The organism is Corallococcus sp. bb12-1, assembly GCF_026626765.1.
GTDB classification, from domain to species: domain Bacteria; phylum Myxococcota; class Myxococcia; order Myxococcales; family Myxococcaceae; genus Corallococcus; species Corallococcus terminator.
This window is the reverse complement of record NZ_JAPNJZ010000012.1, coordinates 228327-285997: the sequence shown is the minus strand read 5'-3', so window position 1 is coordinate 285997 and position 57671 is coordinate 228327. Positions and strand designations below refer to the sequence as shown.

Sequence of the window (57671 nt, the reverse complement as noted above, 5' to 3'; positions counted from 1 at the left end):
TGGCCAGGCGCACATTCGCGTGGCGCTCCATCACCGCGAGGATGGCGTCCGCCGCGATGGTGAAGTCGGCATCGTGCGTCTTGGTGCCGCTGCCGTAGCCGATGGTGACCGTGCCCGGAGCCACCGAGAACGGCCGCTGCTCCATCTCCCGGGCCAGCGCCAGGATGCCGTCGTCCAGGCAGTTCTCGACGACGTAGACCTTCCCCGGAACGACGCGGGCCATGTGCTCCGCGATGGTCGGCGTGCTGGCGATGGCGTGTTCGCACAGGCTGAGCGCCTTGCGGTAGAGCCTGGCGCCGTTGAGCAGCAGATCGCGCTCGGCCTGGGGCAGCGCCTGCACGTTGGTGTTCCGCTGGTACTCCTCCACGTCGAAGATGAGGTCGTCGACGTCGAAGAAGTGGGGAATGCCCAGGCGCTTCGTCTCCTCCATGACCTCCACGACGGAGGGAAACGCCGGGACCCGGTAGAAGATGACCAGGCCGTGGAACTGGAGCGCCGTCTTGCAGTCGGTGTGGTCGTTCCAGCGCAGGACGGTGACGTCGTAGCCGAGCCGGTGGAACATCGCGACCTTCTGGTCCACGCGGTAGCGCTTGCACTGCGGCAGCGACAGCTCCGCGATGATGAGGACGCGCCGGCCCATGCTCGCCTGCGAGCGCTCCGTCAGCGGCAGGGTCCAGGGTGCCGGGGGTGCCGAGGGGACCGGGGGCATGGCGTGCGCCGGGACGACGGCCGTGGACGCGGCGCTCTTGAGTGCGCGGGCCGTGCGGCGCGCGGTGGGCAGCTTCACCAGCTTCGCGCCCACGAAGTGCAGCGTCCGCTTGCCGCGCTGGTAGAGGTTGCCGCGCCGGGTACCAGGAGGCAGCACGCGCTCGCGCACGGACCAGTACCGGTTGATGGTCTTCCAGGCGAGGCTTCCGGAGATGTGCGCCAGCTGGCTTCCCTGGTGCGACGCCAGCGCGTCGAGCTCCGCGAGGCGCGCGTTCTTGCGCGCCAATTCCTCCTGCAGCATCTGCTGGGACAGGCCCATCCTCGCGAGCCGCCCCTGCTGTTCCCGCAGGTCGGCGGCGGCGCCATGCGCCCGCTGGTTGGAGGCCTCCAGCTCCGCCTGGAGCCGCGCCATCCGCTGCGCACCCTCCGCGACCTGCTGGCTCACCCGGCCGTACTCCGTCCTCAGGGTCTGGCCCTCCAGGAGGAGCGACAGCCGCGCGCCCAGGGCGGCGAAGACCGACTTCACGCGCTCCCGGTCCTCGCCCCGCGTCTCCACCAGCGCGCGCAGGCCCTCCGGCTGCTCCGGCCCCACGGCGAGGACGCCCAGGCCGTGGCCATGGAAGAACTCGAAGGAGGGGTAGCGGCCTTCAATCTCCTCCCACAGCCGCCAGACGCCGAAGTTGCGCTCCCGCACCCGGGTGTCGTGGAAGAGGATGACGCCGCGCGGGCTCATCCGGGGCAGCCACTGTTCGAAGTCCGCCTTCACCTGCTCGTACTCGTGGCAGCCGTCGATGTGGAGCAGGTCGATGGAGCCGTCCGCGAAGGAGTCGGCGGCCTCGGAGAAGGTCTTCTGGTGCAGCTGCGAGAACCCGCTGTAGAGCGGGTCATGGTGCGCGCGCAGGTCCGCGAGCACGTCCGGACCGTAGTACCCGGCATGCGGGTCCCCCTGCCACGTGTCCACCGCGTGGCAGCGGGTCTCCAGCTTCAGCGCGTCCACCGTCTGGCAGAACGCGGAGTACGACACCCCGGTGTGCGTCCCCAGCTCCACCAGTGTCCCGGGCCGGAGCACGTCCACGATGAACATCGCGAACGGGACGTGCTCCACCCACGCGGAGGAGGCCAGCAGCCGCTTCGGGAGCGTCAGGCTGAGAGGATGTTCCAGGGGATTGAGCAGTGGGTGCATGGTCGTGGTGCCGGAAGGCGCGGCCTTCGCGAATGGAAGGCACGCCCCCCTCTCCAGGCGTTGGCGCGGGAGGCGGAGTTTCAAACAGGCGCCTGCCCAATGGTGAACGCCCTTCCATGTCACCACACCTGGGGAGCGTCAAGACTGGCAGGCCGCTCGCTCTCCAGGGAGGGAACCCCTCATGCGGCTTTCTCCAGCGAGCGAATCAACGCACCGGACGCGGGGGCCAGGCGAAGCGCAGGGGGCCGTTTCCCAGTGCGTGGTTGGGGCTGTGGAAGGGGTCGTCGTCCACTGTTTCTTTCCACCGTGCCTTGAACACGGTGGCCGCCGAGGAGGACAGCAGGTCTGCTTCAGGTGACGCGGGGACGGTGGCGTGGATCAACACCGCGTGCGGCGTCCAGACGGTCATCAGACCGTGCGCCGCGAGCCGCAGACACAGGTCCACGTCACGCCAGGGACCGGGCAGGACGCCCGCGTCGAAGCCGCCCACGCGCTCGAAGACGCTCCGTCGCACGGCGAGACACGCCGCGCTCACCGCGGACACCCGCTGCTGCACCGCCGCGCGGCCGACATGGCCGGTGGATTCGCGGGACAGGCCCCGGTACGGACCTCCGGCGACGCCGTCCGCGCCCATGCCCAGCACGAAGCCCGCGTGTTCGACGCGGCCATCCGGCGCGAACAGCTTCGCGCCCACCGCGCCCACCTCCGGCCGCAGGGCCTGCGATACCAGCTCCGCGAGCCAGTCCTCGCTGTCCGGAGACAGGTCCGCGTCGAGGAAGACGAGCACCTCGCCAGGGGCGTCGCGCGCGGCTTCGTTGGCGGACGCGGAGACCCGTTCGGGACTTCCCGAGGCCACGCGCCAGTCCACGTCCCACCCGTCCGCCGTGGCCCGCCAGGCGTCCAGACGGGCCGTGGCCTCGGAGGCGGTCCGGGCCTGGAGGATGACGGTGACGCGGGGCCGGGGTGTGGGCAGCGGATGGCGGACGCGGTGGAGCGAGGCGTTGGGTCCCGGCTCGATGCGCGCACCGGGCTCCGTCCGGTCCAGGTGCTCCTGGAGCGCCCTGCGCGCGGCGGTGCTGGCGTAGCCCTTCTCCCCCACGTCCAGCGCGGTGGAACCGGGGATGGCGCGCCAGTGGTAGAGCACGCGCGGGACGTGCTGGATGCGTTCGGGCGGGGTGCGCTCCACCACGCGCAGGGCCAGGTCGTGGTCCTGACTGCCTTCGAAGCCCACGCGGAAGCCGCCCACCTCGCGCACGCGCTCCGTGCGGTAGACACCCAGATGGCTGATGAGGTTCTGGGTGCGGAACAGGTCCAGGTTGAACGCGGGCTTGAAGTACGGATCGAACCGGCGACCCTGGGGTTCGATCTTGTCCTCGTCGCTGTAGACGACGTCCGCGTCGGGGTGCGCGTTGAGGACTTCCACCACCCGGACCAGGGCATCCTCGGTGAGTTCGTCGTCGTGGTCGAGGAGCGCGATGAACTCGCCGTTGGCCAGCTCCAGCGCGGAGTTGGAGGCCGCGGAGATGTGCCCGTTGGCGGGCCGGACGACGTAGCGGATGCGAGCATCGCGCCGGGCATAGTCCTCCAGCACGGCGCGCACGTGGGGCTGACGGGAGGCGTCGTCCGCGATGCACAGCTCCCAGTGGGGATAGAGCTGCGCGCGCACGGAGTCGATGGCCCGCCGAAGCCAGACCTCCGGCGTGTCGTAGGTGGGCATCAGCACGGACACCCTTGGCTTCCAGGGCAGGGCCTCCACCGTGCGGCGCAGGGACTCGCGGTCCGCGTCGGTGAGCGTGTCGTACTGCGCCACCCAGTCGTCGTAGCTTTCGAGCGAGAGCGTGCCCTGGGACTTCTGGCCCAGCACCCCGTCCACGCCCTGGAGTCCCCCGGTGCGCAGGGCGCCCAGGTAGCGCCGGGCCACCTGGGGAATGCGCTGGGGCTCCCGCGCGAGTCGTAGGGCCAGGGGCCAGGAGGTGCGCAGCGCGGCCTCTGTCCGGCCCACGCGTACGGCACGGACATCGGTGAGGCGGAAGCGCGTGGCGCGGCTGACCGGGCCCAGGCGCAGCGCGAGCACGGCCTCCGGAAGTCGCACGAGGACGCGAGCACGACCGTGGGCATCCAGCGGAAGCCGGATGCTCTGTTCAGCCCCCGCGACGCCCGTGTCCACGACGAGCACGGGCGATGCGGCGCCAGGGGCTTCGGTGCGGAGTCGGAAGGAGAGCTCCGTCCAGCCCGTGGGCAGCGGTGCCGCGTCGGACGTGAGGACCAGGAGGGCACCGGCGCCGTCGGCGTGCCATTCGAAGGGGCCTCCGCTGTCGGCGGTCACTCCCGTGGCTGGCTCGGGCCACAGGTGGACGATGGGCCGCGTCAGGCCCATGCGCACTTCGTGGGCCGCATCCCGCGTCAGGCGGGCCAGCTTCTGGCGCCGGCCTTCAGGCACTTCGCTCATCGGCCCGTTCCTTCCGCATCCGACGGTTCGAAGCACGGATGGCCAAAGGGGTCCCCTCGCGGGGTGCGAGGGTGACGCGCCCAGGCCTCGCGCAGTCGGAGGGCATCTCGTGCGTCGTCGCCACCACCCCGCGCATGGGTCCTCACGAGTCGCGCGTGAGGGGTGTACAGCACGCGAAGGCCCCGAGCGCCCACGCGCAAGCACAGCTCCGCGCCCCGGGCCTCCTCCGACATGAAGGTCTCGTCCCATCCGCTCAGGGACTCCAGCACGTCGCGACGGATCATCGCGCAGGCACAGGAGACGGCCAGCAGGTCTCGCGGCCAGTGCGAACCGCCGAAGTCCCGGAGCGACGGATCCGGCAGCCCCGCGAAGGGCCGCAGCATCTGGCCCTCCGAGCCGAAGCACAGGCCCGCGTGCAGCACGTGCCCGCCAGGGGAAAGGATCCGCGCGCCCACCACGCCCACGTCGGGCCGCAGGGCCTGTGAAGCCAGCTCCGCGAGCCAACCCGGTTCGGTCGGCAGCGTCCCGGCTTCCAGGCTCAGCACCAGCTCCCCGCTCGATGCACGCAGCAGCCTGTTCGCCACGGCGCCGGGAGTCAGCGCATCAGCCACCGAGATGCGCACGACCTTCGCGGAGGAACCGACCGACGACGAAACGTCCACGCTGTCGAGCGTCAGCTCGGCATCCATCAAGGCCCGCGCATCCGTCGATGAACGCCCCGGCCCGTCTCCCTCGGAGACAGGCACGAGCACTTCCACGTCCAGGCTGTCCGTCAGGGCGAGCAGCGATGAGAGTTCGGCCTCGGTGCTCTCACGCGACAACAGCACGGACACGCGTGGGCGATGCGCAATCGGACGGCGGATCCGGTACAGCCCCGGCGCGGCGGTCTCGACCGTCGCGGTCTCCCCCACCCGCTCGAGGTGCGCCGTCACGGCGCGGCGACCGGCCTCGGACGCGGCGGGCTTGGCGCTGGCATCGGTGGCGGTGGAGCCGGGCAACGTGCGCCAGTGGTAGAGCACCTTCGGAATGTGGGCGAAGCGTCTCGTGCGCTCCATCAGGCGCAGCAGCAGCTCATGGTCCTGCGCGCCTTCGAACCCCTGCCGGATGCCGCCAACCTCGCGAAGCAGCGACGTGCGCACCACCAGGAAGTGGCACACGTAGTTCACCGCGCGCAGCAGCTCCGGCGACAGCTCCGGCTTCAGGTAGGGCGCGAAGCGCTGGCCCTCCGAATCCACCTTGTCCTCGTCCGAGTAGAGGACCTCCGTGTCGGGAGCGGACGCCAGGCGCAGCGCCACCTCCGCCAGCGCATGCGGGGCCAGCAGATCATCATGGTCGAGGAACCCGACGTACTCCCCCGTGGCCATGGCCAGCGCGGCGTTCGTCGCGCGAGCGATGCCCTGGTTCTCCGGCAGCCGTTCGAAGCGGATGCGCGCATCCCCGGCGGCGAGCTGTCGCAGCGCGGCGGCGACATCCCCACCCCGCGAGCCATCGTCCACGATGCACAGCTCCCAGTGCGGATAGACCTGCGCCGTCACGGACGCGACGCACGCCTGGAGCACATCGAGCGGCGTCTCCCATGCGGGCGTGACGATGCTGAAGAGGGGCCGCCGTGTCAGCCGTTCGAGCGCGACGGTCGCGGCCCTGATGTCACGTGTCTCCTGTTCGCGGGCAACGCGCGCGTAGGCCTCTGGCGCTGGCATCACCAGGACGGGACGGGCCGCGCCCAGCATGTGCCGCAAGGTCCGGACACAGGCATGGTTGAAGCCAATCTGCCGACGCCACACCTCGCGCCACAACGGAAGCCCCACGGTCCCCGGGGCCTGCATCGCCAGCACGTCACTGCGGGCTTCCAGGGCCTCCAGGGGCCCGCGCACACCGTCGGTCCGCAGGGGCCATTCCGTCCCGGACAGCAACGCCACGAGGGCCTCGTTCCAGGCCCGCTGCTCGCGCAGGCCCGGCGCCGCCGGCAGCCACGTCGCCCGGGCGCCCAGCGGCAAAGGCTCCGCGAGCGGTGCGAGTTCCCTCCGCACGCGCTCCGGCAGCGTCCGCTCCGGGTGCCGCAGGAGCGATGCCAGCAGTCCGTTGAAGCCGACCTGACGCGCAAGCAGCAGCCGCTGCACGGGCCCGAGCCCCACCGTGCCCAGGCGCTTCGCGGTGGTGATGGCCGGGCCCCAGCGAGCCCGATGGGACGGGGGCACATCGAAGCCCAGCACCTGCGTGAAGGCGTCGAGCGGCGGCGGAAGCCCCCCACTGTGGGTGGAGTGGTTCATGGCCGGCTCAGGAGTTGCGGTCGAGCTTGAGCCGGTCCGCCAGCGCCCGCAGCGTGTCGTGGACCCAGGGGATGGCGTGAAGGCGCGCATTCACCCCATCCACGAGGCGGTGGCGGAACTCACGCGCCAGCAGAGCCTCCTCGCGGGCCTGCCCGACCGCGCCGGTCCAGGCGCTCACGCGGCGCAGCAGCCAGGGGTCCGACGCGACGGGGGCCGCACCGACGCCCTGAGCCAGACACGGCCCACGCACTTCACACGAAGCGATGCCGGCGAGGAACACAGGCACGAAGAGCGCACCCAGCCGCACCGCCAGGTCCCCGACCCCTCCACCCTGCCCCACCCCGGTCAGCGGGAAGGGACCGATCCGCGTCCGGTCGATGACCAGCGCGTGGATGAGCTCCGGATGGGTCGCGAAGTGCTGCACCTCCAACTGCTCACCCAGCGGAAACGGCACCTTCGCGCGAACATAGGGCATGGCCCCGGAACCGGACGCCCATTCGGTGCGGAAGGAGCGGGCCACCGCCCAGGCCGCGCTGCCCTCCTGGAGCGCATGGACGAGCCGTGTGTAGTGGCGCGGATACACCAGGCACCGGGCATCCAGGAGCGCCAGGTACTGGCCCCGGGCCTGACGGAAGGCCTCCGCATGCAGGTCGCCCGCCGGAGCACGCACCATGCGCGGCTGGAAGGTGCCCAGCGTCGCGTAGCGCCGCAGCGAGGCTTCGGCGGCGGACAGCTCACCGCCCTCTGGCACCGCGAGCAGGAGCTCCAGCGGCTGCTGCTCCTGACACGCCAACGCGAAGAGGGCTTCATCCAGCGTCGCGGCGGAGGCGCGCGGGTCATGCACGAGCACGACGCTCAGCAGCCCCGGTTCAAGCGCCCGCGCGGGCGCCTCCGGGACGACGGCGTAGAGGCCCTCCTCCACCTGCGTGGACGGAGAGAGCTGGGCCAGCAACGCCCGCAGCGCCTGTTCGGTGTCCTCCGCCAGGGGGGTGGACCTCGACGCGCAGGGCAGGACCTCCCGGTGGGCGATGCGATAGCCCGCGTCGGACAGCCGCCGCAGCATCCCCTGCTCCGAAATGCCGGCGCGCACGGGCGCGGTGCCAAGCCACGTCTCCAGCAGCGCACGGGCCGCGCCCGCGTTGCGCAGTTGGAACAGCACCTCGGCCCGGGGGGCCTCCTGCCGCAGCACCTCCAGCCCGCCGGTCAGCACGTGCGCCACGGCGTCACCGGTGAGCACCACGTGGGACGGTTCGGCGCCCTCGGGCCGCGTCCACCCCGGTCCGGGCTGCTCGCGCACGTCACACCCGTGAGTGCGCAGCGCCGCCGCCAGCGGTGTGGACCCGCCCACCAGGCACACCACCGCCCCGGCGCGCACGCGCGACAGCACCAGCGCGGTCAGCCGCTCCCCGGCGTCGGCTGTGGGAACCGCCTCTGGAATGGCGTTCACCAGCGCCTCCGCGCGAACTCCAGGTGGTGGCCGAACTCAGCGATCCGCGACAAGCGCCACCCCGGGTTCACGACCTCGGGCACGGCGAACGGTTCGCCCCCCAGCGCGGAGTACTCCCGAAGGCGGTCGCGCATGAAGGTGGCGTTGCCGTACTTCGCCCCCAGCAGGGCAGCGCTGCGGCGCACCATCCGCTCCCGCAGCGGACTCTCCTCCCGGGTGACCGTGTAGTGGTGCACCCGCGCCGCCGGTGCCACCCGGACGGACAGCCCCAGGGCTCGCGCGCGCCACGACAGGTCCACGTCCTCGCAGTACATGAAGAAACGCTCGTCGAAGCCCCCCGCCCGGGCATGCAACTTCCGGGTGACGAGCAGCACGCACCCACTGCACCACGGCGTTTCCCCCGTCACCGGATCATAGGGTTTGGGGTGTTCATCCGGGAACAGCCGCGCCTCCACCAGGCCGGTGTCCGGCAGCCGGTCCGCTTCGTGGACCAGTTCGCGCACGCAGTCCGGGTGCAGCACCCCATCCGGGTTCACGCAGATGTAGTGGCGCACCCCGGCCGTCCCGAAGGCCTCCGCCATCAGCCGGTTGTGCGCGCCGCCGAAGCCCAGGTTGTGTCCGGAGTACCGGTAGTCCGCCCGGGCATCCAGCCGCGTCACCACGTCCCGCAGCGAGTCGTCCGGCGAGTTGTCCAGCCACGTCACGCGGAAGCCGGGAGCCCCCACGGCGTCGCGGTTCCACTGGAGCGACGTCCACAACCGCTCCAGCTCCCGCGTCGGGTTCCGGTACAGCACGATGCCCAGCCAGATGCCCGGCTCCCCCCGGCCTGCCGCATCCCGTCTGCTCACGAGCCTACGTCTCGCACCGGCGCCACGCACGCCCCGACGCCCTCCACGACCCAATGGTGCACCGGCCGCGTCACGCCCACGTCCTGGACGCCGGAGCGCACCTCGAAGGCACACGCCGCTTCACGCTTCTGCAGTACCTGCCCGGCCGCATCCCGCACCGTCACCGTGAACGCATAGCGGCCCGCCGTGAGCCCCAGCCGGTCGACGACGAAGCGCACCGACCCGCTGCCCGGCGTCTCCGCCCGGAACGGCACGCGCTCCACGAAGGTGTCCGTGCCGTAGACGACCACGCCGTCCGCGCGCGTCAGCTCCAGGCCGAAGCCCAGCCCCGGCGTGGGCGTCCGCGTGGTGAACCCCACGCACAGCTCCACCCCGTCCTCGGTGTCCACCCACTCCGCCACGGTGCCGTCCCGGCGCAGCAGTCCCACCGCGTCCACCTCCACCGGCGAAGGCGCGGAGGGCGCCGCCGCGAGCGAAGGCAGGGCCCCGCCGTCGGACGCCAGCGCGGGCGACTCCATCGCCATGCCGCGCTCTTCGGCCAGCGCCACCGCGCGCTTGTAGCTCTTGATGACCTCCGCGGGAGGACCGAACTCGCGGATGCGGCCCGCGTCGATCCACGCGCCCAGGTCGCACCAGCGCTCCAGCGTCCCCAGGTCGTGGGTGACGATGACGATGGTCTTCCCGGCCCGCTTGAACTCCGTCATCTTCGCGAGGCTTTTCTTGCCGAAGTGCTCATCGCCCACGGCCAGGATCTCATCGATGATGAGGATGTCCGGGTCCACGTGCGTGGCCACCGAGAACGCCAGCCGCATGTACATGCCGCTGGAGTAGGTGCGCACCGGCTCGTCGATGAAGTCACCCAGCTCGCTGAAGGTGATGATCTCCTCCATCCGGGCCTTCACCTCCGCGCGAGTCATCCCCAGGATGATGCCGTTGATGAGGATGTTCTCCCGGCCGGAGAAGTCCGGGTGGAAGCCCGCGCCCAGGTCCAGGAGCGCGCTGATCCGCCCGTGGATGTCGATGGTGCCCGTCGTCGGCGTGTAGATTCCGCAGATGAGCTTGAGCAGCGTGCTCTTGCCGGAGCCGTTGCGCCCGATGATGCCCACCGTCTTGCCGCGGGGCACCACGAGATCCACGCCCCGGAGCGCTTCGATCATGGACTTGCCGTCCACGTCGCGCTTGCCCCGGAGCATGCGGATCAGCTCCGACTTGATGGTCGTGTATTCGCGCCGGATGGTGCTCTTGCGGAAGCTCTTCACCACGTTCCGCAGCACGATGGCGTCCGGCGACGCGAGGTCGCTGCTCATATGAACTCCGCGAAGTCCTCGCGCCGACGCTCGAAGATGCCGGCGGCCACCCAGAGCAGCCCAAAGGAGATGCCCATCCACATGAGGAGCGGCCCCGGATTGGGAAGACGGTGCTCGTAGAAGATGGCCTGGTAGGACGTCACCATGACCGCCATCGGGTTGAGCAGCACGAGGGGGGCCTGGGCGACTTCAGGCAGCGTGTCCACCCGGAAGAAGACGGGCGTGACGAAGAACCACATGGTCAGGAGGTTGGCGATGATCTGCTGCAGGTCCCGGAACGTCACGTTCAACGCGGACACGATGTAGACCAGCGCCACCGTCATGCTCAGCTGGGTGAGCAGCACCACCGGGAAGGCCACCACATGCCAGGTGGGCACGTAGCCCAGCAGCAGCCCCAGCCCGATCATCAAGGGCAGTGACAGCACGTAGTTGCACAGGTTGGTCACCACCACCGTGGCCGGCAGCACCTGCGCGGGGAACCGCACCTTGGTGAGCAGGTCGCGCCGGTCGCTGATGGCGCTGGCCCCGGCGCCCAGGGACGTGGAGAACCAGATCCACGGCAGCAGGCCCACGAACACGAAGAAGGTGTACCCCTCGATCTTCTGCCGCATGTAGACGGTGAAGAGCAGGGAGTAGACGCCCATCTGCAGCATCGGGTTGAGGAACGTCCACAGGAAGCCGAGCACCGAATTCCGGTACCGCGCCTTGAGCTCCCGTTGGGTCAGGCTGAGCAGGAGGCCCCGGTATTGGTAGAGCTCACGCAGGTTGCGAAGCATGCAGGGCCATCCATACATCATGCGAAGCGGAAGAGGTGAGCAACGGGACCTCCGGGCGCTCGCGGACACGCCCGTCCGGTCGCTCGCCACGGTGCGCCGCGCAAGCCTCGCGTGCACTTCCTGGGAACCACGTCTGGAAAAGAAAAAGGCCCCCTGGTTTCCCAGAGGGCCTTTATTTTTTGGAGCGGGAAAAGGGATTTGAACCCTCGACCCTCGCCTTGGCAAGGCGATGCTCTACCGCTGAGCTATTCCCGCATCAGGACTGCCGTACCGCTTGCTGCTTTCCGTCGGGCGGTGCCGCGCCGGAAGTGAGATGGGGTATACAGAGGGCCGTCGGACCCGTCAAACACTTTTCGCATCCGGATCCGCGCCACCCCTCCGGGCGAGCATCGCCAGGAAGGCGCGGAAGTAGACGACGGCGCTCCACACGGAGAACGCGCTCGACAGGTACACGAGCACCTTGCCCACCTGGTTGTAGTCGACCGTGACGGTCTGGAATCCCAGGTTCAGGGGATGCACGTAGTGGACGCACAGGGAGATGATCCCGACGAGTTGGAGGGACGTCTTCCACTTCCCCTCCTGGCCGGCGGCGATGACCATGCCCTCGCTGGCGGCGATGGTGCGCAGGCCGCTGACGATGAACTCCCGGGCCAGCAGCACGATGACGACCCAGGCGGCGATGCGGCCCAGGCGGACCATCATCACCAGGGCGGCCATGGCGATGAGCTTGTCCGCCAGCGGGTCCATGAACTTGCCCACCACGGTGATGAGGTTCCACTTGCGCGCCAGGTAGCCGTCCACCACGTCGGTGATGGAGGCCACCGCGAACACGAGCCCCGCGAGCAGCGAGTGGAGCGGATCCGCGTCGTAGGTGAGCCAGACGAACAGGGGGATGATGAGGATCCGCCCCAACGTGAGCATGTTGGGCAGGTTCCAGAACTCCTGCACCAGGATGCTGGGACGGCGGTTCGCGCGCTTGCGGGCCCGCTCCTCGCGCTTCTTCTGCTTCCTGAGAGCTCGGTCCGTGGCCATGGGCGCGCTTTCTACCGGACCCCGAGTGCGATGAGGGCAAAACCTTCACCGCCCAACTCCACCGCCGAGCGCAGTGTCTCCCCTCCAGCGGACTGGAGCAGCGGCACCACACGCGGGGTGAGATTTCCCAGCCAGCCCACCAGGTGCGACAGGGGCACCGACACCGGCGCGTCCATCGTCACCGGCACCGAGCGCAGCGGCCCCGACAGGCTCAGCAGCACCCGCCCCTGCCCACGCAGGTGCACGAGGTCCAGATCAGGCGCCAGGTCCGACGGCACGCGGCCGTTCTCGAACACCACCGGCTCCTCGAAGGCGAAGACGCACGCGTCGCGCAGGTAGACGGACTCGTCGTCCAGCACCATGGCCACCAGTTGCCGCGAGGCGGCCGGCTCCAGGTACAGGGTGCCCTGGCCCCGGGCACGCACCATGGCCTGGACGCCCTCACCGAAGGGCTTGTCCGTGGCCCGGCCCCGGAAGCGCTTCATCTCCGGCTGGAAGGTGACCTGTCCCTGCACGGCGATGAGCCCCTCCAGCCGGGTGAGCAGTTCGCCGTTCACCGCCACCGCGACGCTCGCCGGCCCCTGCACGAAGGGTTGATCCGATGACACGCCCAGCAGCACCGCCGTGGGCGCCCACGCGGTGAGCATCGGTGGGTTCACGCCGGGTCCGGATCCGGTCGCGGCGGAGGTCGGCGTCACGGCCAGCGCGGCGCGCACCGACGCGGGGGAACCGCTCACGGCCAGCGCGGCGGAGGTCTCCTCGAAGGCGGTGCCGGGTTCCTCGGAGACTTCAATCTCCTCCGACACTGGGGTCGGGGGCAGTTCGTCGGACACCTCTACGTCCTCACCGGAGGTGTACGCGTCCGTCGCCTCGGCCAGCTCCCGGGCCTCGTCGTCGTCGGAGGCGGTCGAACCGGCGGCGAGGCCTGGCTCTTCTTCCTCTTGAATCGCCGCTCCGGAGGACGAGGACTGGGTGCCCGTGGACGGGCCTTCGTCCTCGTCGAAGCGCAGCTCGTCGTCGGAGGGACGCGGCGGCGGCGTTCCCGCGACGGGAGCGCGGCCCTCCCGGGTCCCAGCGGCGGGAGGCTTCGGGGGGGCCTCGTCGAGGCCGAACTGGGCGCCCCAGTCGTTCTCGCCCGAACCGGTGGAGGCGGCGGACGCGCCCTCCCCTTCGCTGCCTTCCGCGTCGCGCGGACGGGCGGGCGCGGGGGGCCGGCTGAAGCCCTCGCCGGCGATGGCGCGCGACATCTTCTCCGCCATGGCATCGCTGCCGGACAAGAGGAAGTGCTCGCGCGCGCGGCCGTACTCACCCATCTGGGCGAAGGTCAGGCCCAGGTAGTTGTGGGCCTTCTTGTGGTCCGGGGCCAGGTCGGTGGCGGTCTCGAACTCGCGCGCCGCGCGCTGGAGCGCGTTCGTCTTCAGGTAGACGAGCCCCAGGTTGACGCGCAGCGTGGGGTCCACCGGGTTGTCCCGCACGAGCATCTCGTACAGGTCGGCGGCGCGGTCGAAGAGGCCCAGCTTGAAATAGGTCAGGCCCAGGAGATTCTGGGCCTTCTCGTGACGCGGCTGGAGCTGGTGCGCACGCTCCAGGAAGTCCTTCGCTTCAATGACCTTGCCGGCGCCCAGCAGTTCGCTTCCGCGGTAGAGCTGCTGGAGGAACTCCTCGTCAGCGGGGCCCGGCTCCTTCGTCCCCTTCGTGCGCGTCGTCATTCTCGGGTGTGGGCTCACGGCTGCTGGCCTCGGCCTGGGCGAGCCGCTCGCGCTCCTTGTAGTGGTAGTAGAGCTGGACGACCTTGCGCACGTACGCCTGCGTCTCCGCGTACGGCGGCACCTGGCCTCCGTATTTCTTCACGGCCTCAGGCCCGGCGTTGTAGGCGGCGACCATCTTCACCATGTCGCCGTCGAACATGTTGGCCAGCACGCGCAGGTAGCGCACGCCGCCCTCGATGTTCTCCTTCGAGTCGAAGATGTCCTTCACGTACATGTCCGACGCGGTGGCCGGCATGAGCTGCATCAGCCCGCTGGCGCCCTTGTGGCTGAGCGCGTTCGGGTTGAAGTTGCTCTCCGTGTGCATGATGGCGCGCACCAGCGCGGACGGGATGCGGTAGCGCAGGGCCGCCTTGGCGATGTGCGGATCCAGCTCTTCGGGCGTGCGCGAACGGCCCCGCACCGGAGCGCTGGTGGCGGGCGCGGGCGTGAAGGTGCCGGCCAGCTTGCGCGCCTTGCGCGAGCCCGCCGGCGGCACGTTCGTGTAGACGATCGTGCCGTCCTTCTCCACGTAGCTGTAGATGCCGTCGGCGAACGACGCTGCGGGGGCGAGGGTCAGCAGGGCGACAAGGGAGGTGAGGACACGCATGGCGGCGGCCGAAACCTTAGACAACCGCCGGAAAGTCCTCAAGAAAACGCCTTGTTTCCAGCACTTACCGCCATTAAGCCTGTTCGCCATGCCCCATCGGTTTGATTTCCTGGTCCTGGGCGGAGGCGTGGCGGGTCTGTCGTTCGCCCTGCAGGCGGCCCAGCACGGCACCGTCGCCGTGCTCACCAAGCGCGAGCGAGGCGAAGGCAACACCGCCTACGCGCAGGGGGGCATCGCCGGGGTGCTGGCCCCCACCGACACCTTCGATTCCCACATCGAGGACACGCTCGTGGCGGGCGCGGGGCTGTGCCACCGGGACGCGGTGGAGGTCACCGTGCGAGAAGGCCCTGAGCGCCTGCGACAGCTCGTCGCCCTGGGCGCCGAGTTCGACCGGCGGGTTGGCGGCGAGTTCGACCTCACGCGCGAGGGCGGCCACTCCGCCCGCCGGGTCATCCACGCGGGCGACATCACCGGCCGCGAGGTGCAGCGCGCCATGCTGGCCGCGTGCGACGAACACCCCAACATCACGTTCTTCCAGAACACGGCCGCCATCGACCTGATGCTGGACCGCAAGCCGCACTCGCCCTCCGCCAGCCGGTGCGTGGGCGTGTACGCGCTGATGGAGGACGGAAGCATCGAGCGCTTCCTCTCCAAGGTGACGGTGCTGGCCACCGGCGGCGCGGGCAAGGTGTACCTGTACACGTCCAACCCGGACGTCGCGACGGGTGACGGCGTGGCCATGGCGTACCGCGCGGGCGCGCGCGTGGCGAACATGGAGTTCTACCAGTTCCACCCCACCTGCCTGTTCCACCCGGAGGCCAAGAGCTTCCTCATCAGCGAGGCCCTGCGCGGCGAGGGCGGCAAGCTGCGGCTCAAGGACGGGCAGGCCTTCATGGAGCGCTACCACGCCCTGAGGGACCTGGCGCCGCGCGACGTGGTGGCGCGCGCCATCGACGCGGAGTTGAAGCGCACGGGCAACGACTGCGTCTACCTGGACATGACGCACCTGGGCCGCGCGTACGTCACCGAGCGCTTCCCCAACATCTACGCCACCTGCAAGGCCTTCAACATCGACATGGCCGTGCAGCCCATCCCCGTCGTGCCCGCGGCCCACTACCAGTGCGGCGGCGTGGTGACGGACCTGCACGGGCGCACCAACGTGCCGGGCCTCTACGCCATTGGCGAGGTGTCCTCCACGGGCCTGCACGGCGCCAACCGGCTCGCGTCCAATTCCCTGCTGGAGGGCCTGGTGTTCGGCCACCGCGCGGTGAAGGTGGCGGCGGAGGAGATTTCCTCGCTGACGCATCCCAAGGAGGAGCCGCCCGAGTGGGACTCCGGCAGCGCGGTGGACTCCGACGAGCGCGTGGTCGTCGCCCACAACTGGGATGAGATCCGCCGCCTGATGTGGAACTACGTCGGCATCGTGCGCACGGACAAGCGGCTGATGCGCGCGCGGCGGCGGCTGGAGCTGTTGCGCGAGGAGATCCGCGACTACTACTGGCGCTTCAAGGTGACCCGCGACGTCATCGAGCTGCGCAACATCGCGGAGGTCGCGCACCTCATCGTGGACTGCGCGAGCCGTCGCAAGGAGAGCCGGGGCCTGCACTACACCCTGGACTACCCCCACACCGACGAGCACCAGGGCACGCGCGACACCGTGCTGTCCCGGGAGCTGTGAGCCCCCATGTCCAGTCCGCGCCGCACGCAGAATGACCTGCCGGGCCCCACCGGCCTGGGAGACGAACCCGGACGCCCGCCGGAGAACCGCGATGGGGACGGCCCGCCGCCGGGGCCCCGGGGGCCGCAGGTCGCCCTGCCCCGCCCGTACGTCTGCTACGCGCTGATGGCCGGCGCGGTGGCGATGTTCTTCCTGGGCCGCTCGCTGGGCCAGACGCTGGTGGCTCCGGACGGGACGGTGGTGGGAGTCCTGAAGCCGCTGGCCCTCTTCGGCCCGGCGGTGCAGGCCGGCGAGTACTGGCGCCTGTTGGGCATGGTGTTCGAGCACGGCAACGCGCTGCACCTGTTCTTCAACATGTCCGTCGTCTTCACGATGGGCCAGACGCTGGAGCGCGGCATCGGCAGCCTGCGGTTCCTGGCGCTGTCGCTCGTCACCGCGCTGGGCGGCTCCGCGTTCGCGCTCTTCTTCAACTTCAACGTCCAGACGGTGGGCGCCTCCGGGATGATCCTCGGCTGGGGCGGCGCGATGCTGCCCATCGCCACGCAACAGGGCCGCAAGGACCTGTACTTCTGGCTGGTGCAGGTGGCGGTCATCAGCCTGCTGCCCGGCGTGAGCTGGGCGGGACACCTGGGCGGGTTCCTCTTCGGACTGCCGTGCGGCATGGCCCTGCGCCAGGGCCGGAAGTTCTACGCGCGCGCCATCCCCGTGCTGCTGTTCATCGCCGCGGCCCTGGCCCTGGTCGCCGCCCACCCCGAACGGCGCGGAGGTTTCTGACATGGCCGAAGCGAACGTGCGCAGCGTCTGCGTCTTCTGCGGCTCCCGCTCCGGCGTGCGCGCCGAGTACCGCGACGCGGCCACGAAGCTGGGCGCCGCGCTGGCCCGGCGGGGGCTGACGCTCGTCTACGGCGGCGCCAGCGTGGGGCTGATGGGCACGGTGGCGGACGCGGTGCTCGCGGGCGGCGGCAAGGCCGTGGGCGTGCTGCCCCACTTCATGGACGCGAAGGAGCTGGGCCACCCGCGCCTGACGGAGCTGCACCGGGTGGACTCCATGCACGCGCGCAAGGCGTTGATGGCCGAGCGCGCGGACGCCTTCATCGCCCTGCCCGGCGGCTTCGGCACCCTGGACGAGCTGTTCGAGATCGTCACCTGGGCCCAGCTGGGGCTGCACCGCAAGCCCATGGGCCTGTTGGACGTGGACGGCTTCTTCCAGCCGCTGCTCGCGCTGGTGCAGCGCATGGTGGAGGCGGGCTTCGTGCCGGAGACCCAGGCGATGCCTTTCGCGGTGAGCCCTTCGCCGGACGCGCTGTTGGACCGCCTGCTCGCGGGGCCCACGATGCCGGTGACGTCGAAGTGGCTCAAGGACGGCCAGCAGACTTGAGGGCCGCCGGCCGCGGGCTTCAGCGCGCGTGCACCTTGAGCTCCGCCTTCCCCAGCGAGGAGGCCACGCGCAGCATCACCTGCTCAGTGCCTTCGGGGATGACGGGCTGGCCTTCGGTGAAGGTGCGCGGGAAGCGGACGCGGTAGGCCACCCAGAAGAGCGTGGTGTACGGGTAGTAGGCGCGCACGTTGAGGTCGGCGCGGCCGATGCGACGGACCTCCACGGGGGTCACTTCTCCCGCGGGCGTCACCAGGGCCAGCCGCCAGATGCTGTTGCGGTTGGCGAAGTCGTCGTAGCGCATGTCATTGACGTGCACGCCCAGGAAGAACTCGTGGAACTTCGCGGCCTCGGCCTGCTCCTCGGCGAGCAGGGCCTCCACCTTCGCCGCGGGCAGCGTCTGGAAGAGCGCGCGGCGGCGGACGCGGGCGTCGCGGAAGGTGGGCGTCTGAAGCGTGGCCCCCGCGAAGATGCGCGTGTCGAAGCCGTCGTAGATCTCCTTGCGGTCCGAGTACCGGTCCAGCGCCGCCAGGTACGCGGACTCCGCCTTCGGATCATCCAACGTGGGCGCGGGCTCCCCGATGAAGGGGGGGGCGTTGGCGCAACCGCCGAACACGCCCAGCAGCACCACGGCCAACAGCAGCCTTCTCACGGGATGAAGTCCTTGCGCGTGAACAACGTGGTGAGGCGGTGGCCGGAAGCCTCCACGGCCTCGCGTCCCCCCTCCAGCCGGTCCACCAGCGCGAAGGCGCCCAGCACCGTCAGGCCCTCCAGCTTCGCCCGCTCAATCGCCTTGAGCGTGGACGCGCCCGTCGTCACCACGTCCTCCACGATGGCCACCGGCGCACCGGGGCCCAGCGCGGACAGGCCTTCAATCCACTGGCCGGTGCCGTGGCCCTTGGGCTCCTTGCGCACGATGAAGGCGTGCAGCGGCGTGCCTTCCAGGAAGCTGGTGAGGCTCACCGCCGACGCGAGCGGATCCGCGCCGAGCGTCAGCCCACCCGCCGCCACCGCCGACGGAGCGTCGCGCCGGATGGCCTCCAGCAGCAGCCGGCCGACGAGGTAGTGGCCCTCGGCGAGCAGCGCCGTGCGCTTGCAGTCGATGTAGAAGTCCGACTCCTTGCCGGAGGAGAGCACCACGCGCCGCCGCTCGAAGGAGCGCTGGGTGAGCACCTCCAGGAGCCGGGCGCGGTCGCGAGTGAGCGGTTCCGCCATGGCCTACAGACCCTCCAGGTATTTCACCAGCTCCGCCGAGTAGCGGACCTGCATCAGCAGCTCCGCGCGCCGGGATTCATCCAGCGAGGAGAACACGTCCGCCAGGAGCGACAGGTCCTGGTTGAGGGCGCCCATGCGCTGCGCGACGTCCGCCGCCAGCTCATCCGCGTCGATCTCCTCTTCCACGCCCTCGGGCGCCAGCGAATCCTCGGTGGCGAGCGCCTTCTCCAGCATGTCGCGCACCGGCGCGGTCAGCCGGCCTTCGGCCTCCAGCGAGGCCCGCTTGGCCGCCAGCGTGTCGTGCTCCACCGGCGAGGCGTGGATGGCCTCCGCCAGGGACAGGAGCAGCGCGTCCTCGTCGGACAGCTCCTCGTGCACGCGGACCTGCACCTGGTCGCGCTTGAGGAATCTCAGCGCCGCCACGCGCCGGAAGCCGCAGATGAGCTGGTAGCGCTCGTCGCCGCGCGGGCGCACGTCCACCGGGAACAGCTGCCCCAGCCGCGCCAGGTCCGTGGCCAGCTCGGACACGTCGCCTTCGTCCCGCAGACGGAAGGTGGTGTCCTCCTCCAGTCGCTCCAGCGGCAACACCATCGCCGTCACCTGTCCCATCACGCGGGGCTCCACGTCCTCCGCGAGGGGCGCCTCGTCCGGCGGGGTCGCCACGTCTTCTTTGGCGCCGCCATCCGGGCCGGGCGCTTCTTCCTGGCTCGCACGGCTCGCCACGTCCCAGATGCCCGCGCTCAAGAGCGCGGCGTCCACGCCCGACACCGGGCCGGAGCGCGTCTCGTCCTTCGCCTCGGCAGGGGCCTCCGTCGCGTCACCGCCCGACGGCAGCTCGACGTAGCGGCCCGGGCCCGCGTTCTCGGTGGAGGACTCGGAGCCCGTCGCGGCGTCGGTCGTTCCACCCGCGTCGACACCCGTTCCAGAGGCCACACCTGACTCGGAATCCGTCGCGGAGGCACCACCCATCTCGCCGCCCGTTCCGGATGAAGCACCTGCATCAGGGCTCGTCGCGGACGCCGCGTCCGCATCGCCGCCGGTTCCGGATGAAGCACCGGCATCGACGTCCGTCCCGGACGCCGCGCCTGCCTCGGAGCCCGTCGTGGACGACGCATCCGCATTGCCCGCGTCGGTGCCACCGCTGCGCGTGTCCATGGGGCCAGCACCGGCATCCACCGGGGCCCCGGAGGCGTCACCCGCTCCACTGATTGATTCCGCTTGCGCTCCACTCACGGCGTCGCCACCCGCTCCCGCCTGAGAGGCGCCTTCCGAAGTCACTTCCCCACCCGCGCCCTGCGCGTGCGGCGGCCCTGCCACGCCCTCGCCAGACTCCGGCGGAGACGCTTCGGACGCGCCCTCCTGCTGGGACGGCGTCGCGTTCTCCCCAGGCGTGCCCGGCATTCCTTCCTGTCCCTCGGCCCTGTGCTCGGCGTCCATGGTGGCACCCCCGGTTGTTCCACCCCCGCGCCGCCGGAAATGACGGCGCGGTGGGCGGGCTCTAACGGGACTTCTTCACCACGACCTTCTTCTTCGCGCCAGCCGCCACCACGGGAGACATGGGTCTCGAAGCACTGCTCGCCTGCTCAGTGGGAGGCGGGCGCGGCGGCTCGGATGCGCGCGGGGTGAACGTGGGCGTCGCGGGCGGCGGCGGAGGCAGCGGCTTGCTGGCCGGAGCCAACGGCCGGGACACCACCGTGGCCGGCGCCGTGCTCGTGGGCGCGGGACGCGCTGGGGGCGGCGGCGGGGTCGGGGCGCGCGGGGGCGCCGCCGGAGGCGTCGGGGGGCGCGGCGGCGTGGCGCCGGGCCGCACCGTGGGACGCGTGACGGCCTGGGGGCGCGCGACGGTGGGGCGCTCGGCCGGCAGACGGCCCGGCTCCACGTCGCCCATGTCCACGCGGCCGCGGAAGCTGGCGCCGTCCACGATGATGACGCGGGGGGCGCGGATGTCGCCCACCATGCGGCCTTCGCGGGTCAGCTCCACGCTTTCGGTGGCGTTGATGTTGCCCACCACCACGCCGCTGACGATGGCGTTCTTCACCGCCACGTTGGCCTTCACCACGCCCGAGGGCTCCACGATGAGGGTGCGGCTGAGGGTCAGTTCACCCTCGACGCGCCCGCGGACCGTGAGGTCCTCGTCACCCGTGAGACGACCGCTGATGAGGATGGAAGGCCCCACCACGGTGTTGTCCACGGCATTGTCTGCGAGCTCCTTGGCGGTGGCCACGGATCAGCGCTCCTTCATGTCCATGTCGACGTTGCCCTTGAAGGAGGCACCGTCGGCGATGAGGATTCGCGGGGCCTTGATGTCGCCCACCACGCGGCAGTCCGTCTTGAGCTCCACCTTGTCGCTGGCGACGATGTTGCCCGTCACCCGGCCGGCGATCTCCACGTTCTGCGTGTCGATGTCCGCCTCGACGACGCCGGAGCCCTCCACGTAGAGGCTCTCCTTGAGGGAGATCTTCCCCTTCACGGTGCCCTGGATGACCAGGACCTCGTCACCGGAAATCTCCCCGTCGATGACGATGCTCGAACCAATGACCGTATTCGCCATGAGTGTTGTCCGCCTTCTCGAAGCTTGCGCCTGGGGGGTCCGTGGGACGAACCCCGGTGGATGCTAGATGTCGTCCGGCAACTTCACGTCCATCTCGATGGAGCCGTTGAACACGGCCCCATCCTCGATGACGACGCGCGGGGCCTTGATGTCGCCCGCAACCTTCGCCGAGGCATTGATGGCCACACGGGTCGACGCGTCGATGTTGCCGCTCGCCTCTCCGTTGATGGTCAGTTCCTCGGCGCGGATGTCCGCCTGCACCTTGCCGGTGCCCTCGATGGTCAGGTGGTTCTTCAGGGCGATCTGCCCCTCCACGCGTCCTTCGATGACCAGGTCTCCTCCGCCCGTGAGGTTGCCCCTGATGACGATGCCCTTGCCAATGATGCCCGTTTCACCCTGTGCCATGAGGTGATCCTCGCCAGCGCCTGCTCCGTATGGGAGCGGGGCGACCTGATTATGTCAGAGATGCGCGGAGATCCAGCCGGAGATGTCCTGGAACACCGTCGAGCGATCCCGTTCGTTGAGCGGCTCGTGCCGCATGCCGGGGTACTCCTTGAACTTCTTGTCCGCCGTCCCCGCCGCCTCGAAGAAGGCCCGCGCCGTCGCGGGGAGCGCCACCCCGTCATCCTGTCCGCACAGCACGAACAGCGGCACTTGAATCTTCGGCGCCAGGAGCAGCGCCTGCGCCTGGGCCACCGTGGACTCCACGAACCAGCGCGGCGTGGCGAAGGTGATGTACAGCGGGTCCTCGCCGACCGCCTTCTGGATGTCCGGGTCGGTGCTGAGCATGTCCGGGGTCAGGCCGGAGCTGACATGCATCCACGGAATCACCGAGCCCACCATGCGGGCGGCGAGGACCTTCGCCGCGGGCGGGGTGATGGCCAGCTTGAGGTAGGGCGCGGAGAGGATGGCGCCGGTGAGACCCTCCATCCCCTTGGCCAGCGCGTGCACCGCCATCAGGCCGCCGTGGCTGTGGCCCAGCAGGAAGATCTTCTGGGTGCCGGCGGCGGCGCGCACGCGCTGCCAGAAGCCGTCCAGGTCGTCGAGGAATTCGGGCCACTTGCTGGCGTAGGCGCGGCGTCCGTCGGCGCGGCCGTGGCCCCGGTAGTCAAAGCCGTGCACCGCGAAGCCGTCCTGCACCAGCGCGTCGATGACGGGCCGGTAGCGGCCGATGTGGTCCCCGTAGCCGTGGACGATGGCGACATGCGCGCGCGGAGTTCCCGCGTCCGGCAGGTCCAGCGTCCAGAACAGCCGGGTGTTGTCCTTGCCGGTGAAGAAGCCTTCGTCGTGGCGGGCCATGGGTGCCGGGACCTTAGCGGCCCGGCGCTGGCGAGGGTAGCGCCTTCAACTTGCGCTCCAACGCCGTGCGCTGGCCGGCGGGTTCGGCGGCCTCCGGCTCCAGGGTGAGCACGTCCAGCGCGCGCTTCCAGGACGCGGCGGCATCCGTGGCGCGGGCGGCCTTGAGGTAGGCATCCCCCAGGTGCTCCAGGATGGCGGGCTCGTCGGGGGCCAGCTCCACCGCGCGCTCCAGCAGTTCCACCGCCCTGCGTGCCTCGCCGCGCTGGAAATAGACCCAACCCAGCGAGTCCACGTACGCCGCGCTGTCGGGCCTCAGCGCCAGCGCGCGCCGCACCAGCCGCTCCGCCTCGTCCAGGTCCCGGCCGTGCTGCGCGAGCAGGTAGCCGATGAAGTTCATCGCCGCCGAGTGCTCCGGCGCCACCACCAGCACCGTCCGCATCCGCGACAGCGCCCCGGCCACGTCCCCCTGGCGCTCCAGCGCGGCGCCCAGGGAGAAGAGCAGGTCCTGATCCCTGGGCGAGCGGGCGACGGCGTCGCGCAAGAGCGTGAGCGCCTCCGCGGGGCGGCCCTGGCGCTCCAGCAGGGAGGCCAGCGCCTCGTAGGCCATCGCCGCGCCCTCCCCTCCCAGGGCCTCGCGCAGCACGCCTTCCGCCTTCGCGGGCGAACCACCGCGCTCCAGCGCCCGGGCATAGGCGACGCGCAGCTCCAGGTCCTCCGGCGTCTCCTTCACGGCGGCGCGGTAGAGCACCAGCGCCCGGGCGTGTTCTCCCGCCAGCGACAGGCAGCGGGCCCGCCGCACCCGGGCGTCGAGGAACACCTCCGAGTTGGCGGGCACGTCGGCGAAGGCCGTGGCGGCGGTGGAGAAGCGGCGCATCCGCTCCGCGACGAGGCCCGCGTAGTAGGCCAGCCGGGGCTCGTCCGGCGCGTCCTTCCGGGCGGCGTCCAGCACGGCCTCCGCGGCGGAGGACTGGTGCGCGGACAGGTAGCTGAAGGCCACCCGCACCGCCAACTCCGGTGAGGACGACAGCGACAGCAGCCGGTCGAAGTACGCCCGGGCCCGCGTCACCGAACCGCCCTTGAGCGCGGCGCGGCCCGCCGACAACAGCACCTCGCGGCTGTCCGGATCCGCCTCCAGCGCGCGTGCGAGCGCGTCCTCGGCCTCCTTCGCCCGCCCCGCGTCCTCGTACATGCGGGCGAGCGTGGACCACACCTCCACGTCCCCCGGGTCCCGCTCGGCGGCCTTCGTGAGCAGCCGCTCGGCGCGGGCCGTGTCGCCGCGTTCGGCCAGCGCCAGCCCCAGCCGCCGGTAACCGGAGGCCTCCCCGGGCAGCGCGTGCGCGAGCGCCTCCACCACCTTCACCGCTTCATCCGGCGCCTTCGCGTCCAGGTGGAGCTGAGACAGCACCAGGTACGCCTCCGGGTCGCGCGGGCGCAGCGTCATCGCGCGGCGCAGGTGCTGGCGAGCGCGCGAGAGGCGGCCGGACTCCATCAGCACCCGGCCCAGGAGCACGTGCGCGGGGTAGTACGTGGGGGCCTTCTCCACCGCCCGGCGCAGCTCGCGCTCGGCGCGCTCCAGGTCTCCCAGGCGCGCGTACTCCTCGCCCAGTTGGGTGAGCAGGCGCGGGTTGCCATCATCGGTGGCGAGCGCCAGCCGCAGCTCGTCCACCGCGCCCCGGTGGTTGCCCTCCAGGTGCAGCAGGCGCGACTGGAGGTAGTGCGCGTAACTGGCGGACGACGCGGCGGGGTCGTCCTGCGCGGCGGAGTCCATCGCCTCGCGCATCGCCTCGCGGTCGATGTGGGGGGCCGGTGCCTTCTTGGCCGGAGCCTTCGGAGGCGGAGCGGCCCCCGCGCCCCCGGCGACCAGGGCGAGGCACAGCACGGCGGCACGGCGGAGGAACGGGAGCTTGCGCACGCGGAAGCCGAGTGTAGCGCGGCGCGCCCCCTTTTTCCCGCGGTCAGGGGGCGCGGCCGGAACTAGAGGGCCTCGGGCGGCGGAGCGCCCAGCTTCTCCAGCAGCTTCTCCACCGGGTCGCTGTCCTGGCTGACGTCCGCCAGGGCAGCGCGGTATTCGATGGAGGTCACCTTCTCCACGTCCGGCATCAGCCGGTTGATGACCGTGCGCGCGGCGTCCGCGTTGCACTCGGGCAGCACCACCGCGAAGACACCCTGCCCCAGGTGGGCGATGGCATCCGGGTGTCGCACCCGCTTGCGCATCACGTCCGCCATGTTGGAGGGCAGCGCTTCCAGGTTGCGGTCCGGCCGGAGCACCGCCAGCGTGAGCGAGCGGTGGTAGCGCCGGCTGCGGGCCACCTCCTGCTCCAGCCGCAACAGCAGGCCGCGCCGGTCGTGCAGCCCCGTCGCGGGGTCGCTGCCGGTGCGCTTCTGGAGCGGAGCCGACTTGTCCTGCTGTTCCTTCTCACCCTGGCGCAGCTTGAGGGCCCGTTCGGTGCGGTTCAGCAACTCCACCGCGTTGAACGGCTTGGCCATGTAGTCCACCGCGCCCAGGTTGAGCGCGCGGACCTTGTCGGCCACGCCCTGGTGGGCGGACAGCAGGATGACGGGGATGTGCGCCGTGTCCGACGAGGACTTGAGCGCCATGGCCGCGTCCAACCCGTCCAGCTTGGGCAGGAACACGTCCATCACCACCAGGTCCGGACGGGACGCACGAGCCTTCGCCAGGCCCTCCGCGCCGTCGCGCGCCACCTCCACGCGGTACTTCGAGCGCAGCACCTCCGACAGCACCGCGGCGATCTCCGGCTCGTCCTCCACCACCAGCACGCGAGGCTGCTCGGGCGTGGCGCCGGGCGCGGGCTGCGGCCGGGGGTTGCGCGCGGCCTCCTGCGCCAGCGGCAGCGTGAAGACGAAGGTGCAGCCGCCGTCGGCCGGGCTCTCCGCCCAGATTTCGCCGCCGTGCAGCTCCACGAACTCCTTGCAGATGGCCAGCCCCAGCCCCGTGCCCTTGGGCCCGTGGCGGTAGCGATCAAACACGAGGTGCAGCTCGTCCGGGGGGATGCCCACCCCGTTGTCGCTCACCATCACCCGCACCGCGTCGCCGTCCGGCCGCGACAGCCGCTGCGTGCGCACCACCACCTCGCCGCGCGTGTCGCTCGCGTGCTGGATGGCGTTGCTGATGAGGTTCTGCAGCACCTCGTGCAGCTTCACCTCGTCGCCAATCAGCATCAGGCTGTCGGGGCACTCGGAGCGCAGCGCCACGGCCTTCTCCGCGGCGAGGATCTCCAGCTCCCCCACCGCGTCGCGGCACAGCTGCGCCACGTCCAGGACGCGAGGTTCGATGGACAGCCGCGCCGCCTCGCCCTTGCCCTTCTCCAGCAGGGACTCGACCAGGGTGAGGATTTTCCGACCCTGGCGGATCATCGCCTCCGCGGACTGCTTCTGCTGCGTCTCCAGCGGACCTTCGAGCAGCAGCCGACCATGGCCCAGTAGCACCTGGAGGGGCGCGCGCAGGTCGTGGCTGCACACCGCGATGATCTCATCCTTGAGGCGGTTGAGCTCCTTCAGCCGGCGGTTCGCGTCGTTGAGCTCGCGGTAGCGCTCCACGTACGCCAGCTCCAGGTCCTCGCGCTTCTTCTTCACCGCCGTGTGCAGGCGCGCGTTGCGGATGGAGTTGGCGAGCACGCCCGCCACCGCCTGCGCGAACTCCTGCTCGTCGCGACCGATGGACGCATCCCCCCGCGACACGCGCAGGAACAGCGCGCCCAGCAGGTCGTCCTGACAGATGAGCGGCTGCACCAGGATGGACTTCACGCCCTGCGGGAGCAGTGACGTGCGCACCTCCGCCATCAGCGGATCGCGCTGCGCCTCTTCAATCAGCACCGGCTGCCGCGTCTCCAGCGCGCGGCGCAGCTCCGGATAGCGCGCCACCTCGATGTCCAGTTGGACGAGGCTCGGGTCCTCCTGCGTCGCGACGACCGTGGCCGTGCGCGCGTGGCTGCCCTCCACCAGCACCACCGAACAGCGGTCCGTGCCGGTGACCTGGCCCACCTTCTCCACCGCGATGCGGAGGATCTCCTCCAGCTCCAGTGAGCTGGTGGCCGCCTGGGTGATCTCCAGCAGCATCCCCATGCGCAGGCGGATGCGCTCCTCGCGCTCCTTCAGACGCCAGGCGCGCAGGGCCGACTCCAGCCGGGGCACCAGTTCGTCCGCGCCGCGCACGAAGTCATCCACCGCCAGACGCTTGAAGGCCTCCGCGGAGCGCGCGCGGCCCTGGTCCACCAGCACCGGCAGCCGGTTCAGCTTGTCCACCTTGCGGACGGTCTCCAGCAGCTCGGCCGCCCGCTTGGCCGTCACCGACAGGAGGACCACTTCTGGCTGGAGCTGGTCCACCATCTCCGCCAGCCCACTCTCACGCTCGGTGGTGCCGCACTGGTAGCCGCTCGCCGTCAGGCGCTCCACCAACGCGTCGCCCGCGGCCTTCGCCGCCAGCACCAGCACCCGTCCCCGCTGCTCCGACGCCAACATCTCGATCCTCACGGCACGCCTCCGCCCCGCCCAGACAGGGAACGACACTGCGAAAGCCCGTTGGGTGCGTAAGGGGTCATGGTCGATTCTGGATCATGCCGTCTAACCCGTCCGTGAGCCAGCAGATGGACGGGACTCTCCCAAGGGAGAGAGGTGAGAGAAGGGGCGCGACGTATACCCCGACCCGGCGTCAACGCCCCGGATTCCGCGCGCGCGTGACGTTCGGATGACCTCGAAGTATCGGGGCCGCCTCTCCTCGGAGAACAGGAGTCGGGCCCCCACCGGAACGCCATGGCTGTGACTTTCTTCCCCCACCGCCCTGCCGTGCTTCCTCGAAAGCAGGGGTGGCAGGCAGGGAGGACCCGGCGGGTTGGGCCCTGGCGAGCAACCGGCGGGGGCGGTGGTGGGAGGACTCCGGACGGCGTCGCGATCAGGAATCGCTCGGGAAGGCGGTTCTGGGGGCGGGATGCGGGGCTCCAGGGCCCGCCTGTGTCCCCATAGCACGGTAGAGTGCAGCCCCATGCACCTCGATAGACCGCGCCTGTCCGCGTCGCGGGCCGCCTTCCTGGCCTCGCTCGCCATTTCCGCCCTGTCCGCCTGTGGCGGTGACCCGAAGCTACCGCCCGTGCCGGACCCTCCGGTGGTGACCCTGTCCATCCCCGAGCCCAACACGGCGGCGCCCCTGCTGAAGATCCGGCTGCTCGTCGCCGGGTGTGACGCGGTGGCGCAGGCGGAGATCTACGACCGGGAGGTGTTCCTCAAGACGGTCCCCTACACCAGCGGCTCCATGGACTTCGAGCTGGCCTCGAATGAGATCAAGTACACGTCAGGCCTCTCCGCGAAGCTGGCGCTCCACGCGAAGGTCACCTGTGCGGACGGCCGCTCCAACGTGTCGCAGCCCCAGGCCGCCACGTTCCTGCCGGTGACGAAGGTGGTGAAGGACGCGGACCCCAACGGCCAGGTGGTGACGGACTTCTTCGTCGCCGAAGGCAATGGCACGGGCGTGAGCTTCATCGGGTGCGGCAACCCCACCACGGGCGTCGGCACGCTGTTCCGCGTGGATTCCGCCGGGAAGCTGCAGCAGAGCGTGGCCATGGGCGTGCCGTGCAACGCGTCCACGGTCTACACGGACCTGCACCCATCGACGAACAAGCGGTGGGTCTGGACGCCCGGCGCGAGAGCGGTGGCGGTCCACCAGAACTTCACGGTCAGCGGGCTGTCGAAGCCGACCATCTTCCTGTCCAACCTTTCCATGATGGACAACGGCGACGCGCTCATCGCCGATGACGACAACATCGTGTACCGGCTGCCGCATGACTCCGGCATCGGCGCTCCGAAGTGGACCTTCGCCTCGGAGTGGCCGCTCGTCGCGCCGCCCCTCCAGAAGGGTTCGGACGTGCTCGTGGCGTACATGGAACAGCCGGAGGTCACCACGGCCAAGGTGCTGCAGATCGTCGTCGCGCGGCTGAATGCCAACGGCACCGGGGACCTGGTGCCCGTGAGCCAGACCGCCATCCTGAAGTACAACGGCGATTTCGGTTCGCCGCCGCTCGCGTCGTTCAGCCCGGATGGCACGGTCCTCTACCTGGCCTTCCCCTTGGGCAACAACCAGTCGAGCATCCAGGCCTGCCGGGTGGACTCGGCGGGCTGCGAGGGCTCCGGGCTCAAGTGGAACAGCCCCGCTCTGCCCGTCCCGCTCCAGTTCGTCCTCCCCTACGCGGGCGGAACGCGCGTGGCCGCCATCGGCCTGCAGCGCGTGTGGTTCCTGAACGCGGACACCGGCGCCATCGTCAACAAGGACGGCAAGTCGGTGGACGCCTCCGGCACGCTCCAGGTCGTCCAGGTGCAGTTGGGCCGGGCCACCAGCCCCGAGTTCTACCTGCTCAACGGCTCCGGCCCGGGCGAGCTGCCCCAGGAGATCGTCGCGGTGGACTCCGGCGAGAAGGGAGAGCTGTTCCGCTTCGAGGTGTCCAGCAGCCTGTCGTGCTCGGTGGACAACGACAACCGCCTCTGGATGCGGACCGGCAACAGCCTGGTCCAGACGCTGCCCCTGGCGGACTACCGCAAGGTCCGCCCGTAACCGCGTGACGCCTCAGGGCCGGTCGGCGACGAGGAGCGCTTCCACGTTGCCGGCGGGCCCGGGCACGGGCGAGTCCATCAGCCCGCGCACGGCGAGGCCCTGCTCGCGCACGAACGCCGTCACGGTGTCGATGGCGTCCTGCCGCGCGACGGGGTCCCTCACCACGCCGCCCTTGCCCACCCGGTCCGGCCCCACTTCGAACTGGGGCTTCACCAGCGCCACCAGCAGGCCCCCGGGCGACAGGAACGTCAGCACCGACGGCAGCACCTGGGTGAGCGAGATGAAGCTCACGTCGATGACGACCACGCCCACCTTCTCCGGCAGGTCCTCTTCCGTGAGGTAGCGCGCGTTCACCCGCTCGCGCGAGCGCACTCGCGGGTCCTTGCGCAGTTTCTCGTGAAGCTGGCCATAGCCCACGTCGATGGCGTGCACCCGCACCACGCCGTGCTGGAGCAGGCAGTCGGTGAAGCCACCCGTGCTGGCGCCGATGTCCGCGCCCACGCGGCCCGTCACGTCCAGGCCGAAGCGGTCCATGGCCCCCTTGAGCTTGAGGCCCCCGCGCGACACGTACGGCAGCACCTCGCCCTTGAGGCGCAGCTCCGACTCCACCAGCACCAGGGCGCCGGGCTTGTCCACGCGCTGGTCGCCCACCACCACCTGACCGGCGAGGATGAGCGCCTGGGCCTTGGTGCGCGACTCGGCGAGGCCCCGCTCCACCACCAGCACGTCCAACCGCTCCTTCTTCAACTTCACGGGGCCTCCTCGCCGAGCAACCCCCGGCCCGCGCGCCTGAGGCCCACCGCGTCCAGGCCCAGCTCCGCGCGCTGCACCCGGGCGTCACCATGCGGCAGGAACACGTCCGGCATGCCCACGAGCTTCACCCGGGGATGCACACCGGAGGCCGCGTACAGCTCCAGCACCGCGCTGCCCAGCCCGCCCCGGGTGGTGCCCTCCTCGGCCACCACCACGTGCCCGGACGCCGCGGCCTCCAGCAGCGCCGCCTCATCCAGCGGCCAGGCCCGGCGCGCGTCCAACACGCTCCAGTCCGGTTCGTCCCGCACGGCCTCCAGCGCCGCGAGCCCCAGCGGGCCCAGCGTCACCAGCGTCAGCCGGGGCGCTTGCGCGCGCTTCAGCCAGCGGGCTCCCGCCACGGGTGCGTCCCCCACGTGCAGCTCCGGGGGCACCGCCGGCAACGTGCCGCGCGGGAAGCGCAGCACGGACGGCCCGGCCGCCTGGAGCGCGGTGGTGAGCATCGGCCCCAGGTCCTCGCCCACCACCGGGGCCCACTGCGTCAGGCCCGGGAGGGGCCGGAGGAAGGACACGTCGTACGCGCCCTGGTGCGTGGCGCCGTCCGCGCCCACGAGCCCCGCGCGGTCCAACGCGAAGACGACGGGCAAGCCCGGCAGGCAAACGTCGTGGACCACCTGGTCGTACGCGCGCTGGAGGAAGGTGGAGTAGACGACGCACACCGGCCGAGCCCCCGCCGCAGCCAGCCCCGCGCAGAAGGTGACGGCATGCTGTTCCGCGATGCCCACGTCGTGCACGCGGTCCGGGAAGCGCGCCTTCAAGCCCGTGAGCGCGGAGCCCTCCAGCATCGCGGGGGTGACGACCACCACGCGCGGATCCCGCTCCAGCGCTTCGCCCAGCACCGTGGCGAACGCCTCGCTGAACGTGGGCAGGCCGCCGCGCGAGCGCACGAGCTTGCCGGCGCGCCACTCGTACGGCCCCATGGCGTGGCCGCGCGTCTGCTCGTCGGCCTCCGCGGGAGGAAAGCCGCGCCCCTTCTTCGTGAGCGCGTGCACCACCACCGGCCGCAACGAAGCCTTCGCCTCGCGCAGCGCCTGCGTGAGCGCGCCCAAATCGTGCCCGTCCACCGGGCCCAGGTAGGTGAAGCCCAGCGATTCGAAGAAGGCTCGCGCGTTGCGCGTCCGCAGCAGCGCGGGGATGGCGCCCACGTTCGCGCTGATGGACATCTGGTTGTCGTTGACCACCACCACCAACGGCAGGTGGCTGCCCCCGGCGTTGTTGAGGCCCTCGAAGCTCAGGCCGCCCGTGAGTGCCCCGTCCCCCACCACCGCCACCACGTGGCCCCGGTGCTCCAACTGCCGCCGGCCCGCGAGCACGCCCAGCGCCGCGGAGATGGCCGTGCATGCATGGCCCGCTGCCAGGGCGTCATGGGGGCTCTCGCGCGGATCCAGGAACGGGGCGATGCCTCCCGCCTGCCGCAGCGTGTGCATGCGGTCGCGCCGGCCGGTGAGCAGCTTGTGCGCGTACGCCTGGTGCCCCACGTCGAAGAGGATCGCGTCCTGGGGCGTGTGGAAGACGCGGTGCAGGGCCACCACCAGCTCCACCGCGCCCAGCGACGCACCCAGGTGTCCGCCCACGCGGCCACACAGCGTGATGATGGCCTCGCGCAGCGCCTCGCACAGGCCGGGCAGCGCGTCCTCGGGGAGCGCTCGCACCTCCGAGGGAGAGGACACACCGGACAGCACGTCCGCCATCAGGACGTCCGCTCCACCGAGTAGCGCGCCAGGGCGGCCAGCGGGCCGTCGTTGCCTTCCAACGGACGCACGGCCTCCTCCGCCTTCGCCACCAGCTCCCGGGCCATGCGCCGCGACGCCTCCAGCCCCAGCACCGCCGGGAACGTGAAGCGTCCGGCCTCCGCGTCCGCGCCCGCGGGCTTGCCCAACTGCTCCGCGCTCGACGTGACGTCCAGCACGTCGTCGGCGATCTGGAACGCCAGTCCCACCGCGTCGCCGTAGGTCTCCGCGCTCACGAGCGCCGCCAGGTCGCCCCCGCCGGCCAGCACGCCCATGCGGCACGCCGCGCGGATGAGCGCCCCCGTCTTCAGGCGATGCAACCGGATGAGGTACGACTCCGTCGCCGCCCGGTCCTCCGCGATGTCCAGCACCTGGCCGCCCACCATGCCCGCCGCGCCCGCCGCGCGCGCCAGCTCCGCGCACAGCATGCCGCGCACCGGCTCCGGCCCGCTGGCCAGCACCGTGAAGGCCTCCGTGAGCAGTCCGTCCCCGGCCAGCAGCGCCAGCGACTCACCGAAGACCTTGTGGTTCGTCGGCTTGCCCCGGCGCAGGTCGTCGTTGTCCAGGCAGGGCAGATCGTCGTGCACCAACGAATACGTATGCACGTACTCCAGCGCGCACGCGGCATCCACGGCCACGTCGTTGCGGGTGCTCGCCTTGGCCACCGCGTCCGCGAACGCGATGCACATCACGGGACGCAGCCGCTTGCCGCCCGCGAGCAGCGAGTAGCGCATGGACTCCGCGAGCCGGGACGGGGTGCCGGCGGGAACCAGGCGGTCGGCTTTCTCGCGCAGCAGCGCCTCCACCCGCGCCTGCTGCGAGCGCATGAAGGGTTCCAGTTCGAAGGCGGCCATCGGAGTTACGGCTCCTGCACCGTGTCGGTGGGAATGAGTTCGCGGATGCGCTGGACGAGCGTGTCCAGCTCCAGCGGCTTCACGAAGTAGTCGGCGGCACCGACCTCCATGCCCCGCCGCTTGTCCTCCGGGTCTCCCCGCCCGCTGATGAAGATGATGGGGATGTCCCGGAATTGCTTGTTCTGCTTCACGGCCTGGCACAGCTCGAAGCCGTTGATCCAGGACATGTTCACGTCCAGGAGGATGGCGTGCGGCCGGTGCAGCTCCAGCGAGGCGACCAGCCTCAGGCCATTGGCCGCGGACGTCACCTCGAACCCCTCCGAGCCCAAGGCCTCGGAGAGCAGCTCGCGTGTGTCACGGTCATCATCCACGATGGTGATCTTCGGCTTCGACATTCCCGGCCTCCGCCCTTCCCCTGATACCTAGAACGGGACATCGTCCTCCGGCGGCGGACGGGCCGTGCTGCTCGCCCGGGGAGCAGCCTGGGGAGCAGGACGGGACGCCACCGCCAGAGGCGCGACGACTTCCTGGCCGTCCTCGTCCACGAGCAACTGCTCGATGCGCTGTTCGGCCTCCGTGAGCAGCTTCTCGCCCCGGCGGACGAGCCGGATGCCTTCCTCGAATGCCTTGAGCGAGTCCTCCAGCGACAGCTCGCCGCTCTCCAGCCGCGCCACCGTCTGCTCCAGACGCGACACCACGTCCCCGTACTGCTCGGGGGCGGCCTCCACCTTCGGGTTCTTTTCCGACTTCGCCACGTCCATCCACCTCCCCGAGCGGGGCGCGGAATGTAGAGGGTGGCCCGCTAGCAGTCCACCGGCCCTTTCAGGCCCGTGACGGTGGCTTCGATTTCTTCACACCCGCCCAGCGTCTGGGCGCCATGGGCGGCCAGCTTGATGCCCAGCACGTCCCCCACCACCACGTCCCCGGTGGAGCGCACCACCACGCCGTCCCGCTGGCGGAACGTCACCGCGTAGCCGCGCGACATCACCTTCAGCGGGCTCAGGGCGTCCAGCCGTCCCCCCAGGCGTCCGAAATGCGTCTGCGCGGAGGACAGCGTCCCCCGCTGGAGCTCCAAAAGCCGCGAGCGCGCCTTCGCCACCCGCGCGCGCTCCGCCGCCACCAGGGCCGTGGGCGTCAGACGCTCCAGCCCCAGCCGCGCGTCCGCCAGTCCGCCCCGCCGCCGGGACACGCCCGCGCGCGCCGCTTCCGACAGGCGCCCGGCGAGCTTGAGCAGGTGCGAGCGCTGCTCTCCCAGCCGCGTCTGGGGCCGGGCCCGCTGCAACCGCTCCTGCAGGGCCCGCAGCCGCTCGCGGTGTTCGCGCGCCTGGGGACGCAGCACGCGCATCATCGCCTCCACCTGTTCGGACAGGTGCAGGCGCTGCTGGTTCACCGCGCGGCGCGGGTCGGTGAGCCGGGCCGCGAGTTGGCCCTGACGCTCGCGCAGCTCCAGCACGCGGCGCTCGAAGGCGCGGCGCAGCCGTCCGGACTGCGTGGCCAGCGTCAGCTCCAGGTCCGCCAGCACCGGAGACAGCCGCTCCGCCGCCGCGCTGGGCGTGGGCGAGCGCAGGTCCGCGACGAAGTCCGCGATGGTGAAGTCGATTTCGTGGCCGATGGCGGACACCACCGGCACCGGCGAGGCGAAGATGGCACGCGCCACCCGCTCCTCGTTGAAGGTCCAGAGGTCCTCCACGGAGCCTCCGCCGCGCGTCACGACGATGACGTCCACGTCGGTGCGGCCCAGCCGTTCGATGGCCCGCGCGACGTCCTCTTCAGCGCCCTCGCCCTGCACCCGCGCGTCCGCCAGCAGCACGCCCAGCCGGGGGTTGCGCGAGTGCAGCACGCGCAGGAAGTCCTGGAGCGCCGCGCCCGTGCGGCTGGTGACGACGCCAATGCGCCGGGGCAGGAAGGGCACGGGACGGGGCGGGCGCACGCGCCGGTCGCCGATGAGCCCCTCGGCCGCCAGGCGCTGCTTGAGCTGTTCGAACGCGAGCGCCATCGCGCCCTCGCCGACAGGCTCCAGCCGACTGACGATGAGGCTGTAGCGGCCCTGCGGCTCGTACAGGTCCACGCTGCCCTCGGCCAGGACCTCCATGCCGTCGCGCAGCGCGAAGCGGATCCGCGACGCCATCGAGGCCCACACCTTGGCGTCGATGGAGGCGTCCGCGTCCTTGAGCGTGAAGTACCAGTGGCCGCGCGCGTTGGCGCCCCGGAAGCTGGACACCTCGCCGCGCACCAGCACGCGCGGGAAGCGCGACTCCACCGTCTGCTTCAACTGACGCGTGAGTTCGCCCACCGACAACACCGTTCGCTCCGCGCGCGGCACCGGGATGGGCGCCGGGGCCGGTGGCGGCAGGACGGCTTCCGCCCGGGGCTGGGACGCGGGCGGCGGAGGCTTGCTCCCAGCGGCCTTCGCCACCGGGGAGGCCGGACGCAGGGGTGGCAAGAGCGACGTGCCGAAGAGGTCGCCCTGTCCCTCTTCGGGAGGCGGCGGCTCCGCGCCCTTGCGCTTCTTCATCGCGACAGCTTCTCGACCCAGCCCTGGGCCTTGCCGTGCAGCTCGTCGTCCGGCGGCGTCATGGAGACGACGTCCTTGAACTGGGGCAGCGCTTCGTCCGGGCTGGAGTCCTTGATGGAGTAGGCCTGCATGTACAGGTCCTTGGCCTTGGCCCGCAGGTCGCTGACGATGTTGGCGGCGCCCGTGTGGTTGGGGTCCGCCTGGAGCGCGCGGCGGGCGAGCTCCATCGCGCGCGTGTACTGCGCGGAGGCCTTCGCGGCGGCGGCGCTCTTGTAGAAGGTCGTCGCCGCGCGGGTGCCCGCGTTGCGCGCCATCTTGCTGCCCCGGCCGTCGGTGATGTCCTTGTCGAGCGCCAGCAGCCGCGTCAGGCCCTTGGCGTCCAGGTCCTCCAGCTTCTTGTAGAGGTTCCCGAACTCCGTCATCTGCGTCATGTACTGCTTGCACTGGGGCGTCTTGCCCAGGCACGTGTTGAGGATGGCCACCGCGCCGGTCATGTCACCGTCGCGGAACCGGTCCACCGCGGGCTCCCAGGGCTTGGGCGCCGCCGCCACCCGCACGGGCTCCGGACGCGTCAGATCCGCGATGATGCGCGCGGCCTCCTCGTTGATGAGCTTGCCGTCGCGGTGCTCCGGGAAGGTCACCAGCACGTCGTCGGTGATGGCCTTGGCCTTCTGCACCGACTCCAGCTGACGGGTGGCCATCAGCGTGTTGGCCTCCTTCGTGCGTGCGTCGGCCGCGTTGGTCAGCGCCCTGCGGGCCGTCTTCAGCTGCTCGTACAACTGCGTGTCGCTGCCCACCTTGGCGAGCGACGCCTGCGCGGAGGCAAGCTCCCCCTTGGTCATCGCCGACTGGGCCGCCGTCAGGTGTCCCTGGTTGGGGATCTCCTTCTCCGCGGCCTTCAGGTAGTCGGCCACGCCGGGGTACTCGGGCGCCTGCTCCTGGAGCTCCATCAACTTCACCTTGGCCTGCTGCCACTGGCCCTCGCGCACCAGGTTCTTGGCCTCCTGGAAGAGGGCGCCCAGTTGCGCGCGGTAGTCGAGCTGCTCCTGCTCGATGCGGACCTGCTCCTCCTGCTGCTTCTGCATGCGGGTGCGCGCGACGCCCAGGCCGGCGAGGAGCACCACCACCACGCCCACGCCCGCGAGCTTCATCCGCAGCTTCTTGCGCTGCATCTCCGGCGTCTGCTCCGCGGCGGCGGAGGCGCGCGACGTCTGCGGGCGCGCGCGACCGGGGCCGGGACGCACGGGCACCGCCGGGGAGGAACGGCTCCCGCCCGTGGACGGACGGGGCCTGGGGCCCGACGGCGGCGCCTGCACCTTGGCGGTGCTGTTGGCCACGTCCTCGTAGCGCATCTCCGAGTCGCCCAGCGTGATGACGTCGCCGTTGGCCAGCAGCGTCTCGTCGGTGACGGGCTCGTCGTTGACGAGCGTGCCGTTGCCCGACTTCATGTCGCTGACGTACCAGCCTGCGGACTCCTTGCGCAGCGTGATGTGCTTGCGGGAGACGGACGTGTCCTGAAGGCAGATGGGATTGTCGGAGGCGCGGCCGACCGTGTACTCCAGCTCGGAGAGCGGGAACTCCGCGCCCTCGCTGGGGCCCGCGATGACCACGAGCTTCGCGGGCTTCGCCGCGGAGACACCGGCGGTCGACCGACGGACCGGCGCGCGTTGTCCGGTCCCGGAAGAGGGCGTACCCGAAGTGGGCCTTCGGCGGGCTGGGGGAGGACCGTTCGACATGGTGTTCACCGCGTCCTGCTGAGGGGGGCACGAACCCTAGAGTTCATGCTCATAGGCTTTTTCCAGCGCGAGATTGTGGCAGCGATGCTCGGTGCTAGGGAAGCGTCTCCGCACTTCCGCCAGGGCCGCGACCGCCTGACGCCGACTCCGGTACTGGACGGCCTGCTGGAATTCCAGCATCAGCTGACCGCACCGGTGGTCCAGCTCCGTTGAAATCCGGGCGATCCGCTCCCGGACGTCCTCGTAGAGCTCCGGCTTCTCATCCAGCGCTTCCAGGGTGATCCACGCGGCGCGGTACTGCTGCCAGGCCCTGAAGAGGTTCTCCCCGCCCACGTCCTTGAGTTCGTAGAACCGGGCACCCGCCATCGCGGCTTCCCGAGCGGACGCCAACAGCTGAGCCGGCGGCAGCTCCGGCACCGGGATGATCTCCAGCCGGAGGTTCCAGATGCGCCAGCTCTCCTGACCGGGCGGGTTGAGGGCGTTGTCGAAGAGCAGCTGGTTGTTCTCGTTGCGGCGCAGCAGGCCCGGGGGCATCACCTGCTCCAGCTCGCGCTCCTGCGTCTGGGCCGTGTCCGGCGGGACCCAGCCCAGGGACACGCCGTTGAGCGACAGGTTGACCTCATCCTTGGAGATGTTGCTGGCCTGGTAGTGCAGCACCGCCACCGCGCGCGTGGGCGAGACGAAGCGGAAGTCGAAGACCTTGTCGTCTACGTGGGACCAGCGCACGCCCTGGCCGAAGCCGAACGAGTCCGGCACCGGCTCCAGGCCCAGCTTGAAGGGCTCCCGGCCCGGCAGCCGGAGCGACTGGGACGTCACGGCGGTCACCACGCCGAACAGCGCCGCCAGCACGACGACACCCGCGAGGGACGCGTAGCCGACGCGGCGGAGCAGGGACTGGCGATTCCAGAAGAGGACGAACTGGCCGCCCAGCGTGCGGGCGAGCTGGCGCCGCTTCCGGGCCTTGTCGGCGGCGGTCGAGGGTTCGACCTTGGCGACGACCGTCACGGAGCGCGCCGGCTGGGAGGAGGAGGCGTCCGGGTCGGACGGCGGGAGGGGCTGGGTGGCGTCGCCTTCGTCCGAAGAGAGGAGGGCCAGCAGGCCGGCCTCCGCGGCCGGCGGTGAAGCGGCCAGCGATGCGGGGGGCGCCGCCGCGTCCGGCCGGTCCTTGCCCACGAACGTCACCGGATCAAAGGCCGGATCAAAAGGCGGAGGCGGAGCGACCGGAGCGCTTCGCGCCGGGGAAGGCGCCAGAACAGGGGGCGCGCCAGGTCCGTCCTTGCCGATGAAGGTCTGCACGTCGGACAAGGCGTCGTCCGGCGGGGCGGAAGGGATGTCCTGGTCCTGCCCCACGTACGTCGGCGGTTCCGCGGAGAAGGCAGGGGCAGCCGCCTTCGGTGGAGGCGCCCCATGCAACACCGGGCGCGGCACCAGCGGACTGACGGGGACGATGGGCCGCAGGTCGAGGACGGTGTGCTCCTCGGGCTCCTCCTCCGCCACCGACGGAAGGGCCGCTGCCTCCGGAGGGCCGAATGACGGTGCGGCTTGGGTCCGGGGCTCAGGCGAGTCCACCGCGGAGATCGCCATCAACGTGCGCTCCTCGGGCTCCTCCAGATCCACGAAGGCGAGCGCGGGGAACGCCACCGGGGGCGCAGGAAGCAGGGGCTCCGGCGAGTCCACCGTGGAGATCGCCATCAGCGTGTGCTCTTCGGGCTCGTCCGGATCCACGAAGGACAACGCGGGGGGCGCCACCGGAGGAGCAGCCAGGACAGGCCCAGGCGACTGCACCACGGGAATCGCCATCAGCGTGCGCTCCTCGGGCTCGTCCGGATCCACCGGGGACAGGCCCGCCGGAGGCGCGTCCCATGAAGCGACAGGAGCGGTCACCGGAGGCGGCACGAACCCGGAAGGAGACAGTACGGGAAGGCCGGGAGCTGGAGCTGACGGACCCCGCACGGGCGTGGGCGCCACGGGAGGCGTCAGCGCCGGAACAGAGGGCAGCAAGGGTACCGAAGCCACCGCGCCCCTGTTCACCGGAGGCGACGCGGGCGGCCTTCCACTCGCGGGGGGAGAGACAGACGGCGCATCCCTGTGCGGAGCGGGCGGGCCCGGCGGAGGCGGCGCGGCGGCGGCGTCCGCTTGGAGCGACGGAGGTTTCGCCGCCTCGGCCCCTCGCGCGGCACCGCGCCCCAGGGAGGGACGGTTCAGCGCGGGAGCGCCGACCGAGGGCAGGCCCGGCGGGGCTTTCTTCGGCGCGGCGGCATCGAGCACGGGCGGGCCCGGAGGGGCGACCCGCTTCGGTGCGGAGGAGGCGTCAGGCGAGGCTGGGCCCGGTGCCGAGAATTTGCCTGAAGCGGCGGACTGGCCTGGGGCAGAAGGTCCGCCCTTCGCGGAACCACCCGCGACGGGGAGACCCGGCCCCGAAGCGCGGCCCTGCGCGGGCGCCCCCTGCACGTCAGGCGCGGCCCGGTTCGGCGTGGACGCTCCGACAGCGGCGAGGCCCGGACCGGATGCACGGCCCTGCGCGGGAGTTCCCTCTAGGGGAGGCGCGACCCGGTTTGACGTGGATGCTCCGCCAGCAGGGAGGCCCGGACCGGATGCACGGCCCTGCGAGGAGGCGTCCCCTGCCGGACGGGCGGCCCTGTTCAACGTGGGCGCTCCCAGCGCGGGAAGGCGCGGCCCCGAAGCGCGGCCCTGCGCGGGCGCGCCCACCGCCGGAAGGTCGGGAGCGGAGGGCCGTTTCGGCGGAGGCACCACGGCCTCCGGCTTCTTCGTGGGAGGGGGCGCCAGCGGCGCCGCGGGCGTCGCCAGGCTCTTCACCGCGGCCCCGGAACGCTGCGGGGTCGGCAGGAAGGACGGCCTCGCCATCACCGGCAGCGACTGCTGGTAGCTCGTGGGCGCGGCTTCGATCTCCGCGAGCGAGGCCTGCTCCAGGCCCTGCGGCGGCGACACCTGCGCATGCGCCGGCGCGAGCACCCTGCGGATGGGCCGGGTGACGTCCGCCTCGTCGTCCTGCGGCATCCAGACGAAGGTGAACTCCACCGGCCCGACGGTGATGCGATCCCCGTCGCGCAGCTGCTTCTGCCCGCCGAGCGGCTGGCCGTTGAGCTGCGTGCCGTTGGCGCTGCCCACGTCCTCGGCGAAGTACTGCCCGTCCCTCGCCGTGATGCGGGCATGACGCCGGGAGACCCCGTGGTCATGCAGCACCAGGTCGTTCTCCGAGGTCCGGCCGATCTTCACCTCGGCCTGCTCGAAGGCGAGCTCCCTACCAACCTGGAGCCCCTGGGTGATGGTGAGCAGGATCGGCAGAGGACTAGCCCCCGACGTTGCCGTACATGAACTGGAACACGATGGGCCCGAAGAGCACCATGAACACCGTCGGGAAGATGCAGGCGATGAGCGGGAAGAGCATCTTCACCGGCGCTTCACCCGCCAGCTTCTCCGCGCGCTGCGTCCGGTCGATGCGCATCTGCGTGGACTGGATGCGCAGCACCTTGCCCAGGCTGGTGCCCATCTTGTCCGCCTGGATCAGCGCCGTGACGAACGTCGTCAGGGGCGGCAGGTCCACGCGCGCGATCATGCCCTTCAAGCCCTCTTCACGCGTCTTGCCCATCTTGAGCTGCTTGAGCACCAGCTGCAGCTCCTCGCGCAGCGGCCCCTGGCGACCCTTCTCCACCACCTTCGCCAGCGCGCCCGTGAAGTCCATGCCCGCTTCCACCGACAGCGTCAGCAGGTCGATGTTGTACGGAAGCGCGCGGCTGATGGCCAGGTGACGGCGCTTCACCTGATCGTTCAACCAGATGAGCGGATAGAACAGGCCCAACAGCATCACCAGCAGCGACCAGGCCAGGTTCATCCCGATGCCGTTGATGACGAAGAGGCCGGCCAGCAGGGCCAGGAAGGCGCTGACTTCCTGCAGCGCCATGATGTCCTCGGGCTTGTACTGCGACGGTTCGCCCGCCTTGATGAGCTTGCGGCGCGTCTTGGACTCGTAGCCCGGCCACATGAAGCGCCGGTTCATCGCCCCCAACTTGCGGATGGCGACGGAGCCCACGCCCTTCATGCCGCCCGCGGACTCGTCGCGGACCTCCGTGAGGAAGTGCTCCAGGACGTTGGTGTAGAGGCCCACGCCCAGGAACGTAAAGGCCCCCACGGTCAGCAGCGTCGAGCCACCGATCAACAAGGCTGTCAGAATCTCCTGCACGGTGCGCCTCGTTTCAAATGTCGATGTTGACGATTTTCCGGATGATGAGGATGCCCATGATCTCCATGATGGCGATGATGGTCACCAGGATGTAGCCGAAGAGGTGATCCAACATCGGCTCCATCAGGTCCGGGCGCATGTAGTTGAGCACCATGCCGAGGACAGCCGGCATGGCCGCGACGATCCACCCCTGCAGCTTGCCCTGGGACGTGAGGGCGTCGATCTTGCCCTCCAGGCGGAAGCGCTCGCGGATCACCGTGGAGATGGTCTCGAACATCTCCGCCATGTTGCCGCCCAGTTGGCGCGCGATGTTGGTGGACACCACCACCAGCTCCAGGTCGTCACTGCCCACGCGGCGGCCCATGTTCACCAGGGCCTCTTCCAGGGGGACGCCCAGCTTCACTTCCTTCACGAACAGGCCGAACTCCTGGGACAGCGGCGGCATTGCTTCGCGCGCCACGTGCTCGATGGCCTGGGGGAACGTGAGGCCCGCCTTGAACGCGTTGGCCATGGCCTGCAGCGCGTCCACGAGCTGCACGTTGAACTTCTTGATCCGGCGCTTGCGGTAGTGCTTCACCATCAGCATCGGCAGGAAGAAGCCGAAGATGGTCGCGATCAACGCCAGGATGGGGTTGAAGATGATGTAGCTGAGGATGCCCAGGAGGCACATCATGGCGATGTTGAGGATCAACATCTGCCGCGCGTCGATGAAGAGGAACATGTCGCTCAAGTCGTTCATCGACTTGGCGACGTAGCGCTCCTGGTACTGCTCATACGCCTTCGACAGGACGCTGAAGATCACCAGGCTGAAGAAGAACACCGAGCCGGTGACGAGAAGGAGGACGATACCTGCGAGCATGGGCGGGAATCCCCGTGAGGAAGAGGGAGAAGCCGGCGGGGCTGCTTCAGACGAAGCAGCCCCCGCGGGCCACTACGGAGAGCCGGCCGAGGCCTTCTCGCCGGTGCCGCCCTTGATGATCTGGATGATCTCCCGGCGCTTCTGCTCCAGCACCCGGGTGCGCTCGCCGGACAGCAGCGTGCTGATGGTGGCGCGACCGCGCTCCTCGATGAGGTCCACGTCGTCCTCGTTGCGCAAGGACAGGGTCAGGTTGCCCAGCTCCGCTGCCAGCACCAGGATCTCCGCCTCTTCCGGCAGCACCATCAGCGACACGTTGGAGTACTCGCGCTGGCTCTCCGGGATGAGGTTGATGTTCGTGGTGCCGGTGATCTTGCCCGTGGCGACCACGATGATGTTCTGCAGCAGCGTCACGGCGACGCTCTCGTCCGTCTGCGGATCGCGGAACGTGCCGATGATGTCCACGTGGTCGTTGGGACGGATCCAGCCGCCCACCGACGTCGTGTGCTTCGCCTCGATGGTGATGGCGCGCGCCTTCTTCTGCACCTTCGTCGACAGGCGCTCGGCGGCCTTCGTCGTCTCGAACTGGCTCCAGAGGATGGGGTCGCCGGCCTGCAGCGCCACCAACACCTTCTGGTTCACGATGTAGTTGGCCGAGTCCGGCTTCACCACCGACGAGGTGACGAACTGCTCGGGCACGGAGCGCTGGGAGATCATCTCGTACGTGATGACCGTCCCTTCGGGCATGTCCGTGCCCGCGACCACCACGGGCACCAGATTCCACCCGCGACGCACATCCGATTCCTTCTTCTTGATGGCCGAATAGGCCACGATGCCCGCGAGCAAACCGAGCACCAGCGCGACGACGAGCGGGGTCTTACCCTTCAACATGGTTCAAGGTCCTCCAGAACGGTGGGGCGCCGTCGTGGCGGCAAGACAGCTTTGACGAGGGGGCGGTGCCAGGGCGCGAACGGGTGGGATGTTAGCCATGCGCCAGAGCAGGTGTCAAAACCACCTCTCACGATAGAACGGAATCCCAGGACACCCGGAGGCCCCAGCGCCTCCCTGCCTGTTGGGTTGGGCCGCGCGACCGCCGATGATCCGCGTGGCTCCCTGCGTCAGGGGAACGGCAGGTTCAACACGAAGTAGAACGAGTCGTAATAGATCTCGTACGCCTCGAGGAACAGGTCGATGACGTTGCTCTGCCGGTCATCGGACCACTGGATCTTCACGGTGGCACCGACGACGAGCGCCACGAGCAGCACCCAGTTGAGCGCCGAGTACTCGACCATCGCCTGACCCCGACTGGCCCGGCGCAGGGAGCGCGACGCTGTCTTCCGGGGGGTGCTCACGGGGGGATGATCCACGACCGGCGTCATCCTCCCAGTATCCAGGCTCCGGAGGCCCGCTGCATCGGTCATCTGGACTGGAGCGTCACCTGGGGGACGGACGTCGCCGTCCCCCGGAGCTGCTACTGCTTGGACGGCAGAGGGGCGGCCTGGGCCGGGGCCTTCTTGACGGGGACGGTCGCCGCCCCGCCCTGCCCCAGCCACAGCCCGGCCCGCTGGGCCGCTTCGGAATCGGGTGCCTCGGAGAGGATGCGCGCGCAGACCTCCGCGCCTTCGGTCCTCCGGCCCTGGGCGTACTCCGATTCGCACAGGCGGGAGAGCAGCGACAGGCGTTCACTTCCGGTGGCCCCGGCCGCGAGCGCGGCGCGCAGCAACTGGGACTCCCGAGCGCGGTCGCCCTGGCTCGCGGCTTCCTGCGCCTGACGCGACAGATCGCGCGCGGTCGTCATCGCATCGGCGCGGGCCGCCTTCTCCGCGGGCGCGGACTTCGGCTTGGAAACAGTGGCGGGCATCTGCTCGGCGGCGGCCATCGCCTTGCCAGGAGCCTGCTGATTGCGCTGGACGGAGCCCGTGGGCATGGAGCCCGTGGGCATCGGCGGCGTGGAAGGCGCCATGGGCGCGGCGGCGACCACTGAATCCGCAGGCGGCGGTGGCGCGGCCTCTTCCGCGAGCTCGTCGTCGTCCTTGGCGAGGCCCCGCCCATAGGACGCGCCGCCCAGCCGCAGCGAGCCTTCCTCTTCCTTGCGGAGCTTGTCGCTGCCACCGCCCCCATTGCCGATACCATTGCTGACACCGAGGCCCGAGCGGCTCCCAACGAGCGAGCCCTGCGCGAGCGCGGAGTCCTTCGCCTCGTCGTCCATCACCGCCGACGGGGCCGAGAGCGCGTCCCTCGCCGCTTCCGACTTCGACTTGCTGAAGCCGGACATCTGCTTCTTCGACTCCGCCCCGCGACGCCGCTCCAGCAGCGCGCCACCACTGCCCGCGTTCATCCAGTCCGAGGGCCGACCTTCGCCCCCACCCTTGGTGCCCACGGTGGCTTCCGCCTGCATCCGCTGCGCACGGTCCAGCAGCGCGCCCTCCATGGGCGCGGGGGGCGGCGCGGCCTGCATGGCCGCGGGCGCCGCGGGCCGGGCCGGGGCGTCGTCATAGGACCGGGTCCGGTCCGCCTTCGCTGCCGCCGGTTCGGCCTTCTGGGTCAGCGTCGGCTGGAGGTTGACGTCCTTGCTGACCTCCAGCGTCAGCAAGCCGAAGGTGCTCACCGAGGCCAGGCCCACCACGGGCAACAGCCAGCGGCGCCAGCGCGAGGGCTTTGGTTCGGGCCCCGCGGCGGCGCGGCGCGCGGACTGCTGCGCGTACGCCAGGAGCGATTCCAGGCCGGCGTCCGGCGGCGGTTCGACCGACAGGTGCGCCATCGTGGAGCGCACGCCGCGGATGTCCGACAGGGCCTTGGAGCAGCGCGCGCAGCCCTGGACGTGCTGCTCCAGCGACTGGGCCTCCGACGCAGGCAGCTCGCCGTAGGCGAAGTCGAGGAGCCGGTCCTCGTGCGCATGGGCATTCTGGGCACTCATCCCGCCACCGTCCTTCCATCCTCCGACAGGTCACCATCCACGCCCAGTTCTCCCAGACGACGGCGCAGTCCCTCCAACGCGTAGCGCATCCGACTCTTCACCGTGTTCTCGGACACGCCCGTCACCTCGGCGATCTCCTTGAACGGGATGCCGCTGTACTCGCGCAACACGAACACCTCGCGCTGCTCTTCCGGCAGGCCCGCGAGGGCCCGCTCCAGCAGGGGCCGCAGGCGCGCGTTGTGCGCCCCGCGCTCCGGACTGGCACCGGAGTCCGGCAGCCCCTCGCCCAGCGGACGTCCCTCGTCCCCGTCCGTGCCACCGACGGGGGCCTCCAAGGATGTCGTCTGGCGGTAGCTCTCTTTGCGCGTGCTGTCCACGCAGAGGTTCCTCGCGATGGTGTACAGCCAGGTCGTGAACCGGGCCTTCGGCGTGTATTCCCGTGCGCTGCGAACCACCTTGAGCCACGTCTCCTGCAGCACGTCCTCCGCCCGCGCCCGCTGCCCGACGAAGCGCAGGATGAAGTTGAACACCGGCGCGCGGTGCTTTCGCATCAGCGCTTCGAACGCGCGCGCGTCTCCCGCCTGGAAGGCGAGCATCAGCCGCTCGTCTGAGGTTTCGGGTGCCAACACTCCCCCTGTGCCCATGAAGCCACGGGTGCCATCCCCTTCCCGCCCATTGCCTGTAACGGACAGGCACGCGGGAAAGGTCTATTCCGGCCGTGGACGCCGGTAAGTGGCGAGAATGACAGGGACCGCCACCCCTGTCACCAGGAGTGCCTGTGCCAGCAGCACCGCCGGCAGGGGGCGCTGCACGTGGATGTACAGCGAGCGGGCAAGTCCCAGCCCCAGCAACACCCCCGTCAGCGTGCGCACCGCGTTGCTGCCCGAGGCCGGACGGAAGCGCCCCACCGCCCAGTCCACCAGCGCCGGCAGCGTGAGCGCCACTCCCACCGGCACGTCCCACGTCCACGCAAGGGGCGCCTTCAGCGCGAACAGCCCCATGAAGACAGCGGCGAGCACCGGGTAGGTGCCCAGGCAGCGCGCGCAGACGCGCACTCCGCCCAGCACGTACGTGCGGTTGTACTCATCCGCGTGATGATGGCTGAGCCAGAACACCGGGACCTCCGTCGGACGCGGAAACAGGGGGAACGGGCCCGGCGCGCTGCGCGTCCCCTTCGGCCAGGAAGCACGCGGCGGCGTGGCCGTCCCCCAGCGGGTAGAGCGGCGGCGACTCACGCCGGCAGCGCTCCATCACGTAGGGGCAGCGAGGGTGGAACGAGCACCCGGACGGGGGAGACAGCGGCGAGGGCGGCTCGCCCGGCAGGAGCAGGCGCGTGCGGGGACGCTCCGGATCCGGCACGGGCACCGCGGACAGGAGCGCCTGCGTGTACGGATGCCGGGGCCCGGCGTACAGCACGCGCGACGGCGCCACCTCCACGATGCGGCCCAGGTACATCACCGCCACGCGCGTGGACACGTACTCCACGATCTTCAGGTCGTGCGCGATGAAGACATAGGTGAGCCCGCGCTCGCGCTGCAGGTCCACCAGCAGGTTGACGATCTGCGCCTGGATGGAGACGTCCAGCGCGCTGATGGGCTCGTCCGCCACCACCAGGTCCGGACGCAACGCGATGGCACGTGCAATCCCGATGCGTTGACGTTGCCCGCCGGAGAACTCGTGCGGGTAGCGGTGCCGGGCCTCGCGAGGCAGGCCCATGGCGTCCAGGAGCGCCAGCACCTCCTCCTCGCGCGCCTTGCCCTTCGCGAGGCCGTGGATGGCGAAGGGCTCCGCGAGGATGTCCCCCACCGTCATGCGCGGGTTGAGCGAGGCGTACGGATCCTGGAAGACGAGCTGCATGCGCCGACGCAGGGGCCGCAACTGGCGCTGCGACAGGCCGGTGAGTTCGCGTCCGTCCACGCGGATGGAGCCGGCCGTGGGCTCCAGCAGGCGCAGCACCGCGCGGCCCAGCGTGCTCTTGCCGCAACCACTCTCCCCCACGAGGCCCAGCGTCTCACCGCGCGCGACGTCGAAGGACACGCCGTCCACCGCGCGCACCGCGCCCTTCGCGCGTCCGAAGAAGCCGCCGCGCACCGGGAAGTGCACCTTCAGGTCACGCACCTGGACCAGCGGTTCGCTCATGGCGCGGGCACCGGGTGGTGGCACGCGGCCCACTGGCCTCCGCGCTTGAGCTCCAGCGCGGGCGTGACGCGGGCACACAATTCGGAGGCGCGGTCGCAGCGGTCTCGGAAGGCGCACCCGGACGGCAGCGCGCCCAGGGACGGCACCATGCCGGGAATCGCCTTCAGCCGGCGCTTCTCCCCCTCCACCGCCGAGCCCGCGTCGTGCAGGGACGGGATGGAGCGCAACAGGCCCGCCGTGTACGGGTGCGCGGGCCGGGCGAAGAGCTCTCGCACCGGGGCCTGCTCCACGATGCGGCCCGCGTACATCACCACCACCGCGTCACAGCTTCCCGCCACCACGCCCAGGTCGTGGGTGATGAGCATCACCGCCATGTGACGCTCGGTCTGCAGGCTCTTGAGCAGGTCGAGGATCTGCGCCTGGATGGTGACGTCCAGCGCCGTGGTGGGCTCGTCCGCGATGAGCAGCGCCGGGTCGCACGCGAGCGCCATGGCGATCATCACGCGCTGGCGCATGCCGCCGGAGAGCTGGTGCGGGTACGCATCCACGCGCTCGCCGGGGGCCGGGATGCCCACCTGCCGGAGCATCTCCACCGCGCGCTCGCGCGCCTGTGCCCGGGTCGCCTTCAAGTGCAGCCGGACGCCTTCACCAATCTGCTCGCCCACGGTGAAGACGGGGTTGAGCGACGTCATCGGCTCCTGGAAGACCATGGCCACGTGCCGCCCGCGCACGCGCCGCATCTCCGGCTCCGGCAGACGCAAGAGGTCCTGTCCCCGGAAGAGCACCTCCCCTGCCACCACCCGGCCGGGCGGCGTGGGGATGAGCCGCATCACCGACAGCGCGGTGAGGCTCTTGCCGCAGCCGCTCTCCCCCACCACCCCCAGCGTGCCGCCGGGAGGCACGGTGAAGGACACGCCGTCCACCGCGCGCACCGGCCCTCGCTCCAGCGACAACTGGGTGGTGAGCCCGCGCACGTCCAGCAGCGGGGCCGAGGGGTCCGACGACGGCGCGGCCCCGGTCACTTCTGGGCCAGCTCCTCCAGGAACTCCGACTCCTGGATGAGGCCCTTGCGGATGAGCAGGCGGATGAGGCTCGCGACCATGCGCGCGGGCTTCACCTTCTCCGTGTCCAGGCTGGCCTCTTCACCGCGCGAGATGCGCTCGATGTCGTCCAGCACCGCCAGGTCCTCCTCGGAGAAGTCCGGCGTGGGCGTGAGCGCCATCGACGGCCGGACGCCCTGCGCGGCGCCGCCGAAGACGACCACCGGCACGCGCGGCTTGTTCGGGTCGGAGTCCTCCGGGGGCGGCGGAGGCGGCGGCCTCGACGCGGCGGGCTTGGGCGGCGGGGGCGGCGCGGAGCGGGGCTTCGCGCTCAGCAGGTCCTCCAGCACGTCCGCGCCGTCGGGACGTGAGTCGGACGGCGGTGGGGGCGGCAGGTCCCAGTCCAGCGGCGGCGGCGCGGGCGGACGCGCGGAGGACCGTGCGGGCGCGGGCGGCGGGGACGGCAGGATGTCCGGCGAATCGTCCGCGTCGTCCATCTCATCCATGGGTTCAGCCTCCACGATGTCCAGCGGTTCGCCCCGGCCGCGCGCCAGCGCCTGATCCATGTCGTCCGAGGAAGCGACGAACACCTTCAGGGGCTTGCGCAACTGGAAGCGCAGTTCATCCACCAACATGAGGTTGCCAGGGTCCTCCACCGCGACGTGGAGCTTCTCGCTGCGGCCGTCCTGCTCCAGCGCGAAGAGCAGCACGCGATGCTCGGACTGGAAGTCCATGGACACCAGCGAGGACACCCCATGGGGGATGTACTCGGGGATCTCCACGAAGGGCAGCTCGTGCTGCGCCGCCAGCGCGCGCGCGATGTCCTGGCCGGTGCACAGGCCCATGGACACCAACACTTCCCCCAGTTTGCGGCCCTGACCGCGCCGCCCGGAGGCAAGGGCCTGCTTCACCTGCTCGTCCGTGACCACTCCGGCCTGGACGAGGAGTTCACCAATCTTCTTGCGCATGGCCGCTGGCTACCGCTTGACCTTGGCGAGGTATTCCTCGCGAGAAAAAACGCCCTTCTCGATGAGCAGCTCCACCATGGCCTTGAGCGCCGCGACCTCCTTGCGCTGGACCTCTTCCACGCTCTTGAGCAGCTCCGCCGGACTGCCGGAGGCCGCCGAACGGGGCGCCTCCGCGGGGGGCGCCGGACGGGCCGCGGGGGCCGCCGGACGGGCCGGAGCGGGCGCGGTGGCTGCGGCGCCGGCCGCCTCCAGGTCCTTGAGGCTCTTCACGACGGTACGCCCCTGGGCGTCCACCACCTTGAAGTTCGTGTCCGCGTCCTCCAGCTCCGCGGACTCCTCGTAGAGGCGCGCGAACGCCCGCGCCACCGACGTACGGCCCGCCACGTTGGCCACGATGCGGCACTTGGACAGGGCCCGGAGCTCGTCGAGCACCCGCACGTTGAGCGGGTCCGACATGGCCACCACCAACGTCTTGCCGTCGTCGCGCAGTTGGAGCGGCACGACGGAGAAGTCGCGCGCCGTCTGCGAGGGAATCTTCGCCTTCACGTGCGGCGGAACCATCTGCACGGCGTCCAGGTTCACCGCCGGCATGCCCAGTTGTTTCGACAGGGCGCGCACGAGGATGTCCTCGGAGACGAGGTTCATCCGGACGAGGATCTCGCCCAGCTTCCCGCCCCACTTGGCCTGCTCGGCGAGCGCCGCCTTGAGCTGGCTCTCCTGCAGGACGTTCGCCTTGATCAGCAGTTCTCCGAGCTTGATCTGTGCCATGTCGTGCGCGTCAGTGTACCCGACTTGGGCTGGTACGCTGCCTTTCGACGCCTGGAAGCTCAGGAACCCGGCGCTGGGGGCGGTGGCGACACCGCGCCCCCACCCAGCTCCCGGCCCCGCTCGTCCACGTCCACCACCTTCGCGCCCTCCGGGGCCGTCAGCTCGTAGAGCGTCAGGTCCGGCCGGCCGTTGAGGGTGATCTCCGTGTAGCGCAGCTCCAGCTTCGTGTCCGCCTGGGACGCCGTGAGGATGACCTTGCCGGGGAAGAGCAGCTCGCCGCGCTGCTTGAAGTCCTCGAACGCTAGGTCGTAGCCCGGCACGCCCCGGACCTCGCTTTTCACCACCCGCAGGTGCCGGGGATCCACGCGGAGTGTCTGTGTGGCCGCGCCCCGCACCAGCGTGAGCACGTACACGCGCGCCTTCTCATCCAGCGCCAGGGTCATGGACTCCGGGGGCAGGAGGGGGACCTGGCCCAGCATGACGGCCACCAGTTCCTCGCTCGGCAGGACGATGGGCAGGAAGCGGGACACGTTCTCAGGGCTGGAGGGGCCCTGGTAGTAGGTGTTGCCCTGCGCCTGGTAGACGCCGAAACGTGTCCCGTCGGACACGAGCGAGGCGACCGGGCGGTTGAAGAAGTCGTACGTCTCCAGGTGGATGAGGCCCGGCCGGGTGATGGAGAGGAAGGTGGAGAGCGTTCCACTGCCCTGGGGGGAATCCACGCGCAGCTTGGAGTCGCCCTCCAGGGTCACCACCCGACCCTGCCGCTCCTGCACATGCTGGTAGAGCGTCTGGGCGTCCTCGATGCGGCCCTCCGGACCGAACTCGAGGCGTTTGGGGCAGGCCGAACAGAGGAGGGCCAGGAAGATTGCGGCGGCTGCGCGGTTCATATGTCCTAGTGTGAGCCAGGGCTCCCTGCCCGGTCATCAACCATGAGCCTGAACGATCTACTTCATTACCTTCGCCTGGGCGGCGTCACCCTCGCCCTCCTCCTGGGCGCCTCCGTGGTGGCCCTGGGCGTGGCCGTCGAAAGGCTCATTGCCCTCTGGGGCGTGAGCGAGCGGTCCCGCAGCCTGGGCGAAATCGTCAACAAGCACCTGCTCCGCGGGGACGTGGCCGCGGCCCGCACCGCCGCCGAGCGCTCCGACGCGGTGGCCGCCGACATCTTCCTCGCGGGCTTCGACCGCTGGGAGCGAAGCCGCGCCAGTGGCGGCAATGGCATCGAGTCCGCCGTGGAGCGCGAGCGCGCCCAGGTGGGCCTCAAGCTCAGGCGCAACCTGTGGCTGCTCGCCACCATCGGTTCGACGACGCCCTTCGTGGGCCTCTTCGGCACCGTGGCCGGCATCATGCGCTCCTTCAAGGACCTGGGCGTGGACGTGGAGGCCGGCGGCACCGGCGGCTCCGCGGCCGTGATGACGGGCATCTCCGAAGCGCTCGTCGCCACCGCCGTGGGCATCCTCGTCGCCGTGCAGGCGATGGTCTTCTACAACTACTTCCAGGCCCGGCTCTCCCGCGTGCTGGTGGAGCTGCGCCTCCTGGGCGACGAGTTCTCCGAGCTGCTCAAGGAGCGCGCGACTGGAGCCCTGCTGCCGGAGCCGCCCCCCTCGCGCGAGCCGTCCACCCCACCCGCCACACGTCCGGATCCGCAGCCCGCCTCGTCTTGACAGGAGAGAACGTCCACCATGGCCATGGGAAAGACGCCGGGCTCCTCCGACGATGAAGGCGACAGCCCGGGTTTCGCGGAGATCAACATCACGCCGCTGACGGACGTGATGCTGGTGCTGCTCATCATCTTCATGGTGACCAGCACCGTCATCACCCAGCAGGGCCCGGGCGGCGGAACCAAGACGGGCCTGAAGGTGAACCTGCCCAAGGGCGGCTCCGCGGACGTCACCGCGCGCACCACGGACATCTCCGTGGCGGTGCTGGCGGATGGCCGCTTCGTGCTCGCGGGCAACGTCGTCGCGGAGGCGGAATTGAAGCAGGCCTTCGACAAGGCCAAGGAGCTCAACCCCGACACCGTGGTCATCGTGCAGGCGGACGAAGGCGTGTCCCACGGCACCGTGGTGCAGGTGATGGAGCTGGCGAAGCAAGCCGGCCTGGGGCAGCTCGCCATCGGCGTGCGCGAAGGCAACTAGCCTCCGCTTCCTGCTCCACCCAAGCGAAAGACAAAGGCCCCCCGGCACGGATGCCGGAGGGCCTTTTCACTTTTCAGCGCGAGGCGCGGTGTGGACTAGACGGACGCGAACGCCGCGTCGGTGATGTCCATCGGGGACGTGTCCTCGGTGGCGATGAGGCGCGCGGCGTACTCCACGTTGGGCAGCACGTTGCGCGCGTACCAGAGGGCGCTGAACTTCTTGCCGTCGTAGAACGCCTTGTCCGGGTGATCCGCGGCCACGGAGGCGGACGCCTTCTCCGCGATGACGGCCGCGTCCAGCAGCAGCCAGCCCACGGCCACTTCCGACATCATGTTGAGGAAGCGGTTGGCGGACAGCGGGATGAGCGGGAAGCGGCCCTGGTCCTGCGACCAGCCGAACAGCGCCATCGCGCTGGACATCAGGCCTTCCTGCGCGCCGGCCAGCGTCTTCACGGCCTCGCCCAGCACGGGGTGCTCGCGGTGCGCCTCGACGAAGCTGCCGACATCGCCCATGAACTGCTGGAAGTGCGCGCCACCGGCCTGGCCCATCTTGCGGCCGACCAGGTCCATGGCCTGGATGTGGTTGGTGCCCTCGTAGATGGAGAAGATCTTCGAGTCGCGCGTGTACTGCTCCACCGGGTAGTCCTGGATGTAGCCGGCGCCGCCGTACACCTGGATGGCCTGCGCGCACAGGCGGAAGGCCTGGTCGGAGCCGTAGGACTTCACCAGCGGCGTCAGCACCTCCACCTGGCCCTTGTGGTAGCTGGCCGCGTCGTCGTCCTTGCCGGCCAGCTGCCGCGCCTTGTCCAGGTGCATGGCCAGCTTGATGATCAGCGAACGGATGCCCTCCACGTGCGCCTTGATCTCCAGCAACATGCGGCGGACGTCCGGGTGCTCGATGATGGCGGCGCGGGGCGCGGACGGGTCCTTCCACTTGGTGAAGTGGGAGCCCTGCTTGCGGTCCTTCGCGTAGTCGAGCGCGTTGTAGTACGCGGCCGACGCGAGGCTCACGCCCTGGATGCCCACGGCGATGCGCGCGCCGTTCATCATCTTGAACATCTGGCTCATGCCGACGTGCTCAACCGTACCGACGAGTTCGCCCAGACACGCGTCGTTCTCACCGAAGTTGAGGACACAGGTGGCCGAACCGTTGATGCCCATCTTGTGCTCGATGGACGCCACGGTGACGTCGTTGGACTTGCCCGCGGAGCCGTCCTCGTTGATGTGCAGCTTGGGGACGATGAACAGCGACAGGCCCTTGGTGCCGGCCGGAGCGCCATCCACGCGCGCGAGCACCAGGTGGATGATGTTGCCGGCCATGTCGTGGTCGCCGCCGGAGATGAAGATCTTCGTGCCCCGGATGCTGTACGTGCCGTCGCCGTTTCGGCGCGCGGTGGACTTGGCCGCGCCCACGTCGGAGCCGGCGTGCGGCTCGGTGAGGCACATGGTGCCGCCCCACGTTCCGTTGAGCATGCGCTCCACGAACTGCTTCTGCTGCGCGGGCGTGCCGCACTCGGCGATGACTTCCGCCGCGCCGAACGCCAGGCCCGGGTACATGTTGAAGGCGGAGTTGGCGCCGGAGAGGATCTCCTCCACCGTCACCTGGAGCATCATCGGCGCGCCCTGGCCGCCGTGCTCCGGGCTCACGCCCACCGTCTTGAAGCCCTGCTCGTAGAGCTTCACCCACGCGTCCTTGAAGCCCGTGGGCGTGAAGACGGCGCCGTTCTCCACCCGGCAGCCCTCGCGGTCGCCCACCGAGTTGAGGGGCCCCAGCACCTCGCGCGCGAAGAGGTACGTCGCATCGAGCACCGCCTTCGCCTCGTCCGAACCCCAGGCGTCGAAGGGTGCCTGACCCGCGATCTGGCCGAAGCCGAACTGCTCGAACAGCGTGAAGAAGATCTCTCGAAGGTCGGTCTTGTAGGTGTTGATGCCGGCGGACATGGCCACTCCTGCGTGGGGGCTCGCTGCCCCCTCCCGTTTGGCGGGAAGGGGTCAACGGCCCATCTAACGACAGGAAGTGTGGCGTCGGCTGATTTTTGAGTCAACCCTGAATGACACCCCGCGTTGAGCAGCGGTCGAAGCCGCCCTTCTCGAACGCGGGACCTGCGCTGTAAACGCCTACTTCTTGGCCTTCTTCGCGGCCGGGAGGGAGGCCGTCTTGGCGGCGGGCTTCTCCCGGGGGGCGGTCTTCTTGGACGAGGCGCCAGTCCGGGGCTCGTCTGAGTCCTCGTCCTCGTCGGCCTCCTCCTCGGGGGCGGAGGGCACACTGGGAGAGGAGGCAGCCTCCGAGGTCGCGGCCTGGGGGGCCTGGACGACCAGGCTCTCGCGAGGCACTTCCACCACGATGGGGGACTGGCCGGAGCGCTGCCGGTTCTCGTCCTCCAGGGAGTAGAAGAGCTGGATCTGCGAGCCGCCCTTCATGACGAGCTCGCCCTTCTGGTTCTCCGCCCAGAGGTCGATTTCGACGAAGTACCGGCCACCGGAGCCGTGGCGGTCGCTCACCCTGCCCTTGCAGACCACGGTGTCGCCCGGCCACACCATCTTGATGAAGCGGACGTTGTAGCGCCGCAGCTGGCCGCCGCGCGCCCAGTCGCTGATGAGCTGGCCGAGCATGCCCATGACGAGCATGCCCGGGGCATAGACGGACGGCATGCCCACGCTCTTGGCGTACAGCTCGTCCACGTGGACGGGGTTGTAGTCGCCAGAGGCGCCTGCGTACCGGGACAACTGCACGCGATCCACCGGGGCCTTGGCCAGCGCCGGAAGCTCGTCACCGACGCGGATGGATTCGAAGTAGAGCTTGCGCGCGGGCATCAAACGTTCTCCTTGGCGGCCCGGACGACGAGCGTGCGACGGGCGCGGAAGACGAGGTTGCCCTCCTCGTCACGGCCTTCGTCCTCGATGACCGCGATGTCCATCTTCCCGGACATGTTGGGTCGCTCGAAGACATCCGAGACACGGGTGGACACGTAGATGCGGTCCCCCGCGAAGATGGGCCGCTCGTAGTCAAACCCCTGTTCCGCGTGCAGCAGGCTCTTGATGCCCACCCCCAGCAGCTCCCTCAGGTCCGCGGCGGAATGGAACGACGCGGGAAACGTGGGCGGCGCGACGATGGTGGGGTAGCCCGACGCTCGAGCGTACTCCTCGTCGTAGTAGATGGGATTGTAGTCGCCGATCGCCTCGGCGAAGCGCCGGATGGCGCCCTTCTCCACCTCGTTGAGCGTCGGCGGCGAGGCGCGGCCAATCGCATTCTTGTCCAGCATTTCCCTCTCCTGATGAGTCTTCAGCGTCCTGCCGGAAGCTCGAGCACCGTCAGGAGCCCTGCTTCCGCGGCCGTCAATCGTGGCGCGGCATTCACCAGCGCGTTCGCGGTGGCCCGGTCGCCCGCCACTCCCCCCGGGATTTCCAGCACCAGTCTGGGGTCCGCGTCGATTTCGATGCGGTCCCTTGGATCTTCCGCCCCCACCGCGATGGTCAGCTCCAGGCGCACCCGCTCCTGACCCTCCTCCAAACCCACCACGGACTGGAACATGCCCGCGACGCGGCCTTTCTTCACCACAAATGCGCCGCCGGTGATGTCCTCCTCGGCGAACACGGGCGCGACCTCCTCCTCGAAGTCGTCGCAGTCCAGGCCCAGGCCCAGCGCCGCCAGCGCCGCGGATTCAACCAGGCCCACGTGGCCCAGCTCCTCGCGGTCCACCAGGTCGAAGAACTCCTCCTCCGTCAGGCCGGCGCCCACCTTGCGCTGGAGGGCTTCACGCCGCGTGCGCGCGTCCACCACCCGGCTCACCGTCGCCTTGCGCACCGGGCCGCACACCTGCCCCGCCGTGGCCACCAGCCGATCCAACACGAAGCCCGGGTTCACGCCGGTGCCCACGATGGCGACGCCCGCCTTCTGCGCCGCGCGCTCCAGCTTCTCCGCCAGCTCCGGGTACTTGAGGTACGGGAACGCCAGCTCCTCGCAGGTGCTCGCCACCGGGAGGCCCAGCTTCAAGGCCTCCATCAACTGGTCCATCACCTGCGCGAGCCGCGAGCTGGTGGCGTGCAGCACCACCACGCCCTTGCGGCGTCCCACCGCGCGCTCCAGCGATTCGGAGATCTTGAAGCGCGGTCCTGCCTGCCCCAGCACGTCGCCCAGCGGGCGTCCCACCAGCGTGGGCTGCGGATCCACCGCTCCGATGAGTTCCACTTCCTGGGAGGAAAGAGCCGCCTTGGCAATCTCCTGCCCGATGAACCCCAGCCCCATCACCACGACCGGCACTGGCCCATCAGGGGCTTTAGCCATCGGAAATTGCTCCCGAATTCCAAGGGGTTACAAGCACTTACGGCGGGTAGGAATGCACCATAGAACACGCTTCCGCAGGCAGGCAAGCGTGACGTGGAGTCCGGCGACCACGGGTTTCAGGGAATCTTCAAGAATTCCGGCACTTTACCGACACTGGAAAGCTTGGGGGGGCCTGTCTGCCTGCCTTCGAACTCGCTATAAGACTTTGAGAATAACGCAGTCCACTCGCTCGGAGCGTACGGACCCATGGCTCGAATCCTCGTGGTGGACGACGACGTGCTGATCCTCGCCGCGCTGTCCCGAATCCTCCATGCGGAAGGTTACGAGGTCGTGACGCACAGCGATCCGGTGCTGGCGGCGCGCGAGCAGGGCTTCGACGTGGTGCTGACGGACTTCATGATGCCGTACCTCAACGGCATCGAGCTGCTGTCGGCGCTCCGGGAGAAGAATCCACGGGCGGTGCGGCTGATGTTGACCGCGGCGGCGGACTTCAAGACGGCGTCGGAGGCGGTGAACCGGGGCGAGGTGTTCCGCCTGCTGGGCAAGCCGTGGGCGTTGAGCGAGCTGACGAGCAGCGTGCGGCAGGCCGTGGAGCACCGCCGGCTGGTGGAGGCCAACGAGCGGCTGACGCGCGAGGTGGCGGACAAGAACGAGGAGCTGCTGGAGATCAACCAGGACCTGGAGCGCCGGGTCATCGAGCGCACCGCGGGCTTGCTGGACGGACTCATCAGCGCGCTGGACTACCGGGACACGGAGACGCAGTGGCATTCGCGGCGCGTGTCGCTGTACGCGCGGCGGCTGGCGCAGGAGATCGGCCTCACCGGACCGGCGCTGGACGTGGTGGAACAGGGCGCGCTGTTGCATGACATCGGGAAGATTGGCGTTCGTGACTCCATCCTGCTCAAGCCCGGCCCGCTGACGCCGGACGAGTGGGTGGAGATGAAGCAGCACCCGGAGTTCGGCTACCGGATGCTGGCGAAGATGCCCTACCTGCACGAGGCGGCGCTCATCGTCCTGCAGCACCAGGAGCGCTGGGACGGCAAGGGCTACCCGTTGGGGCTCAAGGGCGAGGACATCGTCGTGGGCGCGCGCATCTTCTGTCTCGTGGATACGCTGGACGCCATCACCTCCGACCGTCCCTACCGTAAGGGCCGCCCCATGAGCGTGGCGCGCGACGAGGTGCGCCGCTGCGCCGGCACCCAGTTCGATCCGGCGCTCGCGGAGGCCTTCCTCAACCTGCCGGAGACGGAGTGGGCCCGCATCCGCCGCGAGGTGGAGGTGATGGAGGATGCGGAGAACCGCCGCTGGAACAGCGGGAAGCTCAACGCCCAGGGCGAGACGGAGCCCGCGCGCGCCAGCGGGGCCTGACGTCCGGGCTGCTACGGGACGCGGGTGCCGACGATGACGTCGTCGATGACCGTGCCCTCCAGCAGCGCATCGACGGTGTCCATGCCGGCGACGACCTCGCCGAACACCGTGTAGCGACCGTCCAGGTGCGGCTGCGGCGCGTGGGTGAAGAAGAACTGGCTGCCGCCGGTGTCCTTGCCCGACAGCGCCATGCCCACGACACCGCGCGTGTACGGCCTGCGCGTCATCTCACAGCGGATGGAGTGTCCCGGGCCGCCCTCCCCGTCTCCGCGCGGATCTCCGCCCTGCGCGACGAAGT

General features: G+C 70.3%; 51 protein-coding genes and 1 tRNA gene (2 of these 52 cut by a window edge). 7 read left to right on the top strand and 45 right to left on the bottom strand.

The window, feature by feature from the left end:
• The 11 genes from OV208_RS16730 to OV208_RS16680 all read right to left on the bottom strand — a co-directional run.
• A protein-coding gene (locus tag OV208_RS16730) for a class I SAM-dependent methyltransferase (RefSeq protein WP_267574822.1) crosses the window boundary here: on the bottom strand, positions 1-1891 show its 5' portion. Its footprint begins 1691 nt before the window's first position; 1891 of the gene's 3582 nt are visible here — the first part of the coding sequence; it begins with the start codon at positions 1889-1891; its stop codon lies off the left edge, out of view.
• Between the two features lie 205 nt (positions 1892-2096).
• Positions 2097-4340 (bottom strand): glycosyltransferase family 2 protein, encoded by a 2244-nt coding sequence (locus OV208_RS16725; RefSeq protein WP_267574821.1) that lies wholly within the window; start codon positions 4338-4340, stop codon positions 2097-2099.
• Positions 4337-6610 (bottom strand): glycosyltransferase family 2 protein, encoded by a 2274-nt coding sequence (locus OV208_RS16720; RefSeq protein WP_267574820.1) that lies wholly within the window; start codon positions 6608-6610, stop codon positions 4337-4339. The genes OV208_RS16725 and OV208_RS16720 overlap by 4 nt, the downstream gene beginning before the upstream one ends.
• 7 nt (positions 6611-6617) lie before the next feature.
• Positions 6618-8057, bottom strand: coding sequence for a glycosyltransferase family 2 protein (locus tag OV208_RS16715; protein WP_267574819.1), 1440 nt, complete (start codon positions 8055-8057; stop codon positions 6618-6620).
• Positions 8054-8905, bottom strand: coding sequence for a glycosyltransferase family 2 protein (locus tag OV208_RS16710; RefSeq protein ID WP_267574818.1), 852 nt, complete (start codon positions 8903-8905; stop codon positions 8054-8056). The genes OV208_RS16715 and OV208_RS16710 overlap by 4 nt, the downstream gene beginning before the upstream one ends.
• Positions 8902-10212 carry an ABC transporter ATP-binding protein gene (locus OV208_RS16705; protein ID WP_267574817.1) on the bottom strand — a complete coding sequence of 437 codons (1311 nt, stop codon included), beginning with the start codon at positions 10210-10212 and terminating at the stop codon, positions 8902-8904. The genes OV208_RS16710 and OV208_RS16705 overlap by 4 nt, the downstream gene beginning before the upstream one ends.
• The gene (locus OV208_RS16700; protein ID WP_267574816.1) at positions 10209-10988 is read right to left on the bottom strand and encodes an ABC transporter permease; all 780 of its coding nucleotides are present in this window, start codon (positions 10986-10988) and stop codon (positions 10209-10211) included. The genes OV208_RS16705 and OV208_RS16700 overlap by 4 nt, the downstream gene beginning before the upstream one ends.
• Before the next feature lie 180 nt (positions 10989-11168).
• Positions 11169-11243: transfer RNA gene (locus tag OV208_RS16695), tRNA-Gly, on the bottom strand.
• 87 nt (positions 11244-11330) lie between these two features.
• Complete coding sequence (pgsA, locus tag OV208_RS16690; RefSeq protein WP_120543389.1) at positions 11331-12020, bottom strand: CDP-diacylglycerol--glycerol-3-phosphate 3-phosphatidyltransferase; 690 nt, start codon at positions 12018-12020, stop codon at positions 11331-11333.
• Positions 12021-12031: 11 nt separating this feature from the next.
• Entirely contained in the window at positions 12032-13729 is a 1698-nt protein-coding gene (locus tag OV208_RS16685) for a tetratricopeptide repeat protein (protein ID WP_267574815.1), read from the bottom strand.
• The gene (locus OV208_RS16680; RefSeq protein ID WP_267574814.1) at positions 13686-14375 is read right to left on the bottom strand and encodes a lytic transglycosylase domain-containing protein; all 690 of its coding nucleotides are present in this window, start codon (positions 14373-14375) and stop codon (positions 13686-13688) included. The genes OV208_RS16685 and OV208_RS16680 overlap by 44 nt, the downstream gene beginning before the upstream one ends.
• A gap of 88 nt (positions 14376-14463) precedes the next feature.
• On the opposite strand from OV208_RS16680, the gene nadB reads away from it, so the two are divergent.
• From nadB to OV208_RS16665, 3 genes are read left to right on the top strand one after another with little or no spacing between them, the layout of a single operon-like run.
• Positions 14464-16053, top strand: coding sequence for an L-aspartate oxidase (nadB, locus tag OV208_RS16675; RefSeq protein WP_267574813.1), 1590 nt, complete (start codon positions 14464-14466; stop codon positions 16051-16053).
• Positions 16054-16059: 6 nt separating this feature from the next.
• The gene (locus OV208_RS16670; RefSeq protein WP_267574812.1) at positions 16060-16827 is read left to right on the top strand and encodes a rhomboid family intramembrane serine protease; all 768 of its coding nucleotides are present in this window, start codon (positions 16060-16062) and stop codon (positions 16825-16827) included.
• Between the two features lies 1 nt (position 16828).
• Complete coding sequence (locus OV208_RS16665; RefSeq protein WP_267574811.1) at positions 16829-17431, top strand: TIGR00730 family Rossman fold protein; 603 nt, start codon at positions 16829-16831, stop codon at positions 17429-17431.
• 19 nt (positions 17432-17450) lie between these two features.
• Here OV208_RS16665 and OV208_RS16660 read toward each other — a convergent pair whose 3' ends face one another.
• The 9 genes from OV208_RS16660 to OV208_RS16620 form a co-directional block, all read right to left on the bottom strand.
• Entirely contained in the window at positions 17451-18080 is a 630-nt protein-coding gene (locus OV208_RS16660) for a hypothetical protein (RefSeq protein WP_267574810.1), read from the bottom strand.
• Positions 18077-18643, bottom strand: coding sequence for an orotate phosphoribosyltransferase (pyrE, locus tag OV208_RS16655; protein WP_267574809.1), 567 nt, complete (start codon positions 18641-18643; stop codon positions 18077-18079). The genes OV208_RS16660 and pyrE overlap by 4 nt, the downstream gene beginning before the upstream one ends.
• A gap of 3 nt (positions 18644-18646) precedes the next feature.
• A complete protein-coding gene (locus OV208_RS16650; protein WP_267574808.1) occupies positions 18647-19798 on the bottom strand; it encodes a ParB N-terminal domain-containing protein in 1152 nt (383 codons plus the stop codon).
• A 343-nt stretch (positions 19799-20141) separates the two neighbouring features.
• Positions 20142-20867 (bottom strand): bactofilin family protein, encoded by a 726-nt coding sequence (locus OV208_RS16645; protein WP_267574807.1) that lies wholly within the window; start codon positions 20865-20867, stop codon positions 20142-20144.
• 3 nt (positions 20868-20870) lie between these two features.
• A complete protein-coding gene (locus OV208_RS16640; protein ID WP_120537551.1) occupies positions 20871-21194 on the bottom strand; it encodes a bactofilin family protein in 324 nt (107 codons plus the stop codon).
• A 63-nt stretch (positions 21195-21257) separates the two neighbouring features.
• Positions 21258-21599, bottom strand: coding sequence for a bactofilin BacN (gene bacN / locus OV208_RS16635; protein ID WP_120537550.1), 342 nt, complete (start codon positions 21597-21599; stop codon positions 21258-21260).
• Positions 21600-21653: 54 nt separating this feature from the next.
• A complete protein-coding gene (locus OV208_RS16630; RefSeq protein ID WP_267574806.1) occupies positions 21654-22493 on the bottom strand; it encodes an alpha/beta hydrolase in 840 nt (279 codons plus the stop codon).
• Between the two features lie 13 nt (positions 22494-22506).
• Positions 22507-24273 (bottom strand): tetratricopeptide repeat protein, encoded by a 1767-nt coding sequence (locus OV208_RS16625; protein WP_267574851.1) that lies wholly within the window; start codon positions 24271-24273, stop codon positions 22507-22509.
• Between the two features lie 194 nt (positions 24274-24467).
• Positions 24468-26969, bottom strand: a complete 2502-nt coding sequence (locus OV208_RS16620) for an ATP-binding protein (protein WP_267574850.1) — start codon at positions 26967-26969, stop codon at positions 24468-24470.
• Between the two features lie 523 nt (positions 26970-27492).
• Here OV208_RS16620 and OV208_RS16615 point away from each other — a divergent pair.
• Positions 27493-29052, top strand: coding sequence for a hypothetical protein (locus OV208_RS16615; RefSeq protein WP_267574805.1), 1560 nt, complete (start codon positions 27493-27495; stop codon positions 29050-29052).
• Positions 29053-29064: 12 nt separating this feature from the next.
• Here the strand turns inward: OV208_RS16615 and OV208_RS16610 are convergent, their stop codons facing one another.
• The 20 genes from OV208_RS16610 to OV208_RS16515 form a co-directional block, all read right to left on the bottom strand.
• A complete protein-coding gene (locus tag OV208_RS16610; RefSeq protein WP_267574804.1) occupies positions 29065-29805 on the bottom strand; it encodes a TlyA family RNA methyltransferase in 741 nt (246 codons plus the stop codon).
• The gene (locus tag OV208_RS16605; protein WP_267574803.1) at positions 29802-31553 is read right to left on the bottom strand and encodes a 1-deoxy-D-xylulose-5-phosphate synthase; all 1752 of its coding nucleotides are present in this window, start codon (positions 31551-31553) and stop codon (positions 29802-29804) included. Before OV208_RS16605 ends, OV208_RS16610 begins: the two co-directional genes overlap by 4 nt.
• On the bottom strand, positions 31553-32446 hold the full coding sequence (locus OV208_RS16600) for a polyprenyl synthetase family protein (RefSeq protein ID WP_267574802.1): 894 nt from the start codon (positions 32444-32446) through the stop codon (positions 31553-31555). The genes OV208_RS16605 and OV208_RS16600 overlap by 1 nt, the downstream gene beginning before the upstream one ends.
• Positions 32447-32451: 5 nt before the next feature.
• Positions 32452-32841 carry a response regulator gene (locus tag OV208_RS16595; RefSeq protein WP_193428659.1) on the bottom strand — a complete coding sequence of 130 codons (390 nt, stop codon included), beginning with the start codon at positions 32839-32841 and terminating at the stop codon, positions 32452-32454.
• A gap of 27 nt (positions 32842-32868) precedes the next feature.
• Positions 32869-33207: an exodeoxyribonuclease VII small subunit gene (xseB, locus tag OV208_RS16590; protein WP_120542852.1), complete on the bottom strand. Its 339-nt coding sequence runs from the start codon at positions 33205-33207 to the stop codon at positions 32869-32871.
• A gap of 41 nt (positions 33208-33248) precedes the next feature.
• The gene (gene xseA / locus OV208_RS16585; RefSeq protein WP_267574801.1) at positions 33249-34961 is read right to left on the bottom strand and encodes an exodeoxyribonuclease VII large subunit; all 1713 of its coding nucleotides are present in this window, start codon (positions 34959-34961) and stop codon (positions 33249-33251) included.
• A complete protein-coding gene (locus tag OV208_RS16580; RefSeq protein WP_267574800.1) occupies positions 34958-36697 on the bottom strand; it encodes an FHA domain-containing protein in 1740 nt (579 codons plus the stop codon). Before OV208_RS16580 ends, xseA begins: the two co-directional genes overlap by 4 nt.
• 36 nt (positions 36698-36733) lie before the next feature.
• Positions 36734-39985: an FHA domain-containing protein gene (locus OV208_RS16575; RefSeq protein ID WP_267574849.1), complete on the bottom strand. Its 3252-nt coding sequence runs from the start codon at positions 39983-39985 to the stop codon at positions 36734-36736.
• A 22-nt stretch (positions 39986-40007) separates the two neighbouring features.
• On the bottom strand, positions 40008-40877 hold the full coding sequence (locus OV208_RS16570; protein ID WP_420715025.1) for a type II secretion system F family protein: 870 nt from the start codon (positions 40875-40877) through the stop codon (positions 40008-40010).
• 34 nt (positions 40878-40911) lie between these two features.
• The gene (locus tag OV208_RS16565; protein WP_267574798.1) at positions 40912-41757 is read right to left on the bottom strand and encodes a type II secretion system F family protein; all 846 of its coding nucleotides are present in this window, start codon (positions 41755-41757) and stop codon (positions 40912-40914) included.
• Positions 41758-41829: 72 nt separating this feature from the next.
• Positions 41830-42645, bottom strand: coding sequence for a Flp pilus assembly protein CpaB (gene cpaB, locus OV208_RS16560; RefSeq protein WP_267574797.1), 816 nt, complete (start codon positions 42643-42645; stop codon positions 41830-41832).
• Between the two features lie 227 nt (positions 42646-42872).
• Positions 42873-43106 (bottom strand): hypothetical protein, encoded by a 234-nt coding sequence (locus tag OV208_RS16555; protein WP_267574796.1) that lies wholly within the window; start codon positions 43104-43106, stop codon positions 42873-42875.
• A 119-nt stretch (positions 43107-43225) separates the two neighbouring features.
• Positions 43226-44671, bottom strand: a complete 1446-nt coding sequence (locus OV208_RS16550; protein ID WP_267574795.1) for an anti-sigma factor family protein — start codon at positions 44669-44671, stop codon at positions 43226-43228.
• Complete coding sequence (locus OV208_RS16545; RefSeq protein ID WP_120542844.1) at positions 44668-45315, bottom strand: RNA polymerase sigma factor; 648 nt, start codon at positions 45313-45315, stop codon at positions 44668-44670. Before OV208_RS16545 ends, OV208_RS16550 begins: the two co-directional genes overlap by 4 nt.
• Before the next feature lie 63 nt (positions 45316-45378).
• Positions 45379-45786, bottom strand: coding sequence for a DUF2085 domain-containing protein (locus OV208_RS16540; protein ID WP_267574794.1), 408 nt, complete (start codon positions 45784-45786; stop codon positions 45379-45381).
• Positions 45755-46810 carry an ABC transporter ATP-binding protein gene (locus OV208_RS16535; RefSeq protein ID WP_208726425.1) on the bottom strand — a complete coding sequence of 352 codons (1056 nt, stop codon included), beginning with the start codon at positions 46808-46810 and terminating at the stop codon, positions 45755-45757. Before OV208_RS16535 ends, OV208_RS16540 begins: the two co-directional genes overlap by 32 nt.
• A complete protein-coding gene (locus OV208_RS16530) occupies positions 46807-47832 on the bottom strand; it encodes an ABC transporter ATP-binding protein (RefSeq protein ID WP_267574793.1) in 1026 nt (341 codons plus the stop codon). The genes OV208_RS16535 and OV208_RS16530 overlap by 4 nt, the downstream gene beginning before the upstream one ends.
• A complete protein-coding gene (locus tag OV208_RS16525; RefSeq protein ID WP_267574792.1) occupies positions 47829-48818 on the bottom strand; it encodes a general secretion pathway protein GspE in 990 nt (329 codons plus the stop codon). The genes OV208_RS16530 and OV208_RS16525 overlap by 4 nt, the downstream gene beginning before the upstream one ends.
• A gap of 9 nt (positions 48819-48827) precedes the next feature.
• Positions 48828-49586 carry a general secretion pathway protein GspE gene (locus OV208_RS16520; RefSeq protein WP_267574791.1) on the bottom strand — a complete coding sequence of 253 codons (759 nt, stop codon included), beginning with the start codon at positions 49584-49586 and terminating at the stop codon, positions 48828-48830.
• A gap of 59 nt (positions 49587-49645) precedes the next feature.
• Positions 49646-50473 carry a DUF4292 domain-containing protein gene (locus OV208_RS16515; protein WP_267574790.1) on the bottom strand — a complete coding sequence of 276 codons (828 nt, stop codon included), beginning with the start codon at positions 50471-50473 and terminating at the stop codon, positions 49646-49648.
• A gap of 42 nt (positions 50474-50515) precedes the next feature.
• On the opposite strand from OV208_RS16515, the gene OV208_RS16510 reads away from it, so the two are divergent.
• Together OV208_RS16510 and OV208_RS16505 are read left to right on the top strand one after the other, a co-directional pair.
• Positions 50516-51247: a MotA/TolQ/ExbB proton channel family protein gene (locus tag OV208_RS16510; RefSeq protein ID WP_267574789.1), complete on the top strand. Its 732-nt coding sequence runs from the start codon at positions 50516-50518 to the stop codon at positions 51245-51247.
• An 18-nt stretch (positions 51248-51265) separates the two neighbouring features.
• A complete protein-coding gene (locus tag OV208_RS16505) occupies positions 51266-51721 on the top strand; it encodes an ExbD/TolR family protein (protein WP_267574788.1) in 456 nt (151 codons plus the stop codon).
• Between the two features lie 95 nt (positions 51722-51816).
• On the opposite strand, the gene OV208_RS16500 is transcribed toward OV208_RS16505, so the two are convergent.
• The 4 genes from OV208_RS16500 to OV208_RS16485 all read right to left on the bottom strand — a co-directional run bounded on the left by OV208_RS16500 (position 51817) and on the right by OV208_RS16485 (position 56005).
• A complete protein-coding gene (locus tag OV208_RS16500; RefSeq protein ID WP_267574787.1) occupies positions 51817-53661 on the bottom strand; it encodes an acyl-CoA dehydrogenase in 1845 nt (614 codons plus the stop codon).
• 177 nt (positions 53662-53838) lie between these two features.
• The gene (locus OV208_RS16495) at positions 53839-54534 is read right to left on the bottom strand and encodes a MaoC family dehydratase (RefSeq protein ID WP_267574786.1); all 696 of its coding nucleotides are present in this window, start codon (positions 54532-54534) and stop codon (positions 53839-53841) included.
• Positions 54534-54983 (bottom strand): MaoC family dehydratase N-terminal domain-containing protein, encoded by a 450-nt coding sequence (locus OV208_RS16490; RefSeq protein WP_120537878.1) that lies wholly within the window; start codon positions 54981-54983, stop codon positions 54534-54536. The genes OV208_RS16495 and OV208_RS16490 overlap by 1 nt, the downstream gene beginning before the upstream one ends.
• 20 nt (positions 54984-55003) lie before the next feature.
• On the bottom strand, positions 55004-56005 hold the full coding sequence (locus OV208_RS16485; RefSeq protein ID WP_120541382.1) for a dihydrodipicolinate reductase: 1002 nt from the start codon (positions 56003-56005) through the stop codon (positions 55004-55006).
• Between the two features lie 246 nt (positions 56006-56251).
• On the opposite strand from OV208_RS16485, the gene OV208_RS16480 reads away from it, so the two are divergent.
• Positions 56252-57373 carry an HD domain-containing phosphohydrolase gene (locus OV208_RS16480; protein WP_267574785.1) on the top strand — a complete coding sequence of 374 codons (1122 nt, stop codon included), beginning with the start codon at positions 56252-56254 and terminating at the stop codon, positions 57371-57373.
• An 11-nt stretch (positions 57374-57384) separates the two neighbouring features.
• On the opposite strand, the gene OV208_RS16475 is transcribed toward OV208_RS16480, so the two are convergent.
• Positions 57385-57671: the final stretch of a peptidylprolyl isomerase gene (locus tag OV208_RS16475; protein WP_267574784.1), read on the bottom strand. 1924 nt of this gene lie beyond the right edge of the window; the window shows 287 of its 2211 coding nt (coding positions 1925-2211); the start codon falls outside the window, past its right edge — the gene reads right to left on this strand; the stop codon is at positions 57385-57387.

Coding starts and splice junctions, on each gene's coding strand:
- nadB (WP_267574813.1), top strand. CDS start 14,464: ATGCCCCATCGGTTTGATTTCCTGGTCCTGGGCGGAGGCGTGGCGGGT.
- OV208_RS16700 (WP_267574816.1), bottom strand. CDS start 10,988: ATGCTTCGCAACCTGCGTGAGCTCTACCAATACCGGGGCCTCCTGCTC.
- OV208_RS16625 (WP_267574851.1), bottom strand. CDS start 24,273: ATGCGCGAGGCGATGGACTCCGCCGCGCAGGACGACCCCGCCGCGTCG.
- pyrE (WP_267574809.1), bottom strand. CDS start 18,643: ATGGCGGAACCGCTCACTCGCGACCGCGCCCGGCTCCTGGAGGTGCTC.
- OV208_RS16500 (WP_267574787.1), bottom strand. CDS start 53,661: ATGTCCGCCGGCATCAACACCTACAAGACCGACCTTCGAGAGATCTTC.
- xseA (WP_267574801.1), bottom strand. CDS start 34,961: ATGAAGAAGCGCAAGGGCGCGGAGCCGCCGCCTCCCGAAGAGGGACAG.
- OV208_RS16510 (WP_267574789.1), top strand. CDS start 50,516: ATGAGCCTGAACGATCTACTTCATTACCTTCGCCTGGGCGGCGTCACC.
- OV208_RS16565 (WP_267574798.1), bottom strand. CDS start 41,757: ATGCTCGCAGGTATCGTCCTCCTTCTCGTCACCGGCTCGGTGTTCTTC.
- OV208_RS16495 (WP_267574786.1), bottom strand. CDS start 54,534: ATGCCCGCGCGCAAGCTCTACTTCGAATCCATCCGCGTCGGTGACGAG.
- OV208_RS16705 (WP_267574817.1), bottom strand. CDS start 10,212: ATGAGCAGCGACCTCGCGTCGCCGGACGCCATCGTGCTGCGGAACGTG.
- OV208_RS16650 (WP_267574808.1), bottom strand. CDS start 19,798: ATGGACACGCGCAGCGGTGGCACCGACGCGGGCAATGCGGATGCGTCG.
- OV208_RS16605 (WP_267574803.1), bottom strand. CDS start 31,553: ATGGCGGACGTGCTGTCCGGTGTGTCCTCTCCCTCGGAGGTGCGAGCG.
- OV208_RS16670 (WP_267574812.1), top strand. CDS start 16,060: ATGTCCAGTCCGCGCCGCACGCAGAATGACCTGCCGGGCCCCACCGGC.
- OV208_RS16685 (WP_267574815.1), bottom strand. CDS start 13,729: ATGACGACGCGCACGAAGGGGACGAAGGAGCCGGGCCCCGCTGACGAG.
- OV208_RS16515 (WP_267574790.1), bottom strand. CDS start 50,473: ATGAACCGCGCAGCCGCCGCAATCTTCCTGGCCCTCCTCTGTTCGGCC.
- OV208_RS16640 (WP_120537551.1), bottom strand. CDS start 21,194: ATGGCGAATACGGTCATTGGTTCGAGCATCGTCATCGACGGGGAGATT.
- OV208_RS16545 (WP_120542844.1), bottom strand. CDS start 45,315: ATGGGCACAGGGGGAGTGTTGGCACCCGAAACCTCAGACGAGCGGCTG.
- OV208_RS16665 (WP_267574811.1), top strand. CDS start 16,829: ATGGCCGAAGCGAACGTGCGCAGCGTCTGCGTCTTCTGCGGCTCCCGC.
- OV208_RS16550 (WP_267574795.1), bottom strand. CDS start 44,671: ATGAGTGCCCAGAATGCCCATGCGCACGAGGACCGGCTCCTCGACTTC.
- OV208_RS16630 (WP_267574806.1), bottom strand. CDS start 22,493: ATGGCCCGCCACGACGAAGGCTTCTTCACCGGCAAGGACAACACCCGG.
- OV208_RS16490 (WP_120537878.1), bottom strand. CDS start 54,983: ATGCTGGACAAGAATGCGATTGGCCGCGCCTCGCCGCCGACGCTCAAC.
- OV208_RS16535 (WP_208726425.1), bottom strand. CDS start 46,810: ATGAGCGAACCGCTGGTCCAGGTGCGTGACCTGAAGGTGCACTTCCCG.
- bacN (WP_120537550.1), bottom strand. CDS start 21,599: ATGGCACAGGGTGAAACGGGCATCATTGGCAAGGGCATCGTCATCAGG.
- OV208_RS16720 (WP_267574820.1), bottom strand. CDS start 6,610: ATGAACCACTCCACCCACAGTGGGGGGCTTCCGCCGCCGCTCGACGCC.
- OV208_RS16525 (WP_267574792.1), bottom strand. CDS start 48,818: ATGCGCAAGAAGATTGGTGAACTCCTCGTCCAGGCCGGAGTGGTCACG.
- cpaB (WP_267574797.1), bottom strand. CDS start 42,645: ATGTTGAAGGGTAAGACCCCGCTCGTCGTCGCGCTGGTGCTCGGTTTG.
- OV208_RS16615 (WP_267574805.1), top strand. CDS start 27,493: ATGCACCTCGATAGACCGCGCCTGTCCGCGTCGCGGGCCGCCTTCCTG.
- OV208_RS16505 (WP_267574788.1), top strand. CDS start 51,266: ATGGCCATGGGAAAGACGCCGGGCTCCTCCGACGATGAAGGCGACAGC.
- xseB (WP_120542852.1), bottom strand. CDS start 33,207: ATGGACGTGGCGAAGTCGGAAAAGAACCCGAAGGTGGAGGCCGCCCCC.
- OV208_RS16580 (WP_267574800.1), bottom strand. CDS start 36,697: ATGTCGAACGGTCCTCCCCCAGCCCGCCGAAGGCCCACTTCGGGTACG.
- OV208_RS16680 (WP_267574814.1), bottom strand. CDS start 14,375: ATGCGTGTCCTCACCTCCCTTGTCGCCCTGCTGACCCTCGCCCCCGCA.
- pgsA (WP_120543389.1), bottom strand. CDS start 12,020: ATGGCCACGGACCGAGCTCTCAGGAAGCAGAAGAAGCGCGAGGAGCGG.
- OV208_RS16520 (WP_267574791.1), bottom strand. CDS start 49,586: ATGGCACAGATCAAGCTCGGAGAACTGCTGATCAAGGCGAACGTCCTG.
- OV208_RS16485 (WP_120541382.1), bottom strand. CDS start 56,005: ATGGCTAAAGCCCCTGATGGGCCAGTGCCGGTCGTGGTGATGGGGCTG.
- OV208_RS16600 (WP_267574802.1), bottom strand. CDS start 32,446: ATGGCCGCCTTCGAACTGGAACCCTTCATGCGCTCGCAGCAGGCGCGG.
- OV208_RS16725 (WP_267574821.1), bottom strand. CDS start 4,340: ATGAGCGAAGTGCCTGAAGGCCGGCGCCAGAAGCTGGCCCGCCTGACG.
- OV208_RS16480 (WP_267574785.1), top strand. CDS start 56,252: ATGGCTCGAATCCTCGTGGTGGACGACGACGTGCTGATCCTCGCCGCG.
- OV208_RS16595 (WP_193428659.1), bottom strand. CDS start 32,841: ATGTCGAAGCCGAAGATCACCATCGTGGATGATGACCGTGACACACGC.